Here is a 56,081-nt window from a genome sequence, read left to right on the forward strand (position 1 = left end):
CATCTTTCCAAAAATACTCCGGGGGGGTGAAGCCCGTCCCGGGAACCGTCCGGTGGACGGTTTCAGGGCTGAACGGGGCGGAGCCCCTATCCAAAGACGGCGGGGGCAGCGCCCCCTACCCGAGTTCGAAGCTGGTCACGCCGAAAATCAGATCCGTCTCCAGCTGCGGTGCAGTGCCCCGGTACATCCGGGCGGTCTCAAACACCGGCGCCAGCCCCAGGCCGCGTGCCAGATCCACCGCCGCCAAATGCGGCTCTGGCACATCCAGAAACACCTCCTGCCCCGCGGGCAGCTCTTGCAGCAGCCGCGCCAGCACCGCCTCCGCCGCGCCGCGCGTCTCAGCCACCAGCGGCCCGATCTTGCAGCCGCTGCCGCAGGGCCGCAGGGTGCCGAAGCCCGCAAGGCTGCCGTTCCGCAACGCGGCAAAGGAGTGATGCCCCTCCGCCCCCAGCCACTGCTGCCAGAACGCCCGGCGCGGTGCCGGAAAGACGCGGTCGTCCAGCGTCTCCAGCTCCGCCGTTGCGGCGCTCAGCGGCGACAGGTCAAAATCCGCAGACGCCTCCGGCGCCCCGGCAGGCACTCCGCCAAACCGGATGTTGCGGTATGCCAGCTCAAAGCCCGAGCGGCGGTAATTGCCTTGCTGATCCACCACCCCGTCGAGACCGACAACCCGGCTCCCGGCATGTTCCAGCGCCTTTTGCCACAGCGCATACCCATAGCCCTGCCCGCGGTGTTCCGGCGCCACGATGTAAAAGCCGAGGAAGGAAAACTCCTGCCCGTAATTCACCACCGAGATGCAGGCGATCATCTGCCCGTCCAGAAAGCCGCCCCAGAACCCCTCAGGGTCAACGCTGGCAAAACACGCGGCATCGCTGCGGCCGGGGTTCCAGCCTTCGCGCGCGGCCCAGTCCACTGCGGTCTCGATTTCCGCAGGCGTCAACGCCCGGATCTGATAGCTGCCCTGCATCTGCACCTCCTGTTTCACCGGGTGCAGAATGCCCCTTAAGCCTCAAGCGGGAAAGACAAAACAGCGGTTACGGCGCACCGTCAGCCACATCACCCGGCCCTTTTCCGGCAGGAAGACATTCGGCACCGTTGCCTTGAGGATCGAGCCGTCAAAATCCATGCGGAACTCGACCAGGCTCTCGCTGCCCAGAAACCGGGCGCGCTCCACCACTGCCCGCGCGGCAACGCCGTCGCTGGGGGTCGGCAGCGGCCCCTGGCCGCCGCGGTCGAAGTCGATGCGCAGATGCTGCGGCCGGAACACGATCTCCACCGCGGTGCCGTCGGCCACCCCGGGCGCCAGGAACTCGCCAAACGCCGTGCGCGCCAGGGCGCCGTTCACTTCCGCCTTCAGTACGTTCACATCGCTGAAAAATGCCACCGCCGCCTTGTCCACCGGGTGGGTATAGACGTTGTAGGGCGCCCCCTGCTGCACGATCCTGCCGCCGCGCATCAAGGCGATCTCGTCGGCCATCCGCATCGCCTCTTCCGGCTCATGCGTGACCAGCAGAACGGCGGCGTCCTCTTCCTTCAAGAGGCTCAGCGTCTCGTCGCGGATGCCATCGCGCAGCCGGTTATCAAGGCCCGAAAACGGCTCATCCATCAGCATGATCCGCGGCCTGGGCGCAATCGCGCGGGCCAATGCCACCCGCTGCTGCTCACCGCCCGACAGCTGGTGCGGGTAGCCGTCGATGAAACGCTTGAGCGACACCCGGTTCAGCAGTTCCTCGACCCGGGCGCGTTTCTCATCCTTGCTGCCCTTCAGGCCAAAGCCGACGTTGTCCGCAACGCTCAAGTGCGGGAACAGGGCGAAGTCCTGGAACATCAGCCCGATCTCGCGCCGCTCCGGCGGCACCCTGAACACGGTGTCGCAGATCAGCTTGCCATCGACATAAATCTCGCCGCTGTCCTGCATCTCCACCCCAGCGATCATCCGCAATGTGGTGGACTTGCCGCAGCCCGAGGGCCCCAGCAGGCAGGTCACCTGCCCCGCCTGGATCTGCAGCGAGACATCGTCGACCACCGCGCGGCCTTCGAAAAAGCGCCGGATGTTGCGGATCTCCAGCCGCGGCGGGGCCATGGTGCTGTGCATCTCGGCGGGGGCTTTGTTCATGAGGCCTCAGGGCTGTTTCCGATGAAAACGCTTGGGTTCACGCCGGGATAGCAACCCTGCTCAGCCGCCGCAAGCGGTCAGCACTGCGTGAAAAACTTACCGCCCGGCCTATAGGCCGGGCAGCGCCCGTCCCGCCCCCCACGGGGCGGGCGCTTCTCGCCCTCCCCGCCGGGCCGGGCGCTGCCCTCTGTTTGAGCTTTCAGGCCGCGTTTTACGGCCCTTGTTCTAACAGCACCCAGCCGCGGCCCCGTCCTGCTCCAGCCCGTTGAAGGGAGAATTGCCGCCGCAGCCGGAAAAGATCCCAAAGTGGGTCTCAAACGAGCCGATGAACTCGAAATGCGGCGCCAGGCGGGTGTCCTGCAGCATCATCCAGGTGTTGCCGCAGACCGGAAACACCTTGCCCGCCTTGATCACATGATGATCGTCCAGCATGAAACGATGCGGCGCGTGCGGGATGGTGCCCTTGTAAATCACCGCCTGACCGTAATCCTCGCAGGCCGGCTCCAGCGCTGGCAGCTTGAACAGCCGGTAAGTGGCAGACAGGAATTTCAGCGGCTGCACCCGCTTTTCCAGCGCCGGGTTCTCGATGGTCAAAAGGCGCGCGGCCGCCATCCGCGGGTCCTTGAACCCGGCCTCTTTAGCAATCGTCAGGAAGTCGTTCCAATACAGCGCGCCGGACAGGCATTCGCCATAGAGCACCTCGTCCTCCGCCATCATCTGCGGCACCCGGCGGTCGGCGTAGACGTCGGAGAAATACATCTCCCCGCCCTCTTTCAGCAGATGATAGGCGCCGCGCAGCACCGCGCCCTTGTCGGTGGCCAGGTTGATCACGCAGTTGGAGACGATGATGTCAAAGGAGCCCGGCTCCAGGTCCAGTTCCTCCAGCGTCTCGATATAGCCGTGGTGGAACTCGACGTTGGACTTGGCATAGCCGAACGCCTCGGCGTGGTAGTCCTGATGGCGCCGCGCCACCTCCAGCTGCGCGGGCGTCATATCGACGCCCACCACCTTGCCATGCTCCCCCACCATCGCCGACAGCGCATAGACATCGCGGCCCGCACCGCAGCCCAGATCAAGGATACGCGCGCCCTCCAGCGCCTCCGGCGCAATCAGCCCGCAGCCATAGTAGCGGGTCAGCACCTCGTCATGGATCTTGGACAATACTGCCTTCACATGGTCCGGCATGTCGTCCGGCGTGCAGCAGGCGTTGGTCTGGAGGTCACCGCTGCCTTGCAGCACCTCGCCGTAATAGTTCTGCACGTTTTCATGTTTCATGGGAGCGCCTCTCCTGATGGTTCCGGACCATCGGGATAGCGGCACCCCGGCACCCGGGCAATCGCGCCGGCGGGAGGTCTGACGCAACTGTGATGGAGCGTGCGATCAAGGCTCTGAGGGCAGCGCCCGGCCGCGGGCGGAAGCGAAGCGCCCGCCCATGGTAGCGGACGGGCGCTGCCCGGCGTGCCGCCGGGCGAAAGAGTAGTGGTTACGTTATCTCAGCCCTCGGGCAGCAGCTCAAACGCCGCCTCGGCCCGCACCTTGCCGTTCACCATCAGCTCGATCCGGTGCGGCCCCGGCACCAGCTTGAAGGTCGTCGCATCCCCCTTCAGCTTGTGCTTCTTGCCCAGCTCCAGCCTGCCGCCGGTGATCCTGGCCTGCTTCAGCTTGAACACCTTGGCTGAAGCCTTACCGCCAGGACGCTGAAAATGCAGGATATAATCCACCAGCACCGGCGCTCCCGCAGCCCCCTCCAACCGGCAGGAGAGATCCAAGGCCTCGCCGATGCGCACAGCCTCGGGAACAGTGACAAACGCGTCCAAGGCCAGATCCGGATCATAGCCCAGCATTGCCATCGCCCGCGGATGGCCCGCCTTCACCAGCCCGCGCAGGGCGTGGGAGGTCATCCAGTCCATCTCCTTGCGGTCCTGCGCGCCGGCTTCGCGCCAGCCCTGCAGCCGGTCCATCACCAGATCCGGATCCTTCTTGGCAATGTCATTCAGATGGTTGGCTACCGAGCGGGTGACATAGCGCGTGCCGTCCCCGTGCAGCCGGTCCAAAAGCGGCAGCGGCTGTGCCAGCTGCAACCCGACCGCCTCGCCCCACGGCAGCCTCGGCCGGGTGCCTTCGCTCACCAGCCGCCGCACGTGGTAGCTGCTGTGCCCGGCCCAGCCGTCCATCCGTTCCAGCACCTCCGCGGGCCAGCGGTTCAGGAAGGGGCGGATGGCCCACTCCATCGAAAACCGTTGGGTGATTTCCTCCAGCATGTCCAGCGCCAGATCCCGGTGCGCCTCAAGGCCCCGCGCGGCGGCATACTCCCCCAAGGGGGCAAAGATGAAATCGCCGAAATCATCATCCGTCTTATCCGGGTCCAGCGGCGGCGGCAGCGCCTTCAGCACGATCGGCGCGGCCTCGGGCAAGGCTTCGGGCAGATGCCCCGCCAGCACCTCTGCAATCAGCGTGATCCGCTGCTTCAGCTCCAGCGCCGGCAGCTCCGCCATCACCTGGGCCTCGAAAGCCTCAGCATCAAACCCAGCCTCAGCCGCGGAAAAAAGGCCCGCCAGATAGCGGACCTTGTCGCGGTTGAACAGCTGGTCCTTCAGGGAAAACCCGCTGGCCATCCGGCTCTCCTCACATCGTGGTGTTGGTGGCGCCGCCGTCCAGCAGGATGTTCTGCCCGACCATGAAGCCCGCGTGCTGCGAGCACATGAAGGCACAGGTCGCGCCGAATTCCTGACGGGTGCCATAGCGGCCCGCCGGAATGGTGGCACAGCGCTGCGCCTTGGCGTCCTCCACCGAAATGCCCTGCGCCTTGGCCGCGCCGCCGTCCAGCGCCTCCGCCCGGTCGGTGGCGTGAATGCCCGGCTGCAGGTTGTTGATGATGACGCCCTTGCCTGCCACCTGCCGCGCGGTGCCCGCCACATAGCCGGTCAGACCCGCCCGCGCCGCGTTCGACAGCCCCAGCACCGGGATCGGCGACTTGACCGAGACCGAGGTGATATTGACCACCCGCCCCCAGCCGCGCTCCATCATCCCCGGCACCAGCGCCTTGATCAGCGCAATCGGGGTAAGCATGTTGGCGTCCAGCGCCTTGATGAAATCCTCGCGGTCCCAGTCGGTCCACATGCCCGGCGGCGGGCCGCCTGCGTTGGTGACCAGGATGTCCACGCCCTCAGCCGCCTCCAGCACCTTTTGCTGCCCTTCCGGGGTGGTCACATCCGCCGCCACCGTCACCACATCCACGCCATAGGCATCGCGGATCGCCTGCGCCGAAGCCTCCAGCGCCTCCGCCCCGCGGGCGTTCATCACCAGGTTCACACCCGCCTCCGCCAGCGCCTCGGCACAGCCCAGCCCCAGCCCTTTGCTGCTGGCACAGACCAGCGCGCGTTTGCCCGAAATACCCAGATCCATTGTTGTCCTCCCTCGGGAATCTTCTCTGCTGGCGCAGAGCTTGCACCGCCCGCCCCCCGAAGGCCAGCCCCGGTGCCCCGGCAGCCAATCGTCAAACCGCCGGAAAATCAGCCCCTTCCGGACCCCTTTCCGCCACATTCCCGCGGCAATCCTACTGGACGGCGCCCCGCGCGCGCACAATTATGCACTCAGATACCAGCCGCTTATGGGACAGACCTTGACCGCCAGCCTCACCTCCGTTCAGGCCCACCGGGCCGAGCATTTCCGCGTTGAGTACGGCGCCAACATGGGCGACCCGCTGGGCGTGCTGGAGGATCTGGTGCTGGATGACATCTACATGCTGGACGCCGCCTCCGCCTCGCAGCGGCTCGGCATCGCCGCCCATCACGACGGCAGCCTCTCCGTCGCGGACAACTCCGCGCTTGGCACCCCCGGCGCCGCGCTGCACCTCGATTGCCTGCTCACCCTGATGCCCGACCGCGGCCCCAACACCGAAATCCTGGTGCTGGTCGAGGCCGATACCGAGGGCTATATCGCCGCCATCTTTCTGGTGCCGCTCGCCCCCCTGCAGCCGCAGATGCCCTATAGCCTGGTCAAGGCCGAGCGCGAGCCCGCCCGCCGCAAGCTGGCGCAATCGGCCTGCGTCTCCTTCACCCGCGGCACCCGCATCACGCTCTCGACCGGCGAACAGCGCCCGATTGAGCAGATGCGCCCCGGCGACCGCGTCCTCACCCGCGACGACGGTATCCAGGAGGTCCGCTGGGTCGGCCAGTCCACCCTGCGCGCGGTCGGTGATCTGGCCCCGATCCTGATCCGCAAGGGCGCCTTGAACAACGCCAACGACCTGATCGTCAGCCCCGCCCACCGGCTGATGGTCTACCAGCGCAGCGACGAGATCGGCGCCGGCGCGCCCGAGATCCTGGTCCGCGCCCGAGACCTGGTGAACGGCGATACCGTGGTGGTGCTGGACGGCGGCTTTGCCGACTACTTCCAGATCCTGTTCGACCGCCACCACATCATCTACGCCGAGGGCATCGCCGCCGAGAGCACCTTCCTTGACCCGGTCACCCGCCCCGCGCTGCCGGAGGATGTTTTCGCCGCCCGTTCAGGAAACGGGCCTGGCGCCCTGCCCGCCGCCCACAAGAGCGGCGCCCACGGCCTGGACGTGAGCCGGTCGCTGCTGGACCGGCCGGATGCGGTGGGTGTATTGAAACGGGCGTCGCTTCGCTAATTTTTTTGTTTAAGTAATTCGCAAGCTGCTGAATGCCGCTGCGCCAATTCTTTGACAACCTAATCGGGAGCGTTTCCATTCAGACCGGAAGTGCCCGCATTGATATAGCGCAGCATCCGGGCCAATAACGCATTCTTGCGGAAGGGTTTCGCAAGGAAGTCATTCATACCAGCAGCCAGGCAGGCCTCTACGTCGCTGGGCTGGGCGTTGGCTGTAAGAGCTACAATAGGGCATTCGGCCAGACCCATTGCCTTTTCATACGCGCGGATCAGGCGCGTTGTCTCCAAACCGCCCAAAACCGGCATGGACAGATCCATAAGAATCAGATCATTGGGGTCAGACTTGTAGAGATCCAAAGCGATTTTACCGTTACCCGCAAATTGTAGATCTGCTCCCGTAGACTTCAGCATTTTACGCAACAGCAGTTGATTGGTTTTATTGTCTTCTGCAATGAGGACGCGAAAACCAGCCAACGCGTCCGATTTCAGTTCAAGCCGGCTGGCACCGCCACTGGCATGCAGTGCTTTACTTTCGTCAAGGATCGGCTGAATGGCATCCGGTCCGATAGAAGCCTCGTGATCCGGCTGCTTCAAATCCAGACTGACCGAGAAAACCGTTCCTTCGCCAGGGATAGAAGAAACGGAAATTTTCCCGCCCATCCGCTCTACCAACGCCTTGGTGATCGCCAAGCCCAGGCCGGTTCCCTCCACCACTCGCGTAACCTGACGATCAACTTGTTCAAACGCGGAAAAGATCCAGCTGAGTTGATCCTCTTTTATCCCTATTCCCGTATCGGACACCTGAATGCGCAGCGGAAGTTTTGCCTCATCTTCCTCTATCGAAACGCGGACGGTGACGTTACCCTGTTCCGTAAATTTGATCGCGTTACCCAGCAAATTCATCAGGATCTGGCGGATCTTGCTCGCATCACCGACATATTCACGCGGGATGGCATCGGAATATTCAGTACGCAGGTCTATCCCTTTGTACGCAGCTTTTGCCCAAAGAAGCGTACACACATCCTGCACCAGATCCAGCAAGGAAAACGGGGCATCATGCAGAGAAATCTTGTCAGATTTGATCTTGGAAAAATCCAGAATGTCGTTAATCACGATCAGCAAAGCGTTCGCGGAATTCAAGATGGTGTTCGCAAACAGAGCCTGCTGCTCATCCAATTCTGTCTCTTTCAGGAGCTCGCACATTCCCAAAATTCCGTTCATAGGCGTTCGGATTTCGTGGCTCATATTGGCGAGGAAGCGTTCCTTTGCCTGGCTGGCTTCCTCCGCCTTTTCCAAAGCCATTTTCGTAAGCTCCAACGCTTCGTCACGCTCCTTTTCAGACGTAACATCCGCAGAAGAGCCGACCAAATAAACTACCAAACCCTGATCGTTGAAAACCGGTCTTAGCGTTGTGCGAAGGTTTTTAGGTTTATGTTCCGTCGGCAGCACAATATCATAGGTTGCTTCTTTTCTGGATTCTATTACCTTGAGGTGCAGGTTTAAGGCGCGGCGCCCGGTTGCCCCGCCGTAAAGTTCAAGAGCAGTCTTTCCTGCAAAATCGCTGTATTCGAACTCAGTGAACTCGCGCGCTTGCTGGTTCATCGCTGCGTAGCGCGGCATGCCATCCGCCCCGACCTTCAAAACGATAACAGCAAGTTCAACCGCATCCAAAACCTCGAAATGGTCAGAAAATTCGTCTTGCTGCACCTGTTTTTCTCACTTTGGAGCTGCTCTTGAAGCCTGCCAGTCAACGCCCCTTCAGAAGTGGCACAGAAAACTCATTATCAAATTCATAGACTAAACTGAAGTTAACCCGGAGAACTCTGGCTGTCCGCTATCGCACCCCCTGTTTTTCTTGCCTCTTGCGGCATTCCTGCTATACGCGCGCTCATGCTGGATTCCGTCACAAACCACCCCGAACTGCCGCCCGAAATTGCCCGCCGCCGGACCTTTGCGATTATCTCGCACCCGGACGCCGGCAAGACCACGCTGACTGAAAAGTTCCTCCTTTACGGCGGCGCGATTCAGATGGCCGGCCAGGTGCGCGCCAAGGGTGAGGCGCGGCGCACGCGCTCGGACTTCATGCAGATGGAAAAGGACCGCGGGATCTCTGTCTCCGCCTCGGCAATGTCCTTTGATTTCAGCGGCTTCCGCTTCAACCTGGTGGACACGCCGGGCCACTCGGACTTCTCCGAGGACACCTACCGCACCCTGACGGCGGTGGATGCGGCGGTGATGGTGATCGACGGCGCCAAGGGCGTGGAAAGCCAGACCCAGAAGCTGTTCGAGGTCTGCCGCCTGCGCGACCTGCCGATCCTGACCTTCTGTAACAAGATGGACCGCGAGAGCCGGGACACCTTTGAAATCATTGACGAAATCCAAGAGATGCTGGCGATTGACGTGACCCCCGCCAGCTGGCCCATCGGGGTGGGCCGCGATTTCATCGGCTGCTACGACATGCTGCGCGACCGGCTGGAGCTGATGGACCGCGCCGACCGCAACAAGGTGGCGGAAAGCATTGAAATCAACGGCTTGGACGATCCCAAGCTGGCCGAGCACGTGCCGGAGCACCTGCTGGAGAAGCTCTTGGAAGAGGTCGAAATGGCGCGCGAGCTGCTGCCCGCGCTGGACCCGCAGTCGGTGCTTGAAGGCCACATGACCCCGATCTGGTTCGGCTCCGCCATCAACTCCTTTGGCGTCAAGGAACTGATGGACGGCATCGGCAAATACGGCCCCGAGCCGCAGCCCCAATCCGCTGAGCCCCGTCAGGTGAGCCCGGACGAAAAGAAGGTGGCCGGATTTGTCTTTAAAGTTCAGGCCAATATGGACCCCAAGCACCGCGACCGGGTGGCTTTCGTGCGGATGGCGAGCGGCCATTTCAAGCGCGGCATGAAGCTCACGCATGTGCGCACTAAGAAGCCGATGGCAGTGTCCAACCCGGTGCTGTTCCTGGCCTCCGACCGGGAACTGGCTGAGGAAGCCTGGGCTGGCGACATCATCGGCATCCCGAACCACGGCCAGCTGCGCATCGGCGACACGCTGACCGAGGGCGAGGCGATCCGGGTGACCGGCATCCCGTCGTTTGCCCCGGAACTGCTGCAAACCGTGCGCGCAGGCGACCCGATGAAGGCCAAGCACCTGGAAAAGGCGCTGATGCAGTTTGCCGAGGAAGGTGCGGCCAAGGTGTTCAAACCCTCGATCGGTTCCGGCTTCATCGTCGGCGTGGTGGGCCAGCTGCAGTTCGAAGTGCTGGCCAGCCGGATTGAGATGGAATACGGCCTGCCCGTGCGGTTCGAGGCGAGCCAGTTCACCTCGGCGCGCTGGGTCAGCGGCGGCAAGGCGGCAGTGGACAAGTTCATCAATGCCAACAAGCAGCACATCGCCCATGACCACGACGGCGACATCGTCTATCTGACGCGGCTGCAGTGGGACATCGACCGGGTCGAGCGCGACTACCCGGATCTGAACCTGACCGCGACCAAGGAAATGATGATCTGACGGAAACGCCCGGCCTTCCGGGCGTTCCAAATTGCACCCTCCTGCGGCCGGCAGCAGATTCGCCGGCCCGGCCGCAGCACCACGATTGCCCTGAACACTGCACGGTTTCCGGCGGATTTGTTTCCTTTCTGCATAGTCCAGAGGCGAAAATACTGTAAAATCCGGCATTAATTGACGATCGCGCGGGATTTTGATATGCCCCGCATCGAGCCGGAAGCTGCCATCCCGCATGACCATTTGCGGATCCGGCTGCAACACACACGCGCGGGCCAGGTCAGTGTCCGCAATGACGGACACAGATGACAAAATTTACCGATCTGAACCTGAATCCCAAGGTCCTCAAAGCTATTGAGGAAGCTGGTTATGAAACCCCCACGCCGATCCAGGCCGGTGCGATTCCGCCCGCGCTGGAAGGGCGTGATGTGCTGGGAATCGCCCAGACCGGCACCGGCAAGACCGCGTCCTTCACGCTGCCGATGATCACCCTTCTGGCCCGCGGCCGCGCCCGGGCCCGGATGCCGCGCAGCCTGGTGCTGTGCCCCACCCGCGAGCTGGCCGCCCAGGTGGCGGAAAACTTCGACACCTATGCCAAGCACGTGAAGCTCACCAAGGCACTGCTGATCGGCGGTGTTTCCTTCAAGGAGCAGGACGCGCTGATCGACAAGGGCGTCGACGTGCTGATCGCCACCCCTGGCCGCCTGCTGGACCATTTCGAACGCGGCAAGCTGCTGCTCACCGGCGTGCAGATCATGGTGGTGGACGAAGCCGACCGGATGCTCGACATGGGCTTTATCCCGGATATCGAACGCATCTTCTCGCTGACGCCGTTCACCCGTCAGACGCTGTTCTTCTCGGCCACCATGGCGCCGGAGATCGAGCGGATCACCAACACCTTCCTGTCGGGTCCGGCCCGCATCGAAGTGGCCCGCCAGGCCACCGCGTCGGAGACCATCGAACAGGCCGTGGTGCAGTTCAAGGCCTCGCGCCGCGACCGTGAGGGCAGCGAAAAGCGCAAGGTTCTGCGCGCCCTGATCGACGCCGAGGGCGATAAGCTGACCAACGGCATCATCTTCTGCAACCGCAAGACGGATGTGGATATCTGCGCGAAATCGCTCAAGAAATACGGCTATGACGCCGCTGCCATACACGGCGACCTGGATCAGAGCCAGCGCACCAGGACGCTGGACGCCTTCCGCGAAGGGTCGTTGCGAATTCTGGTGGCCTCGGATGTGGCCGCCCGCGGCCTTGACGTGCCCAGCGTCAGCCATGTGTTCAACTTCGACGTGCCGGGCCACGCCGAGGACTATGTCCACCGCATCGGCCGCACCGGCCGTGCCGGACGTGAGGGCAAGGCAATCACCATCTGCACCCAGCGCGACGAAAAGGCGCTGGATGCGGTGGAGAAGCTGATCCAGAAGGATATCACCCGCCTTGAGAACCCGGTGAAGCCGGAGCCCAAACGCGAGAAGCCTGCCCGCGCCGCGAAGGACGACTCTGGCAAGCCGGATACAGCCAAGGCCGACACCGAGACCCGCACGCCCCGCAAGGAAGATAAACCTGCGCAGAAACACGAACGTTCGTCTTCGCGCGGGAAATACGGCAAGCGCGACGACAAGGTCGTGGTTGGCATGGGCGACCACCTGCCAAGCTTCATCGCGCTCAGCTTTGCGGAGCGCCGCGCCAGCTGACCAGCGCAGCAGAACGTTTCAGGGCCGCTCCTTTCCGGGGCGGCCTTTTTCGTTGATGGGTCCTGCGGCGCGGCCCTCAGCGGCCATGCAGCCGCAGCATGGTGACCTTTGCAGTTGCAGCATACCGGGTCTTCGAACTTGGCCGGTGTCAGCCTGCGGCAACGGGCGTATAGGTTTCGCAACATAGAAACGCGCCATTGATGATGGGCTGAGCCATGAACACCAAAGACACCCAAACCCTGACCATTTCCCAATTCCAGGCAATCGAGGCCCGCGCCCACGAGCTGCGCGCGGAGGCTTTTGCCAGCATGATGCGCGGCCTCTTCCGCGCCCTGTTCCGCGCCCCGCGCAAGGTCATCTCCTGCCCCAGCTGCGCCCGCCCGCTGCACGGCTGAAGCTCCTGCCGGGCTCCGGCAGCAGCATGGACATGAAAACGCCGCGCGCCCCATGGGGCCGCGGCGTTTCTCGTTGTACGGAGGCCGCCAGACGCAACAGCGCCGCGGGCCTGTCAGGGCACGCGGCGCTTGGCCCAACGGGGCCTGCTGCATCTTTGGATGCGGCTTGGGCCGGGCGGGAGCACCGCCCTGCCCTGCCAAGTACCGCGCTGAAAGGTCAGCGCATACGGCTGACCACCACCGTGACCTCGGGCTTCTTGCCGATCTCGCTGTGGGCGCTCTGGCGGGCGATGCGGCGCAGTTCCTGCTCCAGCTTGTCGTCGTCGCGCAGGGTCTTGGCACCGGCACGCATCAGGAACTGGTTCAGGTCTTCCTCCATCACCTCCACCAGCGCGGCCTTGGAGCTGCCGGTCTCGGGCAGCCCTTTGACGTCGCACCAGGGTTCGCCCAGCGGCTCGTCGTCCTCGTCCAGGATGACCGTCACCACCACATGGCCGTTCAGCGCCATCCGGATGCGGTCGCGCACGATGCCGTCCATCGCGCCGTATTTGACGGTGCCGTCCAGATAGGTGCGGCCGGTTTCGATCCACCCGGTCACCTTCGGCGCATCGCCGGTCAGGTCCATCATCATGCCGTTCACAACGACTGCGCTCGCGATGCCCTTCTCCTCGCCCAGGCGGGCGTGCTGGCGCAGATGGCGGTGCTCGCCGTGCATCGGGATCAGCATCTTGGGCTTCAGGAGCCTGTGGATTTCCTCAAGGTCCGGGCGGTTTGCGTGGCCCGACACGTGGTAGAGGCCGGAGCTGTCATCGACCACATCCACGCCCATTTCCGAGAACTGGTTGATGATGCGGATAACACCCTTATCATTGCCTGGAATGGTCTTGGAGGAGAACAGGAACAGGTCGCCCTCCTTCAGCTCCAGCCCGCGGTACTTGCCGCGCGCCAGCTGCGCGGTGGCGGCGCGGCGCTCGCCCTGACTGCCGGTGGTGATCAGCATCAGGTTATCGCGCGGCACGTTGGCGGCGTCCTCGGGGCTGATCGTTTTCGGGAAATCGGTCAGCACGCCGGTTTCCACCGCCGCCTCGATCATCCGGCGCATGGCGCGGCCCAGCAGGACAACAGAACGGCCCGCCTTGACACCCGCTTCCGCCAGGGTTTTCACCCGAGCCACGTTAGAGGCGAAGGTCGTGGCAGCCACCAGCCCCTTTGCCTCGGAGAACAGCTTGGTGATTTCCTCCGGCAGCTCCGCTTCCGAGCGGCCCGGGTGCTGCGAGAACACATTGGTGGAATCGCAGACCAGCACCTGGATGCCATCGCCCGCAATCTCTGCCCACATTTCAGGGTCAAAGGGCTCCCCCACCAGCGGATTGGGGTCCAGCTTGAAGTCGCCGGTGTGCACCACCCGCCCTGCCGGGCTGTCGATCACCAGCCCGCCGCTTTCGGGGATCGAGTGGCTCATCGGGGCGACGCCGATTGTGAAGGGGCCGAGCTTGGTTGTTTCCGGCCAGGCCTGCACAGTGTGCACATTGGCCGGGTCGTGGCCTGCCTCCTCCATCTTGCGGCGCGCCAGGTTGGCGGTGAAAGCGCGGGCGTAGATGGGGACGTTCAGATGCGCGTACATATGGGCGATGGCGCCGATGTGGTCCTCGTGGCCGTGGGTGATGAAAATCCCCTCCAGCCGGTCGGCGCGCTCCTTGAGCCAGGTCATGTCGGGCATGATCAGGTCGACACCCGGCGAGGTGTCCATATCGGGGAAGGTCACACCAAGATCGACCAGGACCAGGCGCTCCTTGTCCTGGGGGCCATAGCCGTAGACATAGGCGTTCATGCCAATTTCGCCTGCCCCGCCGAGAGGCAGGTAGATCAGTCTTTCACTGCTCATGCGTCAGTACCGTTTTCCTTATTGTATTTATGGATGATCTGAAGCCCGTGCATGGTGAGGTCGTCCTCGAATGCGTCGAACAGATCTGCGGATTGCTGGAACAAAGGCGCCAGCCCGCCTGTTGAGATGACTTTCATGGCGACACCGCGCTCTGCCTTGATCCGGGTGCAGATTTCGCGGACGAGGCCGACATAGCCCCAGAACACGCCGGACTGCATGCAGGCGACTGTGTTGGTGCCGATTACATTTTCAGGTTTGGAGATATCCACATGGGGCAGCGCGGCAGCGGCCTGGTGCAGCGCCTCCAGGCTGAGGTTCACACCGGGCGCGATTACTCCGCCGACATAGGCGCCGTCCTCGGCCACCACGTCAAAGGTGGTGGCGGTGCCGAAATCCACCACGATCAGGTTGCCGCCGTGAGCGTCGAAACCGGAAACCGTGTTGACCAGGCGGTCGGGGCCGACCTGGGTGCCTTCGTCCACCCGCACCGCAACCGGCAGCAGGCAGCCGGGCTTGCCCACCACCAGCGGCCGTGTGTTGAAATAACGGTCCGCCAGAACGCGAAGATTGAACACGACCCGCGGGACAGTCGAGGAGATGATCATGTCGGTGATATCCGCCTCGATCCCCTGCAGCCGCATCAGCGTGTTGAGCCAGACGTAATACTGGTCCGCCGTGCGCTGCCATTCGGTGGCGGTGCGCCACATGCCGATGAACTTCTCGCCGTCATAGATCGAGAAGACGGTATTGGTGTTGCCGCAATCAACTGCCAGAAGCATTGCTGCTCCTTCCTAGAAATAGATGTCGGCCGCGGGAATGCTGACGCGGCCCTTGGCGGTGTTTAGGACAAGGTTGCCGCTGGCGTCCACCGTTTCAAAGGTGCCCTCGGTCTCTGACGACGCGGTGCGGGCGGTGATCACCTCGCCCAGCTTGGCCGCGCGCGCCAGCCATTCGGTCCGGATCGGCTCGAACCCGTAGGTTGCAAATTGCTGCTCATAGCGGGCGAAGGCACCGGCGACGGCCTCCAGGAACTCCTCAGGCGAGACCTGCACGCCGGTTTCCGACAACAGCGACACCGGGTAAACGGCGCCGGGCTCCAGCCATTCCTTCATCGGGGTTTCAACAAGATTGACGCCGATGCCGACAAACAGATGATTGACCCCCGGGCCGTTGCCTGCGCTTTCCAGCAGGATGCCTGCCAGCTTTCCGCCCTTGAGCAGCACGTCGTTGGGCCATTTCAGAGACAAGCCCTCGCTGCGGCCCGTGACCGCGACGCAGGCGTCATAGACTGCCAGCGCGGCGACAAAGCTGCGCAGCGCGGCCTGATCCGGGGCGCCTTTGGGCCGCATCACCAGGGTGGCGGAAAAATTCCCCTTGGGGTCTTTCCAGGCGCGGCCGCGGCGGCCGCGGCCCTGGGTCTGGCGCAGGGCCAGGATCCATTCCGGACCCGCCAGTTCCCCGGCGATGCGGGCGGCCTCATTGAGGGTGCTGTCCACCTCGGCAAGCACCCGTTTCCCATATCCTGCTGGCCAGCTCATCTGCGCTCCTCGAAAGTGCGAAAAGGCCCGGTCGCGTGACCGGGCCTTCTCAGCCTGCCTGAAAAGCAGATCAATTTACAAGGGTTGCTGCGGCGGCAGCCGCCGCAGTGTCGACACCGAACTGGTACACCAGCCCGACCAGCATCATCGCGGCAGAGGCCATCAGCGCAACGGTCAGGACCGGCGAACCCTTCGCCTCGACATCGTCCTCGCCAGTCCCGAAGTACATGTAGAAGACGATCCGGATGTAATAGAAGGCACCGATGACCGAGGCGATGGCAGAGGCCACAACCAGCCCCATCAGCCCCGCGTCGACACCGGCCTTCCACACGCCCAGCTTGGCGAAGAAACCCAGCATCGGCGGCACACCGGCCAGCGAGAACATCAGGATCAGAACCGCCAGCGCCTTGCCCGGCTCGCGCGCGGCGAATTGGTTCAGGGCCAGGATGTCGGTCACCGGCTTGCCGTCCTTCTCCAGCATCAGGATGAAGGAGAAGGTGCCGATGTTCATGGTGACGTAGATCGCCAGGTAGACCAGCATCGCGGTGATGCCCGCCTCTGTGCCTGCCGCCAGGCCGATCATCGCATAGCCCATGTGGGCGATCGAGGAAAAAGCCATCAGCCGTTTGATGTCACGCTGGCCGATCGCCGCGATGGCGCCCAGGAACATCGACAGCACCGACAGCACCACGATGATCTGCTGCCAGTCGGCAATGGCGCCGCCGAATGCGTCATGCAGCACACGCGCGAACAGGCCCATCGCCGCAACCTTGGGCGCGGTGGCAAAGAAGGCGGTGACCGGGGTCGGCGAGCCTTCGTAAACGTCCGGTGTCCACATGTGGAAGGGCACTGCCGAGACCTTGAACGCAAGACCCGAGATCATGAACACCAGGCCGAACAGCATGCCGATGGACATATGGCCCTGCTCTGCCACCTGGATGATGCCCGCGAACTGGGTGGTGCCTGCAAAGCCGTAGACCAGCGAAGCACCGTACAGCAGCAGGCCGGAGGACAGCGCGCCCAGCACAAAGTACTTGAGGCCCGCCTCGGTCGACTTGACGCTGTCGCGGCGCATGGCGGCCACGACGTAGAGCGACAGCGACTGCAGCTCCAGCCCCATATAGAGCGACATCAGGTTGCCCGCGGAAACCATCATCATCATGCCGACGGCCGCCAGCGCGATCAGGATCGGGTATTCGAACTTCAGCATGCCGCGGCGCGCCATGTAGTCCTGGCCGACCAGCAGCACCGCCGAGGCGCCCAGAAGCAGCGCCACCTTGGCAAAACGCGAGAAGCCGTCGTCGATGAACATGCCGCCAAAGGCGGTCTGGGTGCCGGCCGGGCTGCTGGCAATCCAGAACGCCAGCACCGCCATCAGCGCCGCAGTGCTCCAGACCAGCGGTGCCGCCAGCTTGTCCTTGGTGGTGTAGACCGCGCCGATCAGCGCAGCCATGGCATACAGCGCCAGAACGATCTCTGGCAGGATTACAGTAAGATCAGCTTGGATCATCTGCCTGATGCTCCCTTAATGCGAAGCAATCTGGGTGGCTGCCGAGGTGTCGGCCGCCGCCAGAGACTGGTTGAAGTTTGCAATCAGCGCCTCGGTCGAGGGCGCGATGATGTCGGTGACCAGCGAGGGGTAGACACCCAGCAGCAGGGTCATGGCGACCAGCGGCGCAAAGACGAACCGCTCGCGCGCGGACATGTCGCGGATGCCCATCAGGCTGCCCTTGATCAGGTCGCCGAACACCACGCGGCGGTAGAGCCACAGCGCATAGCCCGCCGAGAAAATCACGCCGGTCGCCGCCACCGCGGTCACCCAGGTGTTTTTCTGGAAGGCGCCCATAAGGGTCAGGAATTCACCGACAAAGCCCGAGGTGCCCGGCAGGCCGACGTTGCCCATGGTGAAGAACATGAAGACCAGCGCGTAGGCAGGCATCCGGATCACCAGGCCGCCATAGGCGTCGATGTCGCGGGTGTGCATGCGGTCATAGATCACGCCGACGCAGAGGAAGAGCGCGGCGGAGATGAAACCGTGCGACAGCATCTGGAAGATGGCGCCGTCGATGCCCTGCTGGTTGGCCGCAAAGATGCCCATGGTGACAAAGCCCATGTGTGCAACCGAGGAATAGGCGATCAGCTTCTTCATGTCTTCCTGCACCATCGCCACCAGCGAGGTATAGACAACCGCAATCGCGGACATCCACAGGACCACATCGGTCATCACATCCGCGCCCACCGGGAACATCGGCAAGCTGAAGCGCAGGAAGCCGTAGCCGCCCATCTTCAGCAGGATCGCTGCCAGCACCACGGAGCCCGCAGTCGGCGCCTGCACGTGCGCGTCCGGCAGCCAGGTGTGCACCGGCCACATCGGCATCTTCACCGCGAAGGAGGCGAAGAAGGCCAGGAACATCAGCGTCTGTGCACCGCCCACGATGTGAACACCCAGCACGTCAAAGGACGCCGCCGAGAAGCTGTGGGTCAGCAGGGTTTCAATGTCGGTGGTGCCGGCATCCACATACATGAACACCATCGCCACCAGCATCAGCACCGAGCCGAAGAAGGTGTAGAGGAAGAACTTGAAGGAGGCGTAGATCCGCTCCTTGCCGCCCCAGATGCCGATGATCAGGAACATCGGGATCAGGCCTGCCTCGAAGAACAGGTAGAACAGCACCAGGTCCAGCGCCATGAAGACACCCAGCATCAGGGTCTCCAGGAGCAGGAAGGCGACCATGTATTCCTTGACGCGGGTCGTCACGTTCCAGCTGGCCAGGATGGTCAGCGGCATGATGAAGGTGGTCAGCATCACGAACAGAACCGAGATGCCGTCGACGCCCATCTTGTACTTGAGGCCAAAGATCCACTCAGCCTCTTCCAGGAACTGGAAGCCGGTGTTGGCCGGGTCGAACTGGGCGTAGATGCCCAGGCTCACCAGGAAGGTGATCGTGGTGGCAAAGAGCGCAACAAACTTGGCGTTGCGCTGCGCCGCCTTATCCTCGCCGCGCAGGAACAGGGCCAGAATGGCCGCCGCGAGCGCCGGGATGAAGGTGACAATAGAAAGGAGATTGTCCATCAGTGCGCTCCTCCGCCGATCGACATCCAGGTGACCAGGGCTGCAATGCCCAGCACCATCCAGAAGGCATAAGTGAAGATGTACCCGGACTGTGCGCGTCCGGCGAGACGGGTGAAGAAGGGCACAACGCCCATGGCAAGGCCATTGAGGAAGCCGTCGATGGTTCCGCCGTCGCCGCGCTTCCAGAAGAAGCGGCCAAGCGCCAGAGCCGGTTTGACGAAGATCACATTGTAGATTTCGTCAAAGTACCACTTGTTAAGCAGGAACAGGTACAGCGGACGCTGCTGCTGTGCCAGGCGGTTGGGCAGCGACGGGTTCCAGATGTAGAACCACAGTGCCAGCACCAGGCCGCCCACCATTGCCATGAACGGGGACAGTTTCACCCATTTCGGCGCCGCGTGGGCATCCTCCAGGATGTGGTTGTCCGGCGCAATATACAGCGCGCCCTCGCCCGGTTGGCCGGCAAACACATAGTGGTGCTCGCCTTCACCGCCGTGAGCAGCCTCTTCGCCGTGCGCGGCTTCCTCGCCAAGGGTAGCGGTTTCGCCATGCGCGGCCTCTTCGCCATGATCCGCAGCGGAAGCTTCCGCCACCGGGATGCCATAGAACTTGCCGACCTGATCGGCGTGGCCGAAGAAGCTGCCGTACCAGATCATGCCTGCTGTGATCGAGCCCACCGCCAGCACGCCGAGCGGCACCAGCATGGTCCAGGGGCTTTCATGCGCGTGGTCGTGGGTGTGCTTGTCCCCGCGGGCCTCGCCGTAGAAGGTCATGAACATCAGGCGCCACGAGTAGAAGGAGGTCATGAAGGCCGCGATTACCAGCGCCCAGAAGCCGAACATCGAGCCGCCCGCATAGGCGCTTTCGATGATGGCGTCCTTGGAGACGAAGCCGGCAAAGCCAACCCAGCCGCTGAGCGGGATGCCAACGCCGGTAATGGCCAGCGTGCCGATCATCATCGCCCAGAAGGTATAGGGAATCTTTTTGCGCAGGTTGCCGTAGTTCCGCATGTCCTGCTCGTGGTGCATCGCATGGATCACCGAACCGGCGCCAAGGAACAGCATCGCCTTGAAGAAGGCGTGGGTGAACAGGTGGAACATCGCCGCCGAGTACATGCCAACACCAGCCGCCACGAACATGTAGCCCAGCTGCGAGCAGGTCGAATAGGCGATCACGCGCTTGATGTCGTTTTGCACGAGACCCACGGTCGCGGCAAAGAAGGCGGTTGCTGCACCCAGCACGGTGATGAAGGCCGCGGCCTCAGGCGCGAACTCGATCAGCGGCGACATGCGGCAGACCAGGAACACGCCGGCGGTCACCATGGTAGCGGCGTGGATCAGCGCCGACACCGGGGTCGGGCCTTCCATTGCGTCCGGCAGCCAGGTGTGCAGCAGCAGCTGCGCCGATTTGCCCATCGCACCGACAAACAGCAGGAAGGCCAGCAGGTTCGCCGCATTCCACTCGGTCCACAGGAAGGAGACCTGGGTTTCCGCGAGCGTGGGTGCAGCGGCAAAGATGTCCGCCAGGTTGATGCTGTCGGTCAGGAAGAACAGGCCGAAAATCCCCAGCGCAAAGCCGAAGTCGCCGACGCGGTTGACGATGAAGGCCTTCATCGCCGCCGCATTGGCGCTAGGCTTGCGGTAGTAGAAGCCGATCAGCAGGTAGGATGCAACGCCCACGCCTTCCCAGCCGAAGAACATCTGCACCAGGTTATCCGACGTCACAAGCATCAGCATCGCGAAGGTGAAGAACGACAGGTAGGCAAAGAAGCGCGGCTTATAGCTCTCGCCCTCTTTCCACTGCGGGTCATGGTCCATGTACCCGAAGGAATAGAGGTGCACGAGCGACGAGACCGTGGTGATCACGATCAGCATGATCGCGGTCAGCCGGTCCAGCCGGATCGCCCAGGAGGTCGACAGCGAGCCGCTTTCGATCCAGCGGAAGATCTCGATGTTCTGGGTCACCCCGTCAAACGCCAGGAAGGTGATCCAGCTGAGCAGCGCCGACAGGAACAGCAGTGCCGTGGCGGTCACGGTGGCGGCTTTCCCGCCGATCATCTTGTGGCCGAAGCCGCAGATCACGGCCCCCACCAGAGGGGCAAAGAGAAGGATGGTTTCCATGGTTCTTTAGCCCTTCATCACGTTGACGTCTTCGACGGCAATGGTGCCGCGGTTGCGGAAGAAGCAGACCAGGATCGCAAGGCCGATGGCAGCCTCAGCGGCGGCCACGGTCAGCACGAACAGGGTGAAAACCTGCCCCACCAGGTCGCCCAGGAAGGAAGAGAAAGCGACCAGGTTGATGTTCACCGCCAGGAGCATCAGTTCGATGCTCATCAGCAGGATGATCACGTTCTTGCGGTTCAGGAAGAGCCCGAAAATGCCGATGACGAACATGGTCGCCGCGACGGTCAGATAATGTTCAAGTCCAATCATTGGATCACAGCCCCTGCCCCGGTTTCACGTCCTTGAGCTCCATCGCTTTGGCCGGGTCGCGCATCATCTGGGCAACCACGTCCTGGCGCTTGACGTCGGTGCGGTGGCGCAGGGTCAGCACGATCGCGCCGATCATCGCCACCAGCAGGATCAGGCCCGCCAGCTGGAACAGAAGGAAATATTGATCATAGATGATGAGGCCCAAGGCCTCGGTGTTGTGGCGGTCCGCAGGCACCGGATTGGCCAGCAGCTCAGGCGCCTTGTGGGCGGTTTCCCAAACGCCGAAGGCCATCACGAACTGCATCAGGATGACCAGGCCGATCAGCAGCGCCAACGGCATATAGCGCGCCATCTCCGCCTTTAGCTCCGCAAAGTCCACGTCCAGCATCATCACCACAAACAGGAACAGTACCGCAACCGCGCCCACGTAGACGATGACCAGCAGCATGGCGACGAACTCCGCCCCCAGCAGCACAAACAGCCCGGCCGAGGAAAGGAAGGCCAGGATCAGCCACAGCACCGAATGCACCGGCTGGCGGCTGATCACGGTGAACAGCCCGCCGGTGATGGCGCTGATGGCGAAGAGGTAGAAGGCAAAAACGCTCATGTCTCATCGTCCCTTTTGTCGTCCATGACCGTTTGCGCCAGATCCAGCGCCCGGTTCATGGCCGGAATGCCGGCAAAGACCGACATCTGTCCGATCGTTTCCACGATCTCTTGTTTCTTGGCGCCGGCCGCGAGGGCGTGGCGCACGGTCTGGCGCAAGGCACTGTCAGCCTGAGCGCCCTGCATTGTCAGCCCGGCCAGAGTCAGCAGCAGCCGGGTCTTGGCATCCAGCCCGTCCTTGTTGACGGTGTTGCCGAACATCATTTCCATGACCTCTTTGGGCATGGTGGGCCACAGTGCCTCGAACTCCCTGAAGGCCTCGGAGGGCGAGAAGTTCTCCAGCGCCGGGTTGAACGCCTTGGCCATCTGCTGGGCCTGGGCCTGCATCTGTTCCATCATGGCCTCAAACGGATTGGGCGGCTGTTTGGTCATGTCCTCTCCTCCGGCCAAGAATTTCCAGCAAAATTCTTGGCAAAAGTTTTTGGAAAACTTTTGCGCCCGCGCCTCATCGGTAGGGCGCGTCGATTTCCAGGTTGCGGGCAATCTCGGCTTCCCAGCGCTCGCCGTTGGCCAGGAGCTTCTCCTTGTCGTAGAACAGCTCTTCGCGGGTCTCGGTGGCGAATTCGAAATTCGGGCCTTCGACAATCGCGTCCACCGGGCAGGCTTCCTGACAGAAGCCGCAGTAGATGCATTTGGTCATGTCGATGTCATACCGCGTGGTGCGGCGGCTGCCGTCTTCGCGCGGTTCCGCGTCGATGGTGATCGCCTGCGCCGGGCAGATCGCCTCGCAGAGTTTGCAGGCAATGCAGCGCTCCTCGCCGTTCGGGTAGCGGCGCAGCGCGTGCTCACCGCGGAAGCGGGGCGACAACGGCCCCTTCTCGTGCGGGTAGTTCAGAGTGGCCTTGGGCGCGAAGAAATACTTCAGCCCCAGTTTGAAGCCGACCCAAAAATCCTGCAGCAGGAAGTATTTGGCGGCGCGGGTGTAGTCGATGTTCGCCATCGGTCAGCCTCCCACGGTCCAGCGGGCGAAGATGCCCCAGAACCAGTCAAATTTTGCAGCAAAGGACACGAAGACCACCCAGGCCAGCGAGAACGGCAGGAACACTTTCCAGCCCAGGCGCATCAGCTGGTCGTAGCGGTAGCGCGGGGTGATCGCCTTTACCATTGCGAAGAGGAAGAAGAAGAACGCCATCTTGGCGACCATCCACAGCACGCCGTCGGGCAGGCCCGGGATCGGGGACAGCCAGCCGCCGAAGAACAGCAGGGTTGTCAGCGCGCACATCAGGAAGATGGCGATGTATTCACCGGCCATGAACAAGAGGAACGGGGTTGCCGAGTATTCCACCTGGTAACCCGCAACCAGTTCCGATTCCGCTTCCGGCAGGTCGAACGGCGGGCGGTTGGTTTCCGCCAGCGCCGAGATGAAGAACAGGAAGACCATCGGGAAATGCGGGATCCAGTACCAGTTCAAAAGGCCCAGATCGCCGTCTTGCGCACGCACGATGTCGCCGAAGTTCATCGACCCGGTGGAGATGATCACGCCAATGATGATCAGACCGATGGAGACCTCGTAGGAGATCATTTGCGCCGCAGAGCGCAAGCTGCCCAGGAAAGGGTATTTCGAGTTCGACGCCCAGCCGCCCATGATGACGCCGTAAACTTCCAGCGAGGACACCGCGAAGACATAGAGGATAGCGACGTTGATGTCGCTGAGGACCCAGCCGTCGTTGAACGGGATCACCGCCCAGGCGATCATCGCGAGCACGAAGGAGGTCATCGGCGCCAGGATGAAGACGGTGCGGTCGGCGCCGGCCGGGATCACCACCTCTTTCACCACGTATTTCAGCGCGTCGGCCACCGATTGCAGCAGGCCGTAGACGCCCACCACGTTCGGGCCCCGGCGCATCTGGACCGCGGCCCAGATCTTGCGGTCCCCGTAGACGAGGAACAGGAGCGAGATCATCACAAAGGCAACAACTGCAAGCACTTGCGCCAGGATCAGAACAGCGATGCCGCCTGGAGTGTTAAAGAAATCAGCCATAGGTCCTCACACCGTGGGTATTCCGTTCGCCGCGCAATCCGCGACCACGACTTCAGCGTCGATGGTGCGCAGCCCGCGCGGCAGCGAGGGCGAAATCAGATAGACCGCATCAGCGGTCCGGCTGCCCCCTGCCTGTTTCGTTGTCGTGCGCACATGGCGCGCAAACCCGTAGCCCCGGATCAGCGCGTATTGCGCGGCGGCGCATTCCGCATAGGTATCAAGATCGCCCTCCAGGCGCGGACCGCGCATGGAAACGTGAAATTGCACCAGATCGCCCTCCAGCAGGCTGGTCTCCACCCCGTCGTATACCGGGGCGGGCCGCACTCCTCCGCTGCCGGGCGCCATCGCGCAGGCGGCCAGCAGGAAGGGCGTTATGAGGGCGAAGCGGATCATTCGGCGGCCAGTTTCCCGGTTGCGCGGGCTTTCACGCCTGCCGACAGTTCCGCCATCAGCTGGGACGCGCGGGCGATCGGGTTGGTCAGGTAGAAATCCTTGACCGCGGGCAGGAAACCGGCGTTGCCGAGCTTGTCCTGTTCCAGCAGTTCGCCGTCCTTCTCAGCCACTTCGTCGATCCGGGCCAGGTGCGGAACCTCAGCCACCAACGCCTGGCGCAGCTGCGCCAGCGAGTCATAGCCCAGCTGAGCACCGGCTTCGGCGCTGAGCGCACGCAGGATAGCCCAGTTTTCCTTGGCCTCGCCCGGCGCAAAGCTCGCGCGCATGGCCAGCTGCGGGCGGCCTTCGGTGTTCACGAACAGGCCGTTTTCCTCGGTATAGGCCGCGCCCGGCAGGATCACGTCGGCGCGGTGTGCGCCGCGGTCGCCGTGGGAGCCCTGGTAGATCACGAATGCACCTGCGTCGATTTCCACCTCATCAGCGCCGAGGTTGTAGATCACCTCTGCCCCGTCGATAGCCGCTGCCATGCCGCCTTCGGTCACAGCACCGACATCCATCGCACCAACGCGGGAGGCGGCCGTGTGCAGCACCAGAAGTTTGGAATCGGTATCTGCGGCCAGCTTCTGCGCCGCGGCCAGAACCGCCAGGCCGTCAGCCTCGCGCAGGGCGCCCTGCCCGACGATCACGACGGAGGGCGCGTCCTTGACGGCGCCGTAGTCCTTGTCCAGCAGGCTGTCCAGCGCGGCGCGGTCGGTGCCGACATGGGCATAGTCATAGGTCAGGTCTGCCGGCTGGCCGACCAAGCCCACTTGCGCACCGTTCAGCCAGGCCTTGCGGATGCGGGCGTTCAGCACCGGCGCCTCGTCACGCGGGTTGGTGCCGATCAGCTGGATAAACTTGGCGCTGTCGATGTCCTCGATGGTGGCGGTGCCGGCATAGCCCGCGCGGTTGCCGATCGGCAGGCGGGCATTGTCGGTGCGGCATTCCACCTTGCCGCCCAGGCCCTCGACCAACTGCTTGAGGGCAAAAGCCGCCTCAACCGGGACCAGGTCGCCGATCAGGCCCGCAATTTTCTTGCCCTTCATGGCGTTTGCCGCCGCGGAAAGGGCTTCCGGCCAGGTCGCGGGCTTCAGCTTGCCGTCGACGCGCACATACGGCCGGTCAAGGCGCTGGCGGCGCAGGCCGTCCCAGACAAAGCGGGTCTTGTCGCTGATCCACTCCTCGTTCACGCCGTCGTGGTTGCGCGGCAGAATGCGCATCACTTCGCGGCCCTTGGTATCAACCCGGATGTTCGAGCCAAGCGCGTCCATCACGTCGATGGTTTCGGTCTTGGTCAGTTCCCAGGGCCGTGCGGTAAACGCATAGGGCTTGGACGTCAGCGCGCCCACCGGGCACAGGTCGATGATATTGCCCTGCAGGTTCGATTGCAGGGTTTCGTTCAGATAGGAGGTGATCTCCGCATCCTCGCCGCGCCCTGTTTGGCCCATCTGGGTGATGCCCGCGACCTCAGTTGTGAAGCGCACGCAGCGGGTGCAGGAGATACAGCGGGTCATCGCGGTGCCGACCAGCGGCCCTAGATCCAGATCGTCCACCGCACGCTTGGGCTCGCGGAAGCGGGAGAAGTCGACGCCATAGGCCATCGCCTGGTCCTGCAGGTCGCATTCGCCGCCCTGATCGCAGATCGGGCAGTCCAGCGGGTGGTTGATCAGCATGAATTCCATCACGCCTTCGCGGGCCTTCTTGACCATGGGTGAATTGGTTTTCACCTGCGGCGCCTGGCCTTCGGGGCCGGGGCGCAGATCACGCACCTGCATCGCGCAGGAGGCCGCCGGTTTCGGCGGGCCGCCGACAACTTCAACCAGGCACATGCGGCAGTTGCCCGCGATGGACAGCCGCTCATGATAGCAGAAGCGCGGGATCTCGACGCCGGCCTCCTCACAGGCCTGGATCAGGGTCATTGCCCCATCCACCTCGATCTCGGTTCCGTCAATGTTGATCTTGCGGAGGTCAGACATGGTCTATTTCGCCCTCAGTAACACGCCGATCGCGCTGTTCTTTTCGATTTCCGCGCGGCCATAGGCGCAGAAGGTTTCCGGTTTGCCGTAGTCCACGCCGTTTTGCGCCAGGAGTTGTTCTCCCTTGGCACGCATCCGGTCCTTTTCGGCATCAGATTCGATGTAGTCGCGGATTTCCGCGTCCGTGTACCCCAGCGCGTTTGCCCGCGCTTTGAGCCGGCGCAACTCGCCCAGCCCTTTCAGGTAGCGGGGGGAGATTTCGTCACAATAGTCCGAGACTTCCTTGGCCACAGCTACGGCAAACAGCGGGTCTTCGATTTCCTGCACGTCGCGAAGCGACGGTTTGGCCAGCGCCGCGGCAGGCAGGGCAACAGCAGTGGTCAGGACAACGGCAATCAAGGCACGCATGGCAAGAGACTCCTTCAGTTTCGAAGCCCCCATGCGCAGGCGCGAGACGCTGCTATGCAATAGCAGACCGGCCTTTCGGCCCTGATATGCCGGAAATCCGCTCACGGGGTGCAGGTCCCCTGGAAGGTTGCGCGGCCATCGGTCAGGGTCAGCGGCGCGGTCTCGTCCCTCGGGTCGATTGCCCAGGCGATCTTGGACGAGCCATACGTGACCACGCAGTATTTCGTCCCGGCATGGTGTGCCGCCTCGCGCGCGCCCCTGACGGAGCGGTCCGCGCCCTTGATTTCGACGTAGAACACGGCCGGGTCCGTCTTTTTGTCGACGGGCTTGGCCTTGGCCGTGAACGGCACGCCGTCATACAGCACGCGGTTGTTGCTGGCCGTGGTGCCGCAGGCCGTCAGCAGCGCTGCCGCTGCAAGGCAGGCCGTCGGCACCGCCATCCGGTATGTCTTAAGAATGCTCAAAATACTGCCGCCAATGTCATAAGTGCCAGGCCGCCCATGCAGGCCCAGCCAATCACGTAAAAAACCGACCGCAACCCGCCGTGCGGCTTGCCGGTCCCGCGCAGGTGGACAACGATCATGATCACCCGGGCCGCCAGCGCCAATGAGGCCAGCAAGTTCACCCAGAACGGCGCCGCACCGGCCAGAATGGCCGCCAGTGTCACGGTCAGGAAGGCCGGCAGCGTCTCGCAGCCGTTCAGATAGGCCCGGTTCAGACGGTAGGCTTTGACTGCATAGTCCTCATCCGGCGTGGCGCCCGGAGCGAGGCCCGCCTTCTGCTTGGCCAGCGCCGAAAACGGCGACAGCGCCAGGATGATCAAGGTAAAGATCACCAGCGCGGCCAAGGCGTGGGAATATGCGGCGAAAGCTTCCATCAAGGGTTACTCCGCCGCCATCGCGCCCATGCGGCCCGATTTCTGGGCCTTGATGCGGTCCTCGATTTCCTCGCGGAAGTTCTTGATCAGGCCCTGGATCGGCCAGGCCGCCGCGTCGCCAAGGGCGCAGATGGTGTGGCCCTCGACCTGCTTGGTCACGTCCCACAGCATGTCGATTTCTTCCATTTCGGCCTCGCCCTTCACCAGGCGGTCCATCACACGCATCATCCAGCCGGTGCCTTCACGGCAGGGCGTGCACTGGCCGCAGCTTTCGTGCTTGTAGAACTTGGACAGACGCCAGATCGCCTTGATGATGTCGGTCTGCTTGTCCATCACGATCACCGCCGCGGTGCCGAGGCCCGAGCCCAGCTCCCCGCGCAGGTAGTCGAAATCCATGATCGCATCACGCATATTCTCGCCGCGCACGCACGGCACGGAGGAGCCGCCGGGGATCACCGCCAGCAGGTTGTCCCAGCCGCCGCGGATGCCGCCGCAGTGCTTCTCGATCAGCTCCTCAAAGGAGATCGACATCGCCTCTTCAACCACACAGGGGTTGTTGACGTGGCCGGAGATCGCAAACAGCTTGGTACCCGCATTGTTCTGGCGGCCGAAGCCCGCGAACCAGTCGGCGCCGCGGCGCAGGATGGTGGGCACAACGGCGATGGATTCCACGTTGTTCACGGTGGTCGGGCAGCCGTAAAGACCCGCGCCCGCCGGGAACGGCGGCTTCATCCGGGGCATACCCTTCTTGCCTTCGAGGCTTTCGATCAGGGCGGTTTCCTCGCCGCAGATATAGGCCCCTGCCCCGTGATGCAGAAAGATGTCGAAATCCCAGCCGGACCCGGCCGCGTTCTTGCCCAGGAGGCCCTGGTCGTAGGCTTCGTCGATTGCCGCCTGCAACGCCTCGCGCTCGCGGATGTATTCGCCGCGCAGGTAGATATAGCAGGTGTGCGCGTTCATCGCGAAGGAAGCGATCAGGCAGCCCTCGATCAGCGTGTGGGGATCGTGGCGCATGATTTCGCGGTCCTTGCAGGTGCCGGGCTCGGATTCATCAGCGTTTACAACCAGATACGCCGGGCGGCCGTCGCTTTCCTTGGGCATGAAGGACCACTTGAGACCGGTCGGGAAGCCCGCGCCGCCGCGGCCGCGCAGACCGCTGTCTTTCATGGTCTGAATGATCCAGTCGCGGCCCTTTTGAATCAGACCCGCAGTGCCATCCCAATGGCCGCGTGCCTTGGCGCCCGCCAGCGTGCGCTCGTGCATCCCGTAAAGGTTGGTAAAGATCCGGTCCTGATCCTTCAGCATGTGTGCCTACCTTTGGCTGTCCCGGCGCATGCGCCAGAGTTGAAATATGTTGACCAGGGCATAGATCATGCCCGCCAGCGCGGCGAAGTCGAACAGCAGCGCATAGCGCCCCGGCAGCCCCATCATCGGGCCGATGAACAGCGACAGCACGATCCACAGCGAAATGGTCCCGGCAATCACAAGCGCGATGTGCCGGCCCTTTGCTGCAATGGCCTGGTCCTGTTCCTTGGTCATCTGTTTCCTATCACCCAAACCCGGCCCCAGGGGGCCGCGGCCAGATTATTCGTCGTCGTCGTAAATGTGCTCTTCTTTGGCACGCCGGGCGAACTCGGTCTCATCACCCACTTGCAGCCGTTTCGCCTGCTCGACCCAGCCATCGCGGGAGATCCGGCCCCGGAACTTAAGACGGGAATCGACCCAGGCGATCTCTTCCTCGGTCCAGTCTGCGATCTGGTCGAAGTGGAAGAAGCCGAGTTCGTTCAGTTTGGCCTCCAGCTTGGGCCCAACCCCTTTCAGCAGCTTGAGGTCATCGGCCAGGCCGCCGCGGGCTTCCTTCAGAAGCTCCGGCTGGCTTTCCTCAGTTGCTATTGCCGCCGCGCCCTCCGGCGAGGCAGGCTCAGCCGCGTCGGATTTCTTCACTGGCGCCGACTTGACCGCCTCCGCTTGCTTGGCTGCGGGAACCGGGGCTTCCGGAGCCTTCGGCGGCTGGCCTTCGGCCGCACGGCCGGCGACGACACCATCCTTGCCGATCCACGGGGTCAGCAGCGGCACTTCATCGCCCTGAATGCGTTTGATGCCGTCCTTGACGTCCATCGCCAGCTGCACGCTCGCATTGTACTGTGTCTTGCCGCTGTCGAAGTCGGTCAGCGAGGTGAGGCCGGACTTCGGCTCAGCCGCGTAACGGCCGTTCTGCGGGCCCGGCGCCACCAGCGTGCCAGCGGCCAGATCGTCAAGCAGCTTGGCAAAGCCTTCTGCCGTCAGATCCTCGTAATAGTCCTTGCCGATCTGCGCCATCGGGGCGTTGGTGCAGGCCCCCAGGCACTCGACCTCTTCCCATGTGAACTTGCCATCCGCCGACAGGGTGAACGGCTTGTTGGCGATCTTCTCCTGGCAGACGGCGATCAGGTCCTCTGCGCCGCAGATCATGCAGGAGGTGGTGCCGCAGATCTGAACATGGGCAACGGAACCAGTCGGTTGCAGCTGGAACATGAAGTAGAAGGAGGCAACCTCCAGCACCCGGATGTAAGCCATGCCGAGCATGTCGGCGATGGCCTCGATCGCAGGCTTGGAGACCCAGCCTTCCTGTTCCTGCGCGCGCCACAGCAGCGGAATAACCGCCGAGGCCTGGCGGCCCTCAGGATATTTGGTGATTTGCGCCTCGGCCCATGCCTGGTTGGCCGGGGTGAAGGCAAAACTCGCGGGTTGTTCGGAATGCAGACGGCGAAGCATTAGCGGTCAATCTCTCCAAATACAACGTCCATGGTGCCGATGATGGCGGCGACGTCGGCCAGCTGGTGGCCCTTGGCAACGTGGTCCATCGCCTGCAGGTGCAGGAAGCCCGGCGCGCGGATCTTGGAGCGGTAGGGTTTGTTGGTCCCATCCGCCACCAGGTAGACGCCGAACTCGCCCTTGGGCGCCTCGACGGCGGCGTAGACTTCGCCTGCGGGCACGTGGAAGCCTTCGGTGTACAGCTTGAAATGGTGGATCAGGCTTTCCATCGAGGTCTTCATGTCGGTGCGCTTGGGCGGGGTCAGCTTGCCGCGGGCCAGCACGTCGCCGGTGGCTTCGCGCAGCTTGGCAATCGCCTGGCGGATGATCGAGGTCGACTGGCGCATCTCTTCCATCCGGCAGAGGTAGCGGTCGTAGCAGTCGCCGTTCTTGCCAATCGGCACCTGGAACTCGAACTCGTCATAGCATTCATAGGGCTGCGCCCGGCGCAGATCCCAGGCGAGGCCGGAGCCGCGCACCATGACGCCGGAGAAGCCGTATTGCTGAATGTCCTCCTCGGTCACCACACCGATGTCGCAGTTGCGCTGCTTGAAGATGCGGTTTTCGGTCAGCAGGCCGTCGATATCGTCCAGCACCTTGGGGAATTCCATCGCCCAGAGGTCGATATCATCCAGCAGCTCATCCGGCAGGTCCTGATGCACGCCGCCGGGGCGGAAGTAGGCCGCGTGCAGGCGCGCGCCGCAGGCCCGCTCGTAGAAGATCATCAGCTTTTCGCGCTCTTCAAAGCCCCACAGCGGCGGGGTCAGCGCGCCGACGTCCATCGCCTGCGTGGTGACGTTCAAGAGGTGGTTCAGCACCCGGCCGATTTCCGAGTACAGAACCCGGATCAGCTGGCCGCGGCGCGGCACTTCGGTGCCGGTCAGCTTTTCGATGGCCAGGCACCAGGCATGTTCCTGGTTCATCGGCGCCACATAGTCGAGGCGGTCGAAATACGGCAGGTTCTGCAGGTAGGTGCGGCTTTCCATCAGCTTTTCGGTGCCGCGGTGCAGCAGGCCGATATGCGGATCGCAACGCTCAACAATCTCGCCGTCGAGTTCGAGCACCAGACGCAAAACGCCATGCGCCGCAGGGTGCTGCGGGCCGAAGTTAATGTTGAAGTTGCGGATCTTCTGCTCGCCGCTCAGCGCGTCGACGCTGCCGTCGTCATACTTGGCGTCAAATTTGGAGCCGTCCATCATTGCGCCCCCTCCTTCTCGTCGCCGGGCAGGATGTATTCGGCACCTTCCCACGGGGACATGAAATCAAATTGACGGTATTCCTGCACCAGTTTCACCGGCTCATAGACCACGCGCTTCTGCGCGTCGTCATAGCGGACCTCGGTATAGCCGGTGGTCGGGAAATCCTTGCGCAGCGGGTAGCCGCGGAAGCCGTAGTCGGTCAGCAGCCGGCGCAGGTCCGGATGGCCCGAGAACAGGATACCGAACATGTCGTAGACTTCGCGCTCGAACCAATTGGCCGAAGGGTGCACGTTCACGATCGAGGGCACCATCTCATCCTCGCGCACAGCGGCACGCAGGCGGATGCGCTGGTTCCGGTACATCGACAGGAAGTGGTAGACAACGTCGAACCGCTTGCCGCGCTCGGGGTAATCCACCGCGGTGATGTCCACCAGGGTTGAAAACTTGCAGTTCGGGTCCGATTTCAGGAATTCCACCAGACCGGCGATGTTGGAGGGCGTCACGTCGATGTTCAGCTCGCCAAAGGACACTTCCCAGGCCACCACGCAATCAGGGCGTTTCGCTTCGATCTGGGCGCCAAGCTCTTTCAGTGCTTCAGTCATATCTGTTCCGCCCTTCCTTAGCGCACCAGGGTGCCGGTGCGGCGGATCTTGCGCTGCAGCTGCATAAGGCCATAAAGCAGCGCCTCAGCCGTTGGCGGGCAGCCCGGCACGTAGACGTCAACCGGCACAACCCGGTCGCAGCCGCGCACCACAGAATAACTGTAGTGGTAATAACCGCCGCCATTGGCGCAAGAGCCCATCGAGATCACATACCGTGGCTCGGGCATCTGATCGTAAACCTTGCGCAGGGCCGGTGCCATCTTGTTGGTGAGGGTGCCCGCAACGATCATCACGTCCGACTGGCGCGGGGAGGCGCGCGGCGCGATACCGAAGCGTTCGGCGTCATAGCGCGGCATCGAGGTGTGCATCATCTCCACCGCGCAGCACGCCAGACCGAAAGTCATCCAGTGCAGCGAACCTGTGCGCGCCCAGTTGATGATGTCCTCGGCCGAGGTGAGCAGAAAGCCCTTGTCCTGCAGCTCGGCATTGAGGGCCCGGGTGACGACTTCCTTGTCGACACCGGCGGTGTTGGGTCCGGTCATCACTGCCATTCCAGGGCCCCTTTCTTCCATTCATAGGCAAAGCCGATGGTCAGCACGCCCAGGAACACCATCATAGACCAGAAGCCGGTGTCGCTGATGTCCTTGAAACCGACGGCCCAGGGAAACAGGAAAGCGATTTCCAGGTCAAAAATGATGAAGAGAATCGACACCAGGTAAAACCGGACATCGAATTTCATTCGGGCGTCGTCGAAAGCGTTGAAACCGCATTCATAGGCGCTGACCTTCTCCGGGTCCGGATTGCGGACCGCCAGCACAACGGCTGCCAGGATGAGGACAATCCCCAAACCTGCCGCGACGGCCAGGAAGACCAGGATCGGCAGGTATTCCCTCAACATCTCTTCCAAGAGCAGCTCCTTTCCCCGGCGGTTTCCCGCGCGACGTCAATTGGCGTGTTGATTTGAAGTGTGTCTACCCCTCCGCCCCTACAGCGTCAACTAAGGCAAGGTTAAACAACGGGGGTTTGTGACAGGAAAAAGCACTGCCGCAACAGGTCTGTAATCTCTTAGTGATTTCATAAGAAAAGCGGCCGCAACGAAAGCTGCAGCCGCCTTTCAAAAGTGAGTCGGGAATACCGGTTTCTCAGACCTGCCAGCCGGGCTTGCGCTTCTCGAAAAAGGCGCTGATGCCTTCGCGCGCCTCCTCCCCTTCCCAGCGCTCGACAAGCGCCTCAATTGTGTGGTCGATCACAGCGTCATCCAGCCTCGGCCCCAGGTCACGGGCCAGCTGCTTGGCCGCGGCCACCGCCCCCGGCGCACAGTTGAGATAGGGCGAAACCTCCGCCTCAACCGCCTCGGCCAGCTGGTCCGCCGGAACCGCTTTGGCCAGCAGGCCAAGCTCCACAGCCTCATCCGCGCCAAACAGCCGCGCCGACATGAACACCCGGCGCGCCTTGGCCTCGCCCATCCGGGCAATCACGTAGGGTCCGATGGTGGCGGGAATCAGCCCCAGCTTGGTTTCGGTCAGGCCCATCTTCAGATGGTCCGCCCCAATCGCCACGTCGCAGACCGAGGCCATGCCAACGCCGCCGCCAAACGCATTGCCCTGCAGCGCCCCGATCACCGGCTTGGGCAGGGTGTTGAGCGCCATCAGCATTTCCGCCAGCACCCGTGCCTCGCGGCCCCGGGTTTCGGCATCCGCGTCCATCTGCTGGCGCATCCAGCTGAGGTCGCCGCCCGCGCAAAAGCTCTTGCCCGCGCCGGTCAGCACCACCACGCGGACAGTTTCGTCCGTCGCCAGCCGCTTGGCCGCCAGCGTCAGCTCCTGCAGCATCTGGCCTGACATCGCGTTGTGCTTGTCCGGGCGGTTCAGGGTCAGGGTGCAGACGCCGCGGTCGTCGGTGTCCAGGGTGATCGTTTCAAACATCTTGATTCTCCGCTGAAATCTTACTGCAGGCCGCGCATGGCGCGGGCCATCGCGGCAGCCTCTGCCAGCACATCCGCGTCCAGCCCGGTGTCATAGCCCAGCTCCGTCAGACGCTTGTGCACCGCTTCGGTGGCCACATTGCCCGCGGCCCCCGGCGCATAGGGGCAGCCGCCAAGGCCGCCCACAGCGGCATCGAACACCCGCACGCCCAAGTCCAGCGAGGCCTCGATATTGGCCAGCGCCCGGCCCGCGGTGTCGTGATAATGACCTGCAAGCCGCCCTGCTGGCACCTGCTGGACCACAGCTTGCAGCATCGCCGAGATCGTCTCTGGTGTGCCCTGCCCGATGGTGTCGCCCAGCGAAATCTCGTAGCAGCCCAGCTCGAACAATCGCCCGGCCACCTCAGCCACCTTCTGCGGCGGCGTCGGCCCGTCAAAAGGGCAGTCCGTCACGCAGGACACATAGCCGCGCACCGGCAGCCCGATATCCTTTGCCGCGTCCAGAATAGGCAGAAAGCGGGTGATGCTTTCCTCGATGGTGGCGTTGATATTCGCCTTGGAAAACCCTTCGGAGGCCGAGGCGAAGACCGCAATCTCGTCCGCCTTGGCCGCCACTGCATCCTCAAACCCGCGCATGTTGGGGGTCAGGGCTGCATAGCGGACTCCCTCGGCACGGGAGATGCCCGCCAGCACTTCACCCGAACCAGCCATCTGAGGCACCCATTTGGGCGACACAAAGCTTGCCACCTCAATGCGCTTGAACCCGGCGCGGCTGAGGCAATCGGTCAGCGCCACCTTCTCCGCAACCGGGATCTCCCGCTTTTCATTCTGCAGCCCGTCGCGCGGACCGACCTCAAAGATCTCGGCAAACTCGCCCATGGAACGCCCCTTCGGCTTCATCTTTCCAAAAATACTCAAACTGCAGCGGGGGCGGCAAACGCACCGCCCCGGACCTGGATCAGCTGTCTTCTTCTTCCAGCCGCACCAGCGCAGCGCCGGCCTCGACCTGATCACCGGCAGAGGCCAGCACTTCGGCCACAACCCCATCACGGGCCGCCAGCAGCGAGTGCTCCATCTTCATGGCTTCCAGGATCGCAAGACGGTCGCCTTCCTTCACCGCCTGGCCCGCATCGGCGAACACCGCCTTGACCAGGCCCGGCATCGGCGCCTCGACCACATTCATGTCGCCGCCCGCGGCCGCTGCGCGATCGAGCGGATCCACTACAGTGAATTCCAGCCCGTAGGCATCATGCACGGTGATCAGCGTGCCGGACTGAGAAACCGTCGGCATCCGCCGCTCGCCGATCCGCCACTGGCCCTGGCTGCGCTCGGCCACGACGGTTTCGCCTTCGATGGTCCACAGCTGCCGGTCCGGCCCGTCCACCTGCACATCGGCGGTGAACTCTTCACCTGCATGGGTCAGGGTCACGGCCCGGTGCAGCGGCGTCCACAGGCTGAAGCCGGTGTGCGGCGCGGGCTGCACCAGGTCCAGCGCCACCATGCCGGCCGCTGCCTTGTGGCGCAGCTCGACCTCCGGCGCGGCCACCAAAGCGTCCAGATCGCGGGCGATCAGGCCGGTGTCCACGTCGCCTTCTGCAAACCCTTCGTGCGCCGCCAGCGCGCCAAGGAACGCCAGGTTGGTGACGGTGCCGCCGACCTCAGTGTCCTCCAGCGCGCGCGCCAGCCGCGACAGCGCCACCTTGCGGGTGGAGCCATGCACGATCACCTTGGAGATCATCGGGTCGTACCAGGGGCTGATGGTGTCCCCTGCCCGCACACCGCTGTCGGCGCGGGCCTCTGCCGGGAAGGACAGATGCGTCAGCGTGCCGGTTGCGGGCAGGAAGCCCTTGGGCACGTCCTCTGCATAAAGCCGTGCCTCAAAAGCGTGGCCGGTGATGGAGAGGTCATCCTGCTTGGCAGGCAGGCTTTCGCCCGAGGCCACACGCAGCTGCCATTCCACCAGATCGACGCCAGTGATCAGCTCGGTCACTGGGTGTTCCACCTGCAGGCGGGTGTTCATTTCCATGAACCAGAAGCCATCCGGGCGCAGTCCGTCAGAGCCGTCGACGATGAACTCAACCGTGCCTGCGCCCTTATAGCCGATCGCTTCAGCCGCGCGCACGCCGGCCTGGCCCATCGCCTCGCGCATCTCCGGGGTCATGCCGGGCGCCGGAGCCTCTTCGATCACCTTCTGGTGGCGGCGCTGCAGCGAGCAGTCGCGCTCGAACAGATGCACCGCCTGGGTCCCGTCGCCAAAGACCTGAACCTCGATATGACGGGGCTGCTGGATGTATTTCTCGATCAGAACGTCGGGGTTCCCAAAGGCGGTGGTTGCTTCGCCCTGCGCACTTTTCAGGCCATCGGCAAAGTCTTCCGGTTTCTCAACCAGCCGCATCCCCTTGCCGCCGCCGCCGGCAACCGCCTTGATCAGCACCGGGTAGCCGATTTTTCCCGCCTCGGCGGCCAGGAACTCCGGGTCCTGGTTGCTGCCGTGGTAACCGGGCACCACCGGCACGCCGGCCTCTTCCATCAGCGCCTTGGCGGCGTCCTTGAGGCCCATCTTGCGGATCGCATCCGCAGACGGCCCGATGAACACAAGCCCCGCGGCCTCCACCGCCTCGACGAATTTCGGGTTCTCCGACAGGAAGCCGTAGCCCGGGTGGATCGCCTGGGCACCGGTTTCCTGCGCCACCCGGATGATCTCATCCCCTTTCAGGTAGCTGTCCGCCGGGGCCGGGCCGCCGATATGCACGGCCTCATCCGCCATCTGCACGTGTTTTGCGGCGGCGTCGGCGTCGGAATAAACCGCCACGGTGCGCACGCCCATGATGCGGGCGGTTTCCATCACGCGGCAGGCGATTTCGCCGCGGTTGGCAATCAGGATCTTGTCAAACATGGGGTTGGTCCTTTGTCTGGATCTCTGGAGCGGGGGCTGCCTGCCCCCGGACCCCCGGGGATATTTCTGGCCAGATGAAGAGCGGATCTTACATCCGGAAAACACCGAAGCGCGTGTCTTCGATCGGCGCGTTCAACGCTGCGCTGAGCGACAGTGCCAGCACGTCGCGGCTCTTGCGCGGGTCGATGATGCCGTCGTCCCAAAGGCGCGCGGAAGCATAAAGCGGGTGGCTCTGCTCCTCGAACATCTCGATGGTGGGGCGTTTGAATTCGGCCTCTTCCTCGGCGCTCCAGCTGCCGCCCTGGCGCTCGATGGCGTCGCGCTTGACGGTGGCCAGCACACCCGCCGCCTGCTCGCCGCCCATCACCGAGATGCGGGAGTTCGGCCAAGTCCACAGGAAACGGGGCTGATAGGCGCGGCCCGACATGCCGTAGTTGCCCGCGCCGAAGGAGCCGCCGACCAGCATGGTGACCTTTGGCACGTTTGTGGTCGCCACCGCCGTCACCATCTTGGCGCCGTGGCGGGCGATGCCCTCGTTCTCATATTTTCGGCCGACCATGAAGCCAGTGATGTTCTGCAGGAACACCAGCGGGATCTTGCGCTGGCTGCACAGCTCCACGAAATGCGCGCCCTTCTGAGCGGCTTCGGAGAACAGCACGCCGTTGTTGGCGATGATGCCGATCGGGCAGCCCTTGAGGTGGGCAAAGCCCGTGACCAGCGTTTCGCCGAAGCGAGGCTTGAACTCGTCGAAACGGGAGCCGTCCACCAGCCGCGCGATCACTTCGCGGATATCATAAGGCGTGCGCAGGTCGCCGGGCACCACACCGAGGATTTCCTCCGGGTCATAGGCGGGCTCCTCGGGGCTGGCCCAGTTCACCGTCAGAGGCTTGGTGATGTTCAGCGACTGAACCGCGCGCCGGGCCAGCGCCAGCGCGTGGGCGTCATCCTCGGCCAGGTAATCAGCCACGCCGGACAGGCGCGTATGCACGTCGCCGCCGCCCAGGTCTTCGGCGCTGACGACCTCGCCCGTAGCGGCCTTCACCAGCGGCGGGCCTGCGAGGAAGATGGTGCCCTGCTCTTTCACGATGATGGTGACATCCGACATCGCCGGCACATAGGCGCCGCCTGCGGTGCAGGAGCCCATCACAACGGCAATCTGCGGGATGCCCTTGGCCGACATCCGCGCCTGGTTGTAGAAGATGCGCCCGAAGTGGTCGCGGTCGGGGAAGACCTCATCCTGGTTGGGCAGGTTGGCGCCACCCGAGTCCACCAGGTAGATGCAGGGCAGGCGGTTTTCCTCGGCAATCTCCTGCGCGCGCAGGTGTTTCTTGACGGTCATCGGATAATAAGTGCCGCCCTTCACGGTGGCGTCGTTGCAGACCACCATGACCTCCTGCCCGTGCACCCGGCCGATGCCGGCGATCACACCCGCTGCAGGTGCCGCGCCATCATACATCGCGTGCGCCGCGGTGGCGCCGATCTCCAGGAATGGGGAGCCGGGGTCCAGCAGGTTCGCCACCCGGCGGCGCGGCAGCATCTTGCCACGGCTTTCGTGCCGGGCGCGGGACTTCTCGCCGCCGCCCATGCGCGCGGCCTCCGCCGCCTCGCTGATCTGCGCGAGGGCTTCGAGATGCGCCTCGCGGTTCTGCTTGAAGCCTTCCGAAGAGGGCATCGCCTTGGATGTGAGTTTCATTCTTCATCCTCCAGTTTCGCCAGCCAACCTGCCAGAGAGGCACTGGCGTGATATGTTCTAAGCGCCTGAAATGCAGCGCATTCAGAATTCGCCTCAACGCATGACGCAGTAGATGTATTCCGCAGAATTCTCAGCCGCTGCTTGTAGTTGTTCATTTGCAGTGGCGTACCTTGAACCGTATCAGGCAAACCTGCCAACAAGCGCTGTATCTTTTCTTGAAAATGGACTGTGATATCCGCAAAACAGGTTTGAGGTTCTGTTGCATGCCGACAGTAGACGAGGATCACTCCCGTGCATTCTTCTCTGCGGCTTACCCAGTCCTTTCCACTCATTGTTTCCGCCAGGCAACGCTCGACCCATTTGGAGGGTGATTGCTCTTCACCATTGGCGGCAACACCACTCCCTACGGCCAAAACGCTTGCCAAAAAGAGCGACAGATTTCGGGTCACTGCTCAATTTCCCCCACAGCCCGCGCCTTCAGCTCCTTGCGGATCACCTTGCCGGTCACGGTCATCGGCAGCGCGTCCAGAAACGCGACCTCGCGCGGGTAGGAATAATGCGCGAGGCGGTCCTTGACGTAGTCCTGCAGTTCATTCTCGGAGGCGCTGGCACCTTGCTTCAGTACCACATAGGCCTTTACGATCTCGGTGCGCAGGGTGTCGGGCTTGCCGACCACGCCCACCGTCGCCACCGCGGGATGGGTCAGCAGGCAATCCTCGATCTCCGCCGGTCCGATGCGGTAGCCGCCGGAGGTAATAACATCATCCTCACGGCCGACAAAGCGCAGGTAATCACCCTCCCAGATGCCGCGATCGCCAGTCACCAGCCACTCCCCGCGGAACTTGGCGGTGGTCTCTTCGGGCCGGTTCCAGTACTCCAGCAGCATCGAGGCCGAGCCGCGGCGTATGGCGACGTCGCCCTCGCCTTCTGTAGGGTTGCCCGCCTCGTCGATCACTGCCAGCTCATGCCCTGGCACCGCCTTGCCGATACAACCCGGGCGCGGTTCGAAACCGGCGGCGCAGGAGGAGGCCACCATGTTGCATTCGGTCTGGCCGTAGAATTCGTTGATGGTCACGCCCAGCCGGCGCCGGCCCCAGGCGAGCATTTCGGCGCCCAGGGGCTCTCCGCCGCTGGCAACCGAGCGCAGGCCGTCGAGCCCCTGCCCCGCTGCCTTGAGCATACGAAGCGCGGTTGGCGGGAAGAAGATGTTGCGCACACCGGCCCTAGCGATCAGATCGGCGCAAGCTTCGGGGGTGAATTTGTCCAGCCGCGCAGCCACCACCGGCACGCCCAGCGCAAGGCCCGGCATCAGCACGTCGAACAATCCGCCGATCCAGGCCCAGTCGGCCGGGGTCCAGAGGACATCGCCCGGCTGGCCGAGGTGGTCGTGGCTGATGGCAACCCCCGGCAGGTGGCCCGTCAAAACCCGGTGGCCGTGCAGCGCCCCCTTGGGGCTGCCGGTGGTGCCGGAGGTGTAAATCAGAACGGCAGGGGTATCCGGCGTCGTGTCCGCAAAAGGCACCGGCGCACCGTCAATGCCTGCCTCTGCTGCCATCACCGCTTCAGCCAGGTCTCCCAAAAGGCCGGCGCCCTCGGCATCGGTGAAGACAAAGCGCACACCCGCGTCGCCGGCGCGGGACGCCAGCGCGTCGTGCTTGAACAGTTTGAACAAGGGCACCGAGATGCCGCCCGCCTTCCAGATGGCCAGATGCGCCGCCGCGCACCAAGGCGACTGGCTGAGCAGCACCCCGACCCGGTCGCCGGGCTGGATACGCTCCAGCAAATAGCGGGCCAGCCCATCCGTCATCAACGCGAGCTCGCCGTAGGATATATCGCGCCGCGCCACGCCGGTCATGTCGATAAGAGCAGTCTTCTCAGCCGGTTGCGCCAGGCATTGCGCAGCCATATTCAGCCGGTCCGGCAGGTCCCAGCGGCCATCAGCGCGAAGTCCAGGAATGTTACAATCATCATGCATATTTAGACATTCCCGAAACGCATGACAGCCATGCAATTTTTCACTGGCTTTTCAATGGCAAAGCAATCGGCCCCTTGATCCAGATCAGAGTTTCCGGCCTCCCTTTGGGGCACCACTGCGGGGTAAACACAAGAAAAGGGACGCACCCGATGAAACGCATGGTTTCCGCACTGGCACTGACTTCTGCCCTGGCCGCCCTGGCCGGGCCCGCGCTGGCTCAGCAGCAAGGCGACTGGACCGTTGGTGTTGGTATCGCCAACGTGAACCCGAAATCCGGCAACGGCACCCTGGCCGGCGCTGCCGCGGATATCGACGACGGCACCGCGCTGTCGCTGACCGTTGAATACTTCTTCCGCGACAACTGGGGCGTGGAGCTGCTGGCAGCCTCGCCGTTTGAGCATGACATCCGCCTGAACGGCGCCTTTGCCGCGTCCGCCAAGCAGCTGCCGCCGACCCTGTCGGTCAACTATCACTTCCCGACCGCCGGCAAGGTCAAGCCGTTCCTGGGTCTCGGCCTGAACTACACCACCTTCTTTGAGGAAGAAACCGCGCTTGGCACGCTCGACCTTGACGACAGCTTTGGTGTGGCGGTCAACGCCGGTGCCGACTACCAGATCTCCGACAATGGCGCGCTGCGGTTCAACGTCCGCTGGATGGACATCGACACCGACGCGACCCTGAACGGCGCCAGCATCGGCACCGCAGAGATTGATCCGGTTGTCGTGAACCTCGCTTACGTGCACCGCTTCTGATCCTTAGTGGTCTGGTTCCGGTCTGGCGGCTGGCCTCGTGCCGCCAGGCTTGTTTCAAACCCCGCGCCTCCCTTGGAGACGCGGGGTTTTCGTTTCTACATGGTGCCCATCAGCTCGCGACCGATCAGCATACGGCGGATTTCGCTGGTGCCGGCGCCGATTTCCATCAGCTTGGCATCGCGGAAGATCCGGCCGACCGGGTTGTCGGACAGGTAGCCCGCGCCGCCAAAGGCCTGCACCGCCTGATGCGCCTGGGTCATCGCCACCTCGGAGGCATAGAGGCAGCAAGCCGCCGCATCCTGGCGCGTCACGGTGCCCTTGTCGCAGGACTTGGCGACCTCATAGACATAAGCCCGCGCCGAGTTCATCGCGGTGTACATATCGGCGATCTTGGCCTGCATCAGCTGGAAGTTCCCGATCGGCTGGCCGAACTGCTTGCGCTCCGCCATGTAGGGCATCATCTCGTCCATGCAGGACGCCATGATGCCGGTGCCGATGCCTGCCAGCACGACGCGTTCATAATCCAGGCCGGACATCAGCACGCGCACGCCCTTGCCCTCTTCGCCCAAGATGTTCTCGAACGGCACTTCCACGTCCTCAAACACCAGCTCTGCGGTGTTTGAGCCGCGCATCCCCAGCTTGTCGAAATGCTTGGAGGTGGAGAAGCCCTTCATCTCCTTTTCGATCAGGAAAGCGGTGATGCCCTTGGAGCCAGCCTCAGGATCGGTCTTGGCGTAGACCACCAGCGTATCGGCGTCGGGGCCGTTGGTGATCCAGTACTTGTTGCCGTTCAGGCGGAAGTGGTCGTTACGCTTTTCGGCGCGCAAGCTCATCGACACGACGTCGGAGCCAGCACCCGCCTCGGACATCGCCAGCGCGCCGACATGCTCACCGGAGATCAGCCGGGGCAGGTATTTCTGCTTCTGCTCGGCGTTGCCGTTCAGCTTGATCTGATTGACGCACAGGTTGGAATGCGCGCCATAGGACAGCGAAACAGAGGCCGACGCGCGGGCGATTTCCTCCACCGCGACAGTGTGGGCCAGATAGGACATGCCCGCACCGCCGAATTCTTCCGGCACTGTGATGCCGAGCAGGCCCAGCTCGCCCATCTCCTGCCACAGATTGGCAGGGAATTCGTTGTTCTGGTCGATCTCCTGCGCCATCGGCTTGACGCGGTCCTGCGCCCAGCGGTGAACCACATCGCGCAGCGCGTTCACGTCCTCACCAAGATCGAAAGTCATGCTTGCGTTGAACATCCCGCAGATCCTCCAGGGCAGAGCCGATTATATGAACAGTTGTTCAATTCAATAGAGGAGGCCTCGATTCGGGTCAATCATGTTCCTGCGCGGGGGGCTCGAACGGAAAAGGGCGGCCCGCCAGGGACCGCCCGCACTCAGCCGCATAAGACTGGATCAGCGCACCACATAGACCACCGTGCGGTCATCGGCCTCAACCAGCACAGGCAGGCCGTTCAGGTAGACATAGCGGTATTCGGAATCCGGAACCGCGGTCAGCTGCACTTCTTCCGGGATCATCACGCCGGTCACCACTTCACCCTGCACGTAAACCGGATCGGTGGCATTGCTGCGCACATAGGACACGACCTTCTCATCCGGCACCGCAGCTTCGCCAGCGGCTGCGCCCGCAATCGCCCCGGCCACAACACCGGCAGGGCCAGCGATCAGACCGCCAGTGATAGCACCGCCAAGCGCCCCCATCGGCGCATCGGCTTCACCGGTGTTTTCGTAAGTCACGGTGGTGACTTCGACAGGGCTGTCCTTGGCGACGACCGGAATGTACTTCTCGGTGACGGTGGCGGTCAGATACTCGCCATATGCCCAGCCTTCGGAACCGTCATAGCCGACCTTGCACCAGTTGCTTTGCTCCAGGCAGCCGTCCAGTTTGACGGCACCGTCCTTGGAAATCACACCGATGATCTCATGCTGCGGCCCGGGACCAGCGCGCAGGTTCAGGTCGGTCACGGCCTGCACTTGGGCGCCGGCCCATACCGGTGCAGCCAGGAGGGCCAGGGCAGATGCGGTCAGGGCGCGTTTCGGCGTAAACATGATAGTCTCCTCTCTTCCATATCGATATTCCGGCGCCTCAACGCGCCGTTGAGCAGGAGTAACGCCACCCTCGGAAAAAGGTTCCATGGATCCTTTTCCCGCAACTGCGCGTAGGTATTGCATAAAGGGAGCAGAAACCGCCCCGCACAATAGAATCAGGAGATTTCCATGAAGTGTTTAAACCGCGCCCTGGCTGCCGCATTCTGCCTGCTGAGCCTGCCCGCCGCCGCCGAGGAGATTGGCCAGATCGGGGTCGACTGGGTCGGCAATGACATCGTGATCGAGGCAATCTCAGACCCCAAGGTCGAAGGCGTGACCTGCCACATCGCCTATTTCGAACGCGGGCTGATCGACCGGCTGTCCAAGGGAAACTGGTTCGAGGACCCCTCAAACGCTTCACTGGCCTGCCGCCAGACCGGTCCGGTCACGCTGGGCGATATCGACCGCAGCGATGACGGCGAGGACGTGTTCCGGGAGTCCCGCTCCATCATCCTCAAGTCGCTGCGGGTCAAACGCCTGTTCGATGAGAAAAACCAGACGCTGATCTATGTCGCCCACGCCGCTGAGCTGACGGATGGCTCCGCCAAGGTCTCGATCTCGACTGTGCCGCTTTATCAGCCCGACTGATAGACGGCGGAAACCTCCGCCCGGATGATGCGGGCGATCTGGGCGCAGTCCTCCAGGCTGAAGGTCAGCGGCACCCGCATGTCGATGATGCCCGCCAGGACCCGGTCGCTTTGCGGCAGCCGCGGGGTGTCAGCATAGCGCCAGCTGTCATAGCGGGAGGTAAAGGCCACCGGCTCCGGCGTGCCGAACCATTTCAGCTCCACCCCGCGGGCGGCACAGCGGCGGACGGCCTCCTGCACCGCTTCCTCGGACCAGTCCAGCAGCAGAAACTGGATGGAAGAGCCGACATAGACCTCCTGCGCGGGCCGCTCCACGACCGTCAGGCCCGGCGCGCCGCGCAGGCCCTCTTCGAGCTTGCGGTAGCGCTCATTCCAGCGCGCCACCTGGGCGTCAAGATCACGTAGCTGCGGCCGCAGGATGGCGGCGCGCAGGTTGTCCATCCGGCCTGAGATGTTGGGCGTCTCGTATTTCACCCGCTCGAACACCTCCGGCCCCGGCGCGGCCAAGTGGCGGCCGTAGAGCATGTAGGAGCCCGACAGCATGATGGCGCGGGCCGCGATTTCCTCATCATCGGTGACAAGCAGACCGCCCTCGCCCGAATTCACATGCTTGTAGGTCTGGCAGGAGTAGCAGCCCACCGCGCCGTGGCGGCCCGACAGCACCCCGTTCCAGGAAGCGCCCATGGTGTGGGCGCAATCCTCGATCACGGTGATGCCTGCCGCGTCGCAGATTTCCATCAGCCGGTCCATGTCGCACAGATGCCCGCGCATATGCGACAGCATCAGCACTTTGGACTGGTCCGCCTTGGCCGCCAGATCGTCGAGATCGATGGTCAGATCTTCGGTAACCTCGACGAACACCGGTTCCGCCCCGACAGAGGCAATCGACCCCGGCACCGGCGCCAGAGTGAAGGCGTTGGTCAGAACCTTGTCGCCTGGCTTCACCCCGACCGCCCGCAGCGACGTGGCCAGCGCATAACCGCCGGAGGCCACCGCCAGGCAGTATTTCGCACCCATCTGCGCTGCGAATTCCTGTTCCAGCAGCGCGGTCTCCCCCGCCTCGCCCTCTGCCACATTGTAGCGGTGCAGCCGTCCGTGGCGGAGCACCGCCAGAGCGGCCTCGATGGCATCTTCAGGAATGGCTTCTTGCTGGGTGAAGGACCCGGTAAATGTCTCGCTCATGCTGCGTTTGTGAGCCGCCGCCCGCGATGCGTCAAGTGCGAACGCCTGGGGATGATTTTCCCGAAACTAAGTTGCGGGATCACGCAATCAGACGGTCCGCGACTTCCAGCAGGTCTTCAAAACGGTGCAACAATGCCTCAGGGTTCAAGGCGCCCATGTCATCGCCCGAGGGGCCAAAGGTCACCAGCACCGACGGCACGCCAGCCGCCGCGGACGTCTTGCGGTCAGTGTCGCTGTCGCCCACCAGCAAAGTCCGGGCCGGATCGCCGCCTGCGCGCCTTGCGGCCTCCAGCAGCGGTTCCGGGTCGGGCTTGCGCACCGGCAGCGTGTCGGCCCCGATCAGCGACGCGAAGGCGTCCCGCACACCAAGACTGCGCATGAGCTGATCCGCCAGCGCCTCGGGTTTGTTGGTGCAGATGCCAACACCGAAGCCCGCGGTCTTCAGCGCCTCCACCGCGGCCATCGCACCGGGATACAGCACGGTGTGGCGGTCGATCGCGCCGCGGTAGGCCTCCAGCAGCACCGGGTAGAACTCATCCACCGTCGCCTGGTCGAACTGCCCCGCCCGTTTCAGGCCCTCGGTCAGCATCATCCGGCCGCCGCGCAGGGCAACGCCTGCATCTTCAGGATGGCTCAGCACATCGCCCAAGCCCATCTCCCGGAAGCAGAAGTTGGCCGCCGCCAGAAGATCGCCCGACGTGTCCGCCAGCGTACCGTCCAGATCGAAGATCACCGTTCGCATGTCCTGCCCTTTCGGCACATTTCCGCCGCCGCATGTTGCAGCCCGCAACCTTGTTTGATGGCGCTATCCCTTGCGCCCCGCCCCTCAGCGGATAAAACGGAAGTGCTAAAAAGACAAAGAGAAAAGCGATTATGAGCATTGCCCTTGTCATCCTGGCGGCCGGAAAAGGCACGCGGATGAACTCTGACCTCCCCAAAGTTCTGCACCCGATCGCACAGGCGCCGATGCTGGAGCACGCCATGGCCGCAGGCCGCGCGCTGGCGCCGGAGCGCACCATCATCGTGGCGGGCCACGGGGCCGAGGCAGTGCACGAAGCGGTGGCAGGCATCGACGAAGAAGCCGAGGTTGTTCTGCAGGAAGAACAGCTGGGCACGGCGCACGCGGTCGACCAGGCCCGCGCCGCGCTGGAGGGTTTTGAGGGCGATGTGGTGGTGCTGTACGGCGACACCCCCTTTGTCAGCGCGGACACTCTGGAGCGCATGGTCGAGGCCCGCCAGCGCGCGGACCTGGTGATCCTGGGGTTCGAGGCCGCCGACCCCGGCCGCTATGGCCGTCTGGTGATGGAGGGCGACAGCCTGGAGCGGATCGTCGAGTTCAAGGATGCCAGCGCCGCTGAGCGCGCCATCAGCTTCTGCAACTCCGGGCTGATGGCCTGCGACGCGCAGCTGATGTTCGATCTGATCGCCAAAGTGGGCAATGAAAACGCTTCTGGCGAATACTACCTGACCGATCTGGTGGAGCTGGCCCGGCGCGACGACAAAAACGTTACCGCAGTCTCTTGTGACGAGACCGAAACGTTGGGGGTCAACTCCCGCGCCGAGCTGGCGCAAGCGGACGCGCTGTTCCAGGCCCGCGCCCGGGCGGAACTGCTGGGCCTGGGCGTCACCCTGATGGCACCGGAAACCGTCTATCTCGCCTTTGACACGCATATCGGCCGCGACACGGTGATCGAGCCCAACGTGGTTTTCGGCCCTGGCGTGACTGTTGAGAGCGGTGCGCTGATCCGCGCCTTCTCGCACCTGGAGGGATGCCACGTCAGCCGCGGCGCCAAAGTCGGGCCTTATGCCCGCCTGCGGCCCGGCGCGGAGCTGGCCGAGAACACACACATCGGCAACTTCGTCGAAATCAAGAACGCCGGGATTGCCGAAGGCGCCAAGGTAAACCACCTTAGCTATATCGGCGACGCTTCTGTCGGCGAGGCAACGAACATTGGCGCAGGGACGATTACCTGCAACTATGACGGGGTGATGAAGCACCGCACCGAGATCGGCGCCCGCACTTTTATCGGGTCGAACACCATGCTGGTGGCCCCGGTCAGGGTCGGCTCCGAGGCTATGACGGCGACTGGTGCCATCGTCACAAAGAATGTCGAAGACGGCGACCTGGCCATTGGCCGCGCTGAGCAAACCAACAAACCCGGCCGCGCGCGCAAGCTGATGGACATGCTGCGCGCCAAGAAGGCCCGCCTGCAGAAGGAAGCCAAGTAATGTGCGGAATTGTCGGCGTACTGGGAAATCACGAGGCCGCCCCGATCCTGGTTGAAGCGCTCAAGCGGCTGGAATACCGCGGCTATGACAGCGCGGGCATCGCCACCGTGAACAACGGGGATCTGCGCCGCCGCCGCGCGGTGGGCAAGCTGGTGAACCTCTCCGACCTCCTGGTGCATGAGCCGCTGGCCGGCAAATCCGGTATCGGCCACACCCGCTGGGCCACCCATGGCGCGCCGTCCGTCAGCAACGCCCACCCGCACCGCGCTGGTGCCGTCGCGGTGGTGCACAACGGCATCATCGAGAACTACAAGGAGCTGCGTGCAGAGCTGCTGAACTGCGGCATGGAGTTCCGCACCGAGACCGACACCGAGACCGTCGCGCTGATGACAGAGCGCTATCTGAAAGAGGGGCACACCCCCGTTGATGCGGCCTTCAAGACGCTGGACCAGCTGGAGGGCGCCTTTGCGCTGGCCTTCCTGTTCGACGGCGAGGAAGACCTGATCATCGCCGCCCGCAAGGGTTCTCCGCTGGCTATCGGCCATGGGGACGGCGAGATGTTCGTAGGCTCCGATGCGATTGCCTTGGCACCGCTCACTGACCGGATCACTTATCTGGAAGAAGGCGACCGCGCCGTCGTCACCCGCGCGGGTGCGGAAATCCGCAACGTGCACGGCGATCTGGTGAACCGCGAAACCAAAACCATCCAGATCGACGCCACCCAGGTCGACAAGGCCGGCCACAAGCACTTTATGGCCAAGGAAATCGCCGAACAGCCGCATGTGATCGCCGAGGCAATCCGCCACTATCTGCCGGTCGAGGAAAATGCGGTGCGCCTGCCTGGCGAGGTGGATTTCTCGCAGGTGGAACGGCTGACCATGGTAGCGTGCGGCACGGCCTATTACGCGTGCGTCACCGCCAAATACTGGTTCGAGCAGATCGCCAGGATGCCGGTCGAGGTCGATATCGCCTCGGAATTCCGCTACCGCGAACCTCCGATCCCGGGCAAGACACTTGCCCTGTTCGTCTCCCAATCAGGCGAAACCGCCGATACCCTGGCCGCTCTGCGCTACTGCCAGGAAAAGGCAGACAAGATCCTGTCGGTCGTGAATGTCCCCGAAAGCTCCATCGCGCGGGAGAGCGATGTGGCATTGCCGATTTATGCCGGCCCTGAGATCGGTGTCGCCTCCACCAAGGCCTTCACCTGCCAGCTGACGGTGCTGCTGGCGCTGGCGCTCAAGGCCGCCTGCGACCGCGGCCATCTGAGCGCTGAGGAAATGGCGGATTATGCAACCGCTGTCCGCGGCCTGCCGAACGTGCTGTCCTCGGCGCTTGAGCAGAATGAGGCGATCCGCCTGGCGGCGCAAAAGGTCAGCGAAGCCCGCGACGTGCTGTTCCTCGGCCGCGGCCTGATGTACCCGCTGGCGCTGGAAGGCGCACTGAAGCTTAAGGAAATCAGCTATATCCACGCCGAAGCTTATGCCTCCGGCGAGCTGAAACACGGCCCAATCGCGCTGATCGACAAGAACATGCCGGTTGTTGTCCTGACCCCAAAAGACACGCTGTTCGACAAATCCGTCTCCAACATGCAGGAGGTGCTGGCGCGCAAGGGCAAGGTGCTTATGATCTCCGACCAGGACGGCATTGACGAGGCCGGCGATGACGTCTGGTGCGCCATCCGGATGCCGCGCATCAAGGAGGCGCTGTCCCCGATCCTCTATGCGATCCCAGCGCAGTTGTTGGCCTATCACACCGCGGTCGCCAAAGGCACCGATGTGGACCAGCCGCGCAACTTGGCGAAATCGGTGACGGTGGAGTGACCGGCGTGACACTGCAGGAGGCGCTGGCGCAGCTCAAAGGCCAGGCTGAACCCGGCCGGGCGGAGCAAATGGCCGCTTACCATAAGCAGACCCGCGAAGTATTGGGGGTACCCAACCCGGCAACCAATGACCTGACCAAGGCCTGGCGGCAGACCCTGGACATCGCCGAACGTGTCTCTCTGGCGCGGGCGATGTGGGAAACCGACATCTTTGAGGCCCGTATCGCCGCCGCCAAGCTGCTGACCCAGGCCCGGATCAAGGATGACCAAGCGGCCTGGGAACTGCTGCAATCCTGGGTGCCGGAGTTCGACAGCTGGGCGATTGCCGATCACGCCTGTTCCGCCATCTCAAAGCGGCTGCTGGCGGATCCAGCCCGGCTGGATGCCTTGGAGAGCTGGTCGCAATCGGAGCATATGTGGACCCGCCGCGCCGCTCTGGTGTCTACCCTGCCGTGGGCCAAGATGAACAACCTGAAGCCAGCGGATCAGGAACGGCGCGAACGCGTCCTGGGCTGGGCGGCCGCTTACGTGCCGGACCGGGACTGGTTCATTCAAAAGGCCATCGGATGGTGGCTGCGCGACCTCAGCAAGCATGACGCCGCGCGCACCCGCGCCTTTCTGGATGCGCATGGCGCCGGGATGAAAGCCTTTGCCCGCAAGGAAGCGGCGAAGTACTTGAAAGACGTTTAAGGCGGCCAAGGCACCGCCCCAAGAGGGCGGGCGCTTCCCCCGTCAGCGGAACAGGACTCAGCCCGCGGGCAGCACCTGAACCTCGGCCAGCTCGGTCAGCGGCAGGCCCAAGGCCCGCATGGCGCTGATCGACAGGCGGCTGCCGCCCGATTCCGCGCCCGGGATCGGTTTCAATGTCACCACCGCCTGCGTGTTGCGGCTGGTCCGGATCAGCGCCTGCTGCTCCGCCGCAACCAGCGGGGTTTCCATCCACATCCCCGGAACCGAGGGGTCGCCAAGCGACGCGACAGTGGTCGCCGAGCCGCGGAACGACGGTGCGGAGGACCCCGCAGGCGCTGCAGGATCCGCCTCTGCCACATCAATGCCGGGCGCGGGCTGCAGCACCGGGTCCTGAGGCGCCGCTGCCGGCGGCGCGCTTTGCCCGTCCAGAATAGAAGAATTCAGCTGGATCCCGTCGCAGGCCGCCAGCAAGGAAATCGAAGTAAGGGAAAGAATTGTCATACGCATGGGCAAACCCTAGCTATCCGCGAAACTCTTTGCCAGTCACAAAAGCTGTCCCCCCTTGCCGCGGGCGGTGCCCCGCTTTACCTAGAGTGCATGACGGCTCCGCTTATTGATCCCTTCGCCCGCGCAATCACTTACCTGCGTGTCTCGGTCACCGACCGCTGCGATTTCCGCTGCGTTTACTGCATGTCGGAAAACATGACCTTTTTGCCCAAGAAGGATCTGCTCACGCTGGAGGAGCTGGACCGGCTCTGCTCCACCTTCATTCGCCTCGGCGTTGAGAAGCTCAGGATCACCGGCGGCGAGCCGCTGGTGCGGCGCGGCATCATGACCTTTTTCCAGGCGATGAGCCGCCATCTGGAAACCGGCGCCCTGAAGGAGCTGACGCTGACCACCAACGGCTCGCAGCTGGTGAAATACGCCGATGACCTCTATGCCGCCGGGGTGCGCCGGGTGAATATCTCGCTCGACACGCTGGACGAACAGAAATTCGCGGATGTCACCCGTTGGGGCCGCCTGCCGCAGGTGCTGAAGGGCATTGATGCGGCGCAAAAGGCGGGCCTGCGTGTCAAGATCAACAGCGTTGCCCTGAAAGGCTTCAACGAGGAAGAACTGCCCGCCATCACCCGCTGGTGCGCCGAACGGGACATGGACCTCACCTGGATCGAGGTGATGCCGATGGGCGAAGACATCGGCAATATGGAGCGCATCGGCCAGTACTGGTCGCTGAAGGACGTGCGTGCCGAATACGAAAACCACTACATAGTAACTGATCTCGCTGAACGCACCGGCGGCCCGGCCCGCTATGTGCGGCTGGAGGAAACCGGCCAGAAGATCGGCTTCATCACACCGCTGTCCCATAACTTCTGCGAAAGCTGCAACCGGGTGCGCGTCACCTGCACCGGCGAGATCTACACCTGCCTCGGCCAGGAAGGCAAAGCCGACCTGCGCGCGCCCCTGCGGGCCAACGAGGAAGGCACCGGCGTGCTGGAGGCTGCCATCCGTGCCGCCATCGGCGACAAGCCGCGCGGCCATGATTTCGACTACTCGCGGCAGGAAGTCGGCGGCAAGATGACCCGCCACATGAGCCACACCGGCGGCTGACCATGCCCGGGAACACGCCTGCGCGGCCGACGCTGCTCTATTCCCTTTATTGCGGCGCCAGCGCGGTGATTGCCCCCTTTGCCTGGCGCAAGGTCGCGGCCAAGCTGCGCGATTACGGCCTGCCGGAAGAGCGCGTGCGCGAACGCCTCGGCCATGCCTCCCTGCCCCGCCCGGCCGGGCGTCTGGTGTGGTTTCACGCGGCCTCTGTCGGCGAAAGCCTGTCGGTGCTGACCCTGATCAAGCGCATGGGAGAAACTGCACCGGATGCAGAATTCCTGATTACCTCCGGCACTCCCACCTCGGCGGAGCTGATCGCCAAACGGATGCCGCCGCGCTGCCGCCACCAGTTTCCGCCCTTGGACACTGCTGCCGCCGTGGACCGCTTCCTGGCCCACTGGCGCCCGGATCTGGGAGTGTTTGTCGAGAGCGAGCTGTGGCCGCAGATGCTGGTGCGCGCCCGCAAGACGGGCTGTCCGCTTGTCCTGCTGAACGCCCGGCTGTCGGACAAATCGGTCGAAGGCTGGAAGAAGCGCGCGGACACCGCGCGGTTCATCCTCGATCAATTTGCTCTGCTGGTCACCCAGAACCAGAAGACGGCTGCGAACCTCCAAGCGATGGGCGCCGCCCCGGACCGCATCCGTCCCGGCAGCAACCTCAAGGCTGTCTCTGCTCCGTTGCCAGTCGATCAGGACACCCTCGCCAAGGTGCGCGGCAGCATCGGCGCGCGCCCTGTCTGGGTCGCCTCCTCCACCCATGAGGGCGAAGAGGAGGCTGTACTGGAAGCGCATCAGACGCTGCTCAGACAGCAGCCGGATCTGTGCCTTCTGCTGGCCCCCCGCCACCCGGAACGCGGGGATAAGGTGGAAGCTCTGGTGAAAGCCGCTGGCCTCAGCTGCGCGCGGCGCAGCAAGGGCGTTCTGCCGGGGACCCAAACTCAAGTCTATCTGGCCGACACGCTGGGGGAGGTCGGCACCTGGTACGCGCTGTGCCCGCTTGTGTTCCTGGGCGGGTCATTGCGCGAAATCGGCGGCCACAATCCGTTTGAGCCGATGCAGGCAGGCGCCGCCGTGATCACCGGCACCGGGCATTACAATTTCGCCGAGACCTACGCCGAGCTGACCGCCCTTGGCGCCGCAGCGGAGGTGAGATCGGCTGCAGAATTGGCAGACCAGGTTACCGGGTGGCTGGATAAGCCGGACGTATTCCAGACCGCACGCGATGCCGCCGGGCAGTTCATCTCCCAGCAATCGGATCAATTGGACAAGACGGTGGACGCCCTGCTGGCGCTTCTGCCCGCAGAACGGAGGCCATGATGGCACAGGTTGACGCCAATAAGGTGGAAGTCATCGCGCCGAACTTCAAACGCCGCCTCTCCGGCGTGACCTCGACCATCGTGCGGCTGGTGCCGCTGCAGCGCCAGCATATCGCCATTGCCACCGCAGGCAGCGGTCTGCCCGGCGAGATGCCGCATCTGTCGGCCGCACAGCTTGTTTTTATGAACCGCAACGGCCCTGCAGGCGCCCGCGTCTGGCACGCCCGGCGCAACGTTGAGATGCTGGGCGGGCTGGCGCTCAAATACCTCTTGGGCAAGCGGCTGAAACTCCTGTTCACCTCCGCTTCGCAGCGGCATCATTCGGACTATACCAAGTGGCTGATCTCCCAGATGGACCGGGTGATCGCCACCTCGGCCAAGGGCGCGGCCTATCTGGAGAAGCCGGTGCAGGTGGTGCATCACGGGATCAACACGGAGGAATTCGCCCCGCCCGCCGACAAACCCGCGCTGCGCCGCGAGCTGGGCCTGCCGGAGGACGCCGTCCTGATCGGCTGCTATGGCCGCATCAGGGCGCAGAAGGGCACCGATGTTTTTGTCGACGCCATGCTGCAAGTTCTGAAATCACACCCCGAGGCTGTGGGGCTGGTAATGGGCCGCGCCACCGAAAAACATGTGGCATTCGAAAGAGAGCTGCGCGCCAAGGTCGAGGCTGCAGGCCTGTCGGAACGGCTGCTGTTCCCGCCCGAGGTCCCTGTCTGGGAGGTTTCCCGCTGGTACCAGGCGCTGGATCTTTACGTGGCGCCGCAGCGCTGGGAGGGCTTTGGCCTCACCCCGCTCGAAGCCATGTCCTGCGGCGTGCCGGCCGTGGCCACCCGTGTCGGCGCCTTCGAAGAACTTATAGCACCGCGCGAGACCGGACTATTGATCGACCCGGGCGAGACGACGCAGATGGTCGAGGCCATCCATGAGGTGCTCTCCGCCGAAGGCCGGCTGGCTAAGTGGTCAGAGGCCGCCCGTAAACACGCCGTAACCAATTTCGCGCTGGAGAAAGAGGCGGAAACGCTCGTCACCATCTACCGTGAGCTGCTGGAGCACTAGCTCCCGCCTCTTCGTCTTGCTGAAAACGCCTGCCGTGCGGGTTTGGCCAAGATCCCGGTGCCCGTGGGTATTCGATACAGGGGCCGGCAATGCAGCGCGCAGCAAAGCCTGTGTCGGGATCTCACGGGGGAGTACGCGAACCATTCTGCGCGCGCTGCACGCATACCTGCTGCACGGCCGGAAATCTCGCGGCGCGTGGCTGCGGGACATCTGGCCTTTCAATCCAGCGCAGTGATTTTGCCGGGGCCAAGGGCCCAGCCACCAGCTTAAACTGCCGCTAGTGCATGTCCCTTTTTGCGGCTTGCGGAGCCTTACAGCTCGACCATGCGCTCCTTGATTGGTGAGGACTGCACAATGGCGGAATTCGTTGCGCCGAAGGGCACGAGCCTGTCAATGACGGCTTCCATTTCAGCCACATCACGTACATGCGCCCGGGCAACAAAGCAGTCTTCGCCGGACACGCGGTCACAGGCTAAAATCTGCGGTGTCGCCCGGATCGCTTCGATCATGTTTCCCATTTCGCCGGGCAGCGGGCGCGCCCGGATCAGGATGGTCAGGCCATAGCCAAGACGCGCCGGGTCGATCCGCGCGCCATATCCCGTGATGATCCCCGCATCTTCAAGTCGGCGGACACGATCCGCCACACTCGGCGCGGACAAACCGACGCGGCGCGACAGTTCCGCGCGCGGGGTGCGAGCGTCCGCGCACAGTTCGCGCAGAATCGCGGCGTCCACGGCGTCAAGACCAGTTCCTTTGGATCGAAGGTCATTTCCCGCTTGCTCCTTCATTCCGGCATCAGACTTTGCAGAAGACATATCCGACCTCCATATCCTGGATCGCAAACACCTTGCATCATGCTCTTATGACAGATCAAGAACCCGCCCCCGCCGGCACCATCGGAGCCATGTCCCGCATGTCCGCAGCCGTTCCCCCTCATGCGTGGTTCGGCGTTGCCGCCGTGTTCCATTACCTCGGACCTGCGTTCGCGGTGCTGCTGTTTCCGGCCGTTGGCGTGCTGGGCGTGGCGTGGTTCCGCATCGCATCATCTGCTCTGGTTTTCGCGCCAGTTACCAAGCCCTGTAGGACGCTCAAGACGTCCACCAGCGGCGAGCGCATGCTTCTCTTTTCGCTCGGCGCATGCCTTGCGGTTATGAACTGTTCATTCTATCTCGCGCTCGACCGGTTACCGATTTCCCTTGTGGCGGCGATCGAGTTTGCCGGCACCATCGGAGTCGCGCTGTGGGGGCTGCGCACCCGGCGTAATTATGCGGCTTTTCTGGTAGCGGTCATTGGCGTCGCGCTCCTGCTCGACGTGCCATCCCTGTTCGCAGCAGACCGCGCTGCGCTCACGGCAGATCTTTGGGGGCTGTTCTGGGCGGTGCTGAACGGCCTGCTTTTCGTCCTGTACATCATCCTCGGGCACAAGGTAGCGCAAAACGGCGCATCCGGCGGGGTGGAAAGCCTCGGTGCAGCAATGACGGTGGCCTTCGCCGTCGTAACGCCAATCGGTTTCTCGCAAGCCCTGGAAGCGTTTGACGCTCCCATTCTGGTGCTTGCCGGCATCGGTGTGGGCATCTGCTCCTCAGTCATCCCCTATGTCTGCGACCAGCTTGCCATGTCGCGCCTGCCGCGCTCCAGCTTTGCCGTTCTCCTGGCCTTAATGCCTGCAACGGCGACGGTCATCGGAATTATTGTCTTGCAGCAGGTCCCAAGCGCCCTGGCCGTTCTGGGCGTTGCTCTCGTCGCAGCCGGAGTTGCCGTCCACAAGCCTGCCCCGATACCGGTTCCAGAGGCCGCGCAAGACGCGGCGGCATGAGGGCATTCATTCCTGACAGGTCAGCCGGAGCAGTTCCGGGCGTGCCCGGAATACGAAGCTTCAGCGGCACTTTAGCGGCACCCCCGTGAGGCTCCCCTCTGACTATCACATGCGCCATGACCGCCAAGGCCGGCGGCCGGGGCACGGCGTCTCTTGTTCTGACAATCCAGCGCGCTCTGCCGGAGCACCGGATTCTGCCGCCAGTCTTGGTGATCGGGCTAGGACCGGTCACGCTATGGC

Annotated in this window: 54 protein-coding genes; 13 read left to right on the forward strand and 41 right to left on the reverse strand. The window is 63.5% G+C overall.

The annotated features are described in order from the left end of the window. Positions 1–115: 115 nt before the first annotated feature. The 5 genes from AC4HIX_RS13120 to AC4HIX_RS13140 all read right to left on the reverse strand — a co-directional run bounded on the left by AC4HIX_RS13120 (position 116) and on the right by AC4HIX_RS13140 (position 5,521). A complete protein-coding gene (locus AC4HIX_RS13120) occupies positions 116–967 on the reverse strand; it encodes a GNAT family N-acetyltransferase (RefSeq protein WP_490399249.1) in 852 nt (283 codons plus the stop codon). A gap of 42 nt (positions 968–1,009) precedes the next feature. After that, positions 1,010–2,116, reverse strand: coding sequence for an ABC transporter ATP-binding protein (locus AC4HIX_RS13125; RefSeq protein ID WP_475052899.1), 1,107 nt, complete (start codon positions 2,114–2,116; stop codon positions 1,010–1,012). Between the two features lie 225 nt (positions 2,117–2,341). Next, positions 2,342–3,391, reverse strand: a complete 1,050-nt coding sequence (locus tag AC4HIX_RS13130) for a methyltransferase domain-containing protein (RefSeq protein ID WP_490399250.1) — start codon at positions 3,389–3,391, stop codon at positions 2,342–2,344. 218 nt (positions 3,392–3,609) lie between these two features. After that, positions 3,610–4,731 carry a hypothetical protein gene (locus AC4HIX_RS13135; protein WP_490399251.1) on the reverse strand — a complete coding sequence of 374 codons (1,122 nt, stop codon included), beginning with the start codon at positions 4,729–4,731 and terminating at the stop codon, positions 3,610–3,612. Between the two features lie 10 nt (positions 4,732–4,741). Beyond that, positions 4,742–5,521, reverse strand: coding sequence for an SDR family oxidoreductase (locus AC4HIX_RS13140; RefSeq protein WP_490399252.1), 780 nt, complete (start codon positions 5,519–5,521; stop codon positions 4,742–4,744). Between the two features lie 205 nt (positions 5,522–5,726). On the opposite strand from AC4HIX_RS13140, the gene AC4HIX_RS13145 reads away from it, so the two are divergent. Next, positions 5,727–6,752, forward strand: coding sequence for a Hint domain-containing protein (locus AC4HIX_RS13145; RefSeq protein WP_490399253.1), 1,026 nt, complete (start codon positions 5,727–5,729; stop codon positions 6,750–6,752). A 59-nt stretch (positions 6,753–6,811) separates the two neighbouring features. Here the strand turns inward: AC4HIX_RS13145 and AC4HIX_RS13150 are convergent, their stop codons facing one another. Next, on the reverse strand, positions 6,812–8,458 hold the full coding sequence (locus tag AC4HIX_RS13150; protein WP_490399254.1) for an ATP-binding protein: 1,647 nt from the start codon (positions 8,456–8,458) through the stop codon (positions 6,812–6,814). Positions 8,459–8,641: 183 nt separating this feature from the next. On the opposite strand from AC4HIX_RS13150, the gene AC4HIX_RS13155 reads away from it, so the two are divergent. The 3 genes from AC4HIX_RS13155 to AC4HIX_RS13165 all read left to right on the forward strand — a co-directional run bounded on the left by AC4HIX_RS13155 (position 8,642) and on the right by AC4HIX_RS13165 (position 12,332). Further along, the gene (locus AC4HIX_RS13155; protein ID WP_490399255.1) at positions 8,642–10,249 is read left to right on the forward strand and encodes a peptide chain release factor 3; all 1,608 of its coding nucleotides are present in this window, start codon (positions 8,642–8,644) and stop codon (positions 10,247–10,249) included. Positions 10,250–10,548: 299 nt separating this feature from the next. Next, the gene (locus AC4HIX_RS13160) at positions 10,549–11,937 is read left to right on the forward strand and encodes a DEAD/DEAH box helicase (protein WP_490399256.1); all 1,389 of its coding nucleotides are present in this window, start codon (positions 10,549–10,551) and stop codon (positions 11,935–11,937) included. A gap of 215 nt (positions 11,938–12,152) precedes the next feature. Then, the gene (locus tag AC4HIX_RS13165) at positions 12,153–12,332 is read left to right on the forward strand and encodes an RSP_7527 family protein (protein ID WP_490399257.1); all 180 of its coding nucleotides are present in this window, start codon (positions 12,153–12,155) and stop codon (positions 12,330–12,332) included. A 217-nt stretch (positions 12,333–12,549) separates the two neighbouring features. On the opposite strand, the gene AC4HIX_RS13170 is transcribed toward AC4HIX_RS13165, so the two are convergent. From AC4HIX_RS13170 to AC4HIX_RS13310, 29 genes are all read right to left on the reverse strand, one after another. Continuing rightward, positions 12,550–14,217, reverse strand: a complete 1,668-nt coding sequence (locus AC4HIX_RS13170; protein WP_490399258.1) for a ribonuclease J — start codon at positions 14,215–14,217, stop codon at positions 12,550–12,552. Beyond that, positions 14,214–14,996, reverse strand: coding sequence for a type III pantothenate kinase (locus AC4HIX_RS13175; protein ID WP_475052917.1), 783 nt, complete (start codon positions 14,994–14,996; stop codon positions 14,214–14,216). Before AC4HIX_RS13175 ends, AC4HIX_RS13170 begins: the two co-directional genes overlap by 4 nt. A gap of 12 nt (positions 14,997–15,008) precedes the next feature. Next, positions 15,009–15,755, reverse strand: coding sequence for a biotin--[acetyl-CoA-carboxylase] ligase (locus AC4HIX_RS13180; RefSeq protein WP_490399259.1), 747 nt, complete (start codon positions 15,753–15,755; stop codon positions 15,009–15,011). A gap of 70 nt (positions 15,756–15,825) precedes the next feature. After that, entirely contained in the window at positions 15,826–17,265 is a 1,440-nt protein-coding gene (gene nuoN, locus AC4HIX_RS13185; protein ID WP_490399260.1) for an NADH-quinone oxidoreductase subunit NuoN, read from the reverse strand. Between the two features lie 15 nt (positions 17,266–17,280). After that, positions 17,281–18,828: an NADH-quinone oxidoreductase subunit M gene (locus AC4HIX_RS13190; RefSeq protein WP_490399261.1), complete on the reverse strand. Its 1,548-nt coding sequence runs from the start codon at positions 18,826–18,828 to the stop codon at positions 17,281–17,283. Then, positions 18,828–20,948, reverse strand: coding sequence for an NADH-quinone oxidoreductase subunit L (gene nuoL, locus AC4HIX_RS13195; RefSeq protein WP_490399262.1), 2,121 nt, complete (start codon positions 20,946–20,948; stop codon positions 18,828–18,830). The genes AC4HIX_RS13190 and nuoL overlap by 1 nt, the downstream gene beginning before the upstream one ends. Before the next feature lie 6 nt (positions 20,949–20,954). After that, positions 20,955–21,260, reverse strand: coding sequence for an NADH-quinone oxidoreductase subunit NuoK (gene nuoK / locus AC4HIX_RS13200; RefSeq protein ID WP_222502136.1), 306 nt, complete (start codon positions 21,258–21,260; stop codon positions 20,955–20,957). A 4-nt stretch (positions 21,261–21,264) separates the two neighbouring features. After that, positions 21,265–21,867 (reverse strand): NADH-quinone oxidoreductase subunit J, encoded by a 603-nt coding sequence (locus tag AC4HIX_RS13205; RefSeq protein WP_421053488.1) that lies wholly within the window; start codon positions 21,865–21,867, stop codon positions 21,265–21,267. Next, a complete protein-coding gene (locus AC4HIX_RS13210; RefSeq protein WP_490399263.1) occupies positions 21,864–22,298 on the reverse strand; it encodes a carboxymuconolactone decarboxylase family protein in 435 nt (144 codons plus the stop codon). Before AC4HIX_RS13210 ends, AC4HIX_RS13205 begins: the two co-directional genes overlap by 4 nt. A 73-nt stretch (positions 22,299–22,371) precedes the next feature. After that, entirely contained in the window at positions 22,372–22,866 is a 495-nt protein-coding gene (gene nuoI / locus AC4HIX_RS13215; RefSeq protein WP_027237101.1) for an NADH-quinone oxidoreductase subunit NuoI, read from the reverse strand. Between the two features lie 3 nt (positions 22,867–22,869). Continuing rightward, entirely contained in the window at positions 22,870–23,907 is a 1,038-nt protein-coding gene (nuoH, locus tag AC4HIX_RS13220) for an NADH-quinone oxidoreductase subunit NuoH (RefSeq protein ID WP_039145417.1), read from the reverse strand. A gap of 6 nt (positions 23,908–23,913) precedes the next feature. Next, positions 23,914–24,300 (reverse strand): YNQ4 family lipoprotein, encoded by a 387-nt coding sequence (locus AC4HIX_RS13225; RefSeq protein WP_490399264.1) that lies wholly within the window; start codon positions 24,298–24,300, stop codon positions 23,914–23,916. Beyond that, positions 24,297–26,315: an NADH-quinone oxidoreductase subunit NuoG gene (gene nuoG, locus AC4HIX_RS13230; protein WP_490399265.1), complete on the reverse strand. Its 2,019-nt coding sequence runs from the start codon at positions 26,313–26,315 to the stop codon at positions 24,297–24,299. Before nuoG ends, AC4HIX_RS13225 begins: the two co-directional genes overlap by 4 nt. Before the next feature lie 3 nt (positions 26,316–26,318). Continuing rightward, positions 26,319–26,723: a DUF5333 domain-containing protein gene (locus AC4HIX_RS13235; protein WP_490399266.1), complete on the reverse strand. Its 405-nt coding sequence runs from the start codon at positions 26,721–26,723 to the stop codon at positions 26,319–26,321. Between the two features lie 101 nt (positions 26,724–26,824). Next, on the reverse strand, positions 26,825–27,187 hold the full coding sequence (locus AC4HIX_RS13240; protein WP_490399267.1) for a hypothetical protein: 363 nt from the start codon (positions 27,185–27,187) through the stop codon (positions 26,825–26,827). After that, positions 27,184–27,600, reverse strand: a complete 417-nt coding sequence (locus tag AC4HIX_RS13245; RefSeq protein WP_490399268.1) for an MAPEG family protein — start codon at positions 27,598–27,600, stop codon at positions 27,184–27,186. Before AC4HIX_RS13245 ends, AC4HIX_RS13240 begins: the two co-directional genes overlap by 4 nt. 6 nt (positions 27,601–27,606) lie before the next feature. Then, on the reverse strand, positions 27,607–28,905 hold the full coding sequence (nuoF, locus tag AC4HIX_RS13250) for an NADH-quinone oxidoreductase subunit NuoF (protein WP_490399269.1): 1,299 nt from the start codon (positions 28,903–28,905) through the stop codon (positions 27,607–27,609). A gap of 6 nt (positions 28,906–28,911) precedes the next feature. After that, the gene (locus AC4HIX_RS13255) at positions 28,912–29,139 is read right to left on the reverse strand and encodes a DUF5337 domain-containing protein (protein ID WP_421053480.1); all 228 of its coding nucleotides are present in this window, start codon (positions 29,137–29,139) and stop codon (positions 28,912–28,914) included. Between the two features lie 45 nt (positions 29,140–29,184). Beyond that, positions 29,185–30,354, reverse strand: a complete 1,170-nt coding sequence (locus tag AC4HIX_RS13260; RefSeq protein ID WP_490399270.1) for an NADH-quinone oxidoreductase subunit E — start codon at positions 30,352–30,354, stop codon at positions 29,185–29,187. Next, positions 30,354–31,589 carry an NADH-quinone oxidoreductase subunit D gene (locus AC4HIX_RS13265; RefSeq protein ID WP_490399308.1) on the reverse strand — a complete coding sequence of 412 codons (1,236 nt, stop codon included), beginning with the start codon at positions 31,587–31,589 and terminating at the stop codon, positions 30,354–30,356. The genes AC4HIX_RS13260 and AC4HIX_RS13265 overlap by 1 nt, the downstream gene beginning before the upstream one ends. Then, positions 31,589–32,194, reverse strand: coding sequence for an NADH-quinone oxidoreductase subunit C (locus AC4HIX_RS13270; RefSeq protein ID WP_490399271.1), 606 nt, complete (start codon positions 32,192–32,194; stop codon positions 31,589–31,591). Before AC4HIX_RS13270 ends, AC4HIX_RS13265 begins: the two co-directional genes overlap by 1 nt. Positions 32,195–32,211: 17 nt before the next feature. Next, entirely contained in the window at positions 32,212–32,745 is a 534-nt protein-coding gene (locus tag AC4HIX_RS13275) for a NuoB/complex I 20 kDa subunit family protein (RefSeq protein ID WP_421053476.1), read from the reverse strand. After that, a complete protein-coding gene (locus AC4HIX_RS13280; RefSeq protein WP_024090668.1) occupies positions 32,736–33,101 on the reverse strand; it encodes an NADH-quinone oxidoreductase subunit A in 366 nt (121 codons plus the stop codon). Before AC4HIX_RS13280 ends, AC4HIX_RS13275 begins: the two co-directional genes overlap by 10 nt. A gap of 235 nt (positions 33,102–33,336) precedes the next feature. Beyond that, the gene (locus AC4HIX_RS13285; RefSeq protein ID WP_490399272.1) at positions 33,337–34,119 is read right to left on the reverse strand and encodes a crotonase/enoyl-CoA hydratase family protein; all 783 of its coding nucleotides are present in this window, start codon (positions 34,117–34,119) and stop codon (positions 33,337–33,339) included. Between the two features lie 20 nt (positions 34,120–34,139). Beyond that, positions 34,140–34,997, reverse strand: coding sequence for a hydroxymethylglutaryl-CoA lyase (locus AC4HIX_RS13290; protein ID WP_490399273.1), 858 nt, complete (start codon positions 34,995–34,997; stop codon positions 34,140–34,142). 79 nt (positions 34,998–35,076) lie between these two features. Next, complete coding sequence (locus tag AC4HIX_RS13295; protein WP_490399274.1) at positions 35,077–37,014, reverse strand: ATP-binding protein; 1,938 nt, start codon at positions 37,012–37,014, stop codon at positions 35,077–35,079. A gap of 88 nt (positions 37,015–37,102) precedes the next feature. Next, complete coding sequence (locus AC4HIX_RS13300) at positions 37,103–38,707, reverse strand: carboxyl transferase domain-containing protein (protein WP_490399275.1); 1,605 nt, start codon at positions 38,705–38,707, stop codon at positions 37,103–37,105. Beyond that, positions 38,704–39,156 carry a hypothetical protein gene (locus AC4HIX_RS13305; protein WP_490399276.1) on the reverse strand — a complete coding sequence of 151 codons (453 nt, stop codon included), beginning with the start codon at positions 39,154–39,156 and terminating at the stop codon, positions 38,704–38,706. The genes AC4HIX_RS13300 and AC4HIX_RS13305 overlap by 4 nt, the downstream gene beginning before the upstream one ends. Continuing rightward, positions 39,153–40,682: an AMP-binding protein gene (locus AC4HIX_RS13310; RefSeq protein WP_490399277.1), complete on the reverse strand. Its 1,530-nt coding sequence runs from the start codon at positions 40,680–40,682 to the stop codon at positions 39,153–39,155. Before AC4HIX_RS13310 ends, AC4HIX_RS13305 begins: the two co-directional genes overlap by 4 nt. A 149-nt stretch (positions 40,683–40,831) precedes the next feature. Here AC4HIX_RS13310 and AC4HIX_RS13315 point away from each other — a divergent pair, with 149 nt between their 5' ends. Continuing rightward, positions 40,832–41,434, forward strand: coding sequence for an OmpW/AlkL family protein (locus AC4HIX_RS13315; protein WP_490399278.1), 603 nt, complete (start codon positions 40,832–40,834; stop codon positions 41,432–41,434). 95 nt (positions 41,435–41,529) lie between these two features. Here AC4HIX_RS13315 and AC4HIX_RS13320 read toward each other — a convergent pair whose 3' ends face one another. Together AC4HIX_RS13320 and AC4HIX_RS13325 are read right to left on the reverse strand one after the other, a co-directional pair. Then, a complete protein-coding gene (locus AC4HIX_RS13320) occupies positions 41,530–42,690 on the reverse strand; it encodes an isovaleryl-CoA dehydrogenase (RefSeq protein WP_490399279.1) in 1,161 nt (386 codons plus the stop codon). Between the two features lie 156 nt (positions 42,691–42,846). Then, a complete protein-coding gene (locus AC4HIX_RS13325) occupies positions 42,847–43,500 on the reverse strand; it encodes a DUF1236 domain-containing protein (RefSeq protein WP_490399280.1) in 654 nt (217 codons plus the stop codon). A gap of 168 nt (positions 43,501–43,668) precedes the next feature. On the opposite strand from AC4HIX_RS13325, the gene AC4HIX_RS13330 reads away from it, so the two are divergent. After that, a complete protein-coding gene (locus AC4HIX_RS13330; RefSeq protein WP_490399281.1) occupies positions 43,669–44,127 on the forward strand; it encodes a CreA family protein in 459 nt (152 codons plus the stop codon). On the opposite strand, the gene AC4HIX_RS13335 is transcribed toward AC4HIX_RS13330, so the two are convergent. After that, positions 44,115–45,308: a DegT/DnrJ/EryC1/StrS family aminotransferase gene (locus AC4HIX_RS13335; protein WP_490399282.1), complete on the reverse strand. Its 1,194-nt coding sequence runs from the start codon at positions 45,306–45,308 to the stop codon at positions 44,115–44,117. The two genes, AC4HIX_RS13330 and AC4HIX_RS13335, sit on opposite strands and share 13 nt — an antisense overlap. 79 nt (positions 45,309–45,387) lie before the next feature. Beyond that, a complete protein-coding gene (locus AC4HIX_RS13340; protein ID WP_490399283.1) occupies positions 45,388–46,050 on the reverse strand; it encodes an HAD-IA family hydrolase in 663 nt (220 codons plus the stop codon). Positions 46,051–46,181: 131 nt separating this feature from the next. Between AC4HIX_RS13340 and glmU the strand changes: the two genes are divergently transcribed. Genes glmU through AC4HIX_RS13355 form a run of 3 tightly spaced genes read left to right on the forward strand, consistent with a single transcriptional unit; the run spans position 46,182 to position 50,046 of the window. After that, positions 46,182–47,537: a bifunctional UDP-N-acetylglucosamine diphosphorylase/glucosamine-1-phosphate N-acetyltransferase GlmU gene (glmU, locus tag AC4HIX_RS13345; protein WP_490399284.1), complete on the forward strand. Its 1,356-nt coding sequence runs from the start codon at positions 46,182–46,184 to the stop codon at positions 47,535–47,537. Beyond that, positions 47,537–49,357 carry a glutamine--fructose-6-phosphate transaminase (isomerizing) gene (gene glmS, locus AC4HIX_RS13350; RefSeq protein ID WP_490399285.1) on the forward strand — a complete coding sequence of 607 codons (1,821 nt, stop codon included), beginning with the start codon at positions 47,537–47,539 and terminating at the stop codon, positions 49,355–49,357. Before glmU ends, glmS begins: the two co-directional genes overlap by 1 nt. A 5-nt stretch (positions 49,358–49,362) precedes the next feature. Further along, entirely contained in the window at positions 49,363–50,046 is a 684-nt protein-coding gene (locus AC4HIX_RS13355; protein ID WP_490399286.1) for a DNA alkylation repair protein, read from the forward strand. 57 nt (positions 50,047–50,103) lie between these two features. On the opposite strand, the gene AC4HIX_RS13360 is transcribed toward AC4HIX_RS13355, so the two are convergent. After that, positions 50,104–50,553 (reverse strand): hypothetical protein, encoded by a 450-nt coding sequence (locus AC4HIX_RS13360; RefSeq protein ID WP_490399287.1) that lies wholly within the window; start codon positions 50,551–50,553, stop codon positions 50,104–50,106. A gap of 90 nt (positions 50,554–50,643) precedes the next feature. On the opposite strand from AC4HIX_RS13360, the gene moaA reads away from it, so the two are divergent. The 3 genes from moaA to AC4HIX_RS13375 are packed head-to-tail and all read left to right on the forward strand — an operon-like array spanning position 50,644 to position 54,025. Beyond that, a complete protein-coding gene (moaA, locus tag AC4HIX_RS13365) occupies positions 50,644–51,654 on the forward strand; it encodes a GTP 3',8-cyclase MoaA (protein ID WP_490399288.1) in 1,011 nt (336 codons plus the stop codon). Positions 51,655–51,656: 2 nt separating this feature from the next. Further along, positions 51,657–52,967, forward strand: a complete 1,311-nt coding sequence (locus AC4HIX_RS13370) for a 3-deoxy-D-manno-octulosonic acid transferase (RefSeq protein ID WP_490399289.1) — start codon at positions 51,657–51,659, stop codon at positions 52,965–52,967. Beyond that, entirely contained in the window at positions 52,967–54,025 is a 1,059-nt protein-coding gene (locus AC4HIX_RS13375; protein WP_475052975.1) for a glycosyltransferase family 4 protein, read from the forward strand. The genes AC4HIX_RS13370 and AC4HIX_RS13375 overlap by 1 nt, the downstream gene beginning before the upstream one ends. Before the next feature lie 311 nt (positions 54,026–54,336). Here the strand turns inward: AC4HIX_RS13375 and AC4HIX_RS13380 are convergent, their stop codons facing one another. Then, positions 54,337–54,840 (reverse strand): Lrp/AsnC family transcriptional regulator, encoded by a 504-nt coding sequence (locus AC4HIX_RS13380; RefSeq protein ID WP_490399290.1) that lies wholly within the window; start codon positions 54,838–54,840, stop codon positions 54,337–54,339. Positions 54,841–54,887: 47 nt separating this feature from the next. Here AC4HIX_RS13380 and AC4HIX_RS13385 point away from each other — a divergent pair, with 47 nt between their 5' ends. Continuing rightward, positions 54,888–55,841: an EamA family transporter gene (locus AC4HIX_RS13385; RefSeq protein WP_490399291.1), complete on the forward strand. Its 954-nt coding sequence runs from the start codon at positions 54,888–54,890 to the stop codon at positions 55,839–55,841. Positions 55,842–56,081: the final 240 nt, after the last annotated feature.

It is taken from the genome of Leisingera sp., from assembly GCF_982940295.1.

Coding starts and splice junctions, on each gene's coding strand:
- AC4HIX_RS13120 (WP_490399249.1), bottom strand. CDS start 967: ATGCAGGGCAGCTATCAGATCCGGGCGTTGACGCCTGCGGAAATCGAG.
- AC4HIX_RS13125 (WP_475052899.1), bottom strand. CDS start 2,116: ATGAACAAAGCCCCCGCCGAGATGCACAGCACCATGGCCCCGCCGCGG.
- AC4HIX_RS13130 (WP_490399250.1), bottom strand. CDS start 3,391: ATGAAACATGAAAACGTGCAGAACTATTACGGCGAGGTGCTGCAAGGC.
- AC4HIX_RS13135 (WP_490399251.1), bottom strand. CDS start 4,731: ATGGCCAGCGGGTTTTCCCTGAAGGACCAGCTGTTCAACCGCGACAAG.
- AC4HIX_RS13140 (WP_490399252.1), bottom strand. CDS start 5,521: ATGGATCTGGGTATTTCGGGCAAACGCGCGCTGGTCTGTGCCAGCAGC.
- AC4HIX_RS13145 (WP_490399253.1), top strand. CDS start 5,727: ATGGGACAGACCTTGACCGCCAGCCTCACCTCCGTTCAGGCCCACCGG.
- AC4HIX_RS13155 (WP_490399255.1), top strand. CDS start 8,642: ATGCTGGATTCCGTCACAAACCACCCCGAACTGCCGCCCGAAATTGCC.
- AC4HIX_RS13160 (WP_490399256.1), top strand. CDS start 10,549: ATGACAAAATTTACCGATCTGAACCTGAATCCCAAGGTCCTCAAAGCT.
- AC4HIX_RS13165 (WP_490399257.1), top strand. CDS start 12,153: ATGAACACCAAAGACACCCAAACCCTGACCATTTCCCAATTCCAGGCA.
- AC4HIX_RS13170 (WP_490399258.1), bottom strand. CDS start 14,217: ATGAGCAGTGAAAGACTGATCTACCTGCCTCTCGGCGGGGCAGGCGAA.
- AC4HIX_RS13175 (WP_475052917.1), bottom strand. CDS start 14,996: ATGCTTCTGGCAGTTGATTGCGGCAACACCAATACCGTCTTCTCGATC.
- AC4HIX_RS13180 (WP_490399259.1), bottom strand. CDS start 15,755: ATGAGCTGGCCAGCAGGATATGGGAAACGGGTGCTTGCCGAGGTGGAC.
- nuoN (WP_490399260.1), bottom strand. CDS start 17,265: ATGATCCAAGCTGATCTTACTGTAATCCTGCCAGAGATCGTTCTGGCG.
- AC4HIX_RS13190 (WP_490399261.1), bottom strand. CDS start 18,828: ATGGACAATCTCCTTTCTATTGTCACCTTCATCCCGGCGCTCGCGGCG.
- nuoL (WP_490399262.1), bottom strand. CDS start 20,948: ATGGAAACCATCCTTCTCTTTGCCCCTCTGGTGGGGGCCGTGATCTGC.
- nuoK (WP_222502136.1), bottom strand. CDS start 21,260: ATGATTGGACTTGAACATTATCTGACCGTCGCGGCGACCATGTTCGTC.
- AC4HIX_RS13205 (WP_421053488.1), bottom strand. CDS start 21,867: ATGAGCGTTTTTGCCTTCTACCTCTTCGCCATCAGCGCCATCACCGGC.
- AC4HIX_RS13210 (WP_490399263.1), bottom strand. CDS start 22,298: ATGACCAAACAGCCGCCCAATCCGTTTGAGGCCATGATGGAACAGATG.
- nuoI (WP_027237101.1), bottom strand. CDS start 22,866: ATGGCGAACATCGACTACACCCGCGCCGCCAAATACTTCCTGCTGCAG.
- nuoH (WP_039145417.1), bottom strand. CDS start 23,907: ATGGCTGATTTCTTTAACACTCCAGGCGGCATCGCTGTTCTGATCCTG.
- AC4HIX_RS13225 (WP_490399264.1), bottom strand. CDS start 24,300: ATGATCCGCTTCGCCCTCATAACGCCCTTCCTGCTGGCCGCCTGCGCG.
- nuoG (WP_490399265.1), bottom strand. CDS start 26,315: ATGTCTGACCTCCGCAAGATCAACATTGACGGAACCGAGATCGAGGTG.
- AC4HIX_RS13235 (WP_490399266.1), bottom strand. CDS start 26,723: ATGCGTGCCTTGATTGCCGTTGTCCTGACCACTGCTGTTGCCCTGCCT.
- AC4HIX_RS13245 (WP_490399268.1), bottom strand. CDS start 27,600: ATGGAAGCTTTCGCCGCATATTCCCACGCCTTGGCCGCGCTGGTGATC.
- nuoF (WP_490399269.1), bottom strand. CDS start 28,905: ATGCTGAAGGATCAGGACCGGATCTTTACCAACCTTTACGGGATGCAC.
- AC4HIX_RS13255 (WP_421053480.1), bottom strand. CDS start 29,139: ATGACCAAGGAACAGGACCAGGCCATTGCAGCAAAGGGCCGGCACATC.
- AC4HIX_RS13260 (WP_490399270.1), bottom strand. CDS start 30,354: ATGCTTCGCCGTCTGCATTCCGAACAACCCGCGAGTTTTGCCTTCACC.
- AC4HIX_RS13265 (WP_490399308.1), bottom strand. CDS start 31,589: ATGGACGGCTCCAAATTTGACGCCAAGTATGACGACGGCAGCGTCGAC.
- AC4HIX_RS13270 (WP_490399271.1), bottom strand. CDS start 32,194: ATGACTGAAGCACTGAAAGAGCTTGGCGCCCAGATCGAAGCGAAACGC.
- AC4HIX_RS13275 (WP_421053476.1), bottom strand. CDS start 32,745: ATGGCAGTGATGACCGGACCCAACACCGCCGGTGTCGACAAGGAAGTC.
- AC4HIX_RS13285 (WP_490399272.1), bottom strand. CDS start 34,119: ATGTTTGAAACGATCACCCTGGACACCGACGACCGCGGCGTCTGCACC.
- AC4HIX_RS13290 (WP_490399273.1), bottom strand. CDS start 34,997: ATGGGCGAGTTTGCCGAGATCTTTGAGGTCGGTCCGCGCGACGGGCTG.
- AC4HIX_RS13295 (WP_490399274.1), bottom strand. CDS start 37,014: ATGTTTGACAAGATCCTGATTGCCAACCGCGGCGAAATCGCCTGCCGC.
- AC4HIX_RS13300 (WP_490399275.1), bottom strand. CDS start 38,707: ATGAAACTCACATCCAAGGCGATGCCCTCTTCGGAAGGCTTCAAGCAG.
- AC4HIX_RS13310 (WP_490399277.1), bottom strand. CDS start 40,682: ATGCATGATGATTGTAACATTCCTGGACTTCGCGCTGATGGCCGCTGG.
- AC4HIX_RS13315 (WP_490399278.1), top strand. CDS start 40,832: ATGAAACGCATGGTTTCCGCACTGGCACTGACTTCTGCCCTGGCCGCC.
- AC4HIX_RS13320 (WP_490399279.1), bottom strand. CDS start 42,690: ATGTTCAACGCAAGCATGACTTTCGATCTTGGTGAGGACGTGAACGCG.
- AC4HIX_RS13325 (WP_490399280.1), bottom strand. CDS start 43,500: ATGTTTACGCCGAAACGCGCCCTGACCGCATCTGCCCTGGCCCTCCTG.
- AC4HIX_RS13330 (WP_490399281.1), top strand. CDS start 43,669: ATGAAGTGTTTAAACCGCGCCCTGGCTGCCGCATTCTGCCTGCTGAGC.
- AC4HIX_RS13335 (WP_490399282.1), bottom strand. CDS start 45,308: ATGAGCGAGACATTTACCGGGTCCTTCACCCAGCAAGAAGCCATTCCT.
- AC4HIX_RS13340 (WP_490399283.1), bottom strand. CDS start 46,050: ATGCGAACGGTGATCTTCGATCTGGACGGTACGCTGGCGGACACGTCG.
- glmU (WP_490399284.1), top strand. CDS start 46,182: ATGAGCATTGCCCTTGTCATCCTGGCGGCCGGAAAAGGCACGCGGATG.
- glmS (WP_490399285.1), top strand. CDS start 47,537: ATGTGCGGAATTGTCGGCGTACTGGGAAATCACGAGGCCGCCCCGATC.
- AC4HIX_RS13360 (WP_490399287.1), bottom strand. CDS start 50,553: ATGCGTATGACAATTCTTTCCCTTACTTCGATTTCCTTGCTGGCGGCC.
- moaA (WP_490399288.1), top strand. CDS start 50,644: ATGACGGCTCCGCTTATTGATCCCTTCGCCCGCGCAATCACTTACCTG.
- AC4HIX_RS13370 (WP_490399289.1), top strand. CDS start 51,657: ATGCCCGGGAACACGCCTGCGCGGCCGACGCTGCTCTATTCCCTTTAT.
- AC4HIX_RS13375 (WP_475052975.1), top strand. CDS start 52,967: ATGGCACAGGTTGACGCCAATAAGGTGGAAGTCATCGCGCCGAACTTC.
- AC4HIX_RS13380 (WP_490399290.1), bottom strand. CDS start 54,840: ATGTCTTCTGCAAAGTCTGATGCCGGAATGAAGGAGCAAGCGGGAAAT.
- AC4HIX_RS13385 (WP_490399291.1), top strand. CDS start 54,888: ATGACAGATCAAGAACCCGCCCCCGCCGGCACCATCGGAGCCATGTCC.